This is a genomic window from Terrabacter sp. 2TAF16 (genome assembly GCF_052115065.1).
Lineage (GTDB): Bacteria > Actinomycetota > Actinomycetes > Actinomycetales > Dermatophilaceae > Terrabacter.
Window position 1 is genome coordinate 112,258 of sequence record NZ_JBFRFZ010000010.1, and the last position, 53,902, is coordinate 166,159.

Annotated in this window: 56 protein-coding genes, 1 pseudogene and 1 riboswitch (1 of these 58 cut by a window edge); of the genes and pseudogenes, 27 read left to right on the forward strand and 30 right to left on the reverse strand. The window is 72.7% G+C overall.

What is annotated here, in order from left to right; translation table 11 throughout:
• Window positions 1-875: the 5' portion of an NAD(P)/FAD-dependent oxidoreductase gene (locus AB4Z14_RS16275; protein WP_442276104.1), read on the reverse strand. 508 nt of this gene lie to the left of the window's left edge; 875 of the gene's 1,383 nt are visible here — the first part of the coding sequence; its start codon is at window positions 873-875; the stop codon falls past the left edge of the window.
• Window positions 876-1,028: 153 nt separating this feature from the next.
• On the opposite strand from AB4Z14_RS16275, the gene AB4Z14_RS16280 reads away from it, so the two are divergent.
• On the forward strand, window positions 1,029-2,384 hold the full coding sequence (locus tag AB4Z14_RS16280; RefSeq protein ID WP_442276105.1) for an aspartate aminotransferase family protein: 1,356 nt from the start codon (window positions 1,029-1,031) through the stop codon (window positions 2,382-2,384).
• A gap of 18 nt (window positions 2,385-2,402) precedes the next feature.
• On the opposite strand, the gene AB4Z14_RS16285 is transcribed toward AB4Z14_RS16280, so the two are convergent.
• The gene (locus AB4Z14_RS16285) at window positions 2,403-3,161 is read right to left on the reverse strand and encodes a YqjF family protein (RefSeq protein WP_442276106.1); all 759 of its coding nucleotides are present in this window, start codon (window positions 3,159-3,161) and stop codon (window positions 2,403-2,405) included.
• Between the two features lie 45 nt (window positions 3,162-3,206).
• Window positions 3,207-3,689 (reverse strand): AAA family ATPase, encoded by a 483-nt coding sequence (locus AB4Z14_RS16290; protein ID WP_442276107.1) that lies wholly within the window; start codon window positions 3,687-3,689, stop codon window positions 3,207-3,209.
• A gap of 56 nt (window positions 3,690-3,745) precedes the next feature.
• Here AB4Z14_RS16290 and AB4Z14_RS16295 point away from each other — a divergent pair, with 56 nt between their 5' ends.
• The 6 genes from AB4Z14_RS16295 to AB4Z14_RS16320 all read left to right on the forward strand — a co-directional run bounded on the left by AB4Z14_RS16295 (window position 3,746) and on the right by AB4Z14_RS16320 (window position 9,946).
• Entirely contained in the window at window positions 3,746-4,726 is a 981-nt protein-coding gene (locus AB4Z14_RS16295; RefSeq protein ID WP_442276108.1) for an L-lactate dehydrogenase, read from the forward strand.
• 13 nt (window positions 4,727-4,739) lie between these two features.
• Window positions 4,740-5,792 (forward strand): glycerophosphodiester phosphodiesterase family protein, encoded by a 1,053-nt coding sequence (locus AB4Z14_RS16300; RefSeq protein WP_442276109.1) that lies wholly within the window; start codon window positions 4,740-4,742, stop codon window positions 5,790-5,792.
• Window positions 5,793-5,826: 34 nt separating this feature from the next.
• Window positions 5,827-6,537 carry a TetR/AcrR family transcriptional regulator gene (locus AB4Z14_RS16305; RefSeq protein WP_056772195.1) on the forward strand — a complete coding sequence of 237 codons (711 nt, stop codon included), beginning with the start codon at window positions 5,827-5,829 and terminating at the stop codon, window positions 6,535-6,537.
• 30 nt (window positions 6,538-6,567) lie between these two features.
• Complete coding sequence (locus AB4Z14_RS16310) at window positions 6,568-7,392, forward strand: thioesterase family protein (RefSeq protein ID WP_442276110.1); 825 nt, start codon at window positions 6,568-6,570, stop codon at window positions 7,390-7,392.
• A gap of 184 nt (window positions 7,393-7,576) precedes the next feature.
• Window positions 7,577-8,953, forward strand: a complete 1,377-nt coding sequence (locus AB4Z14_RS16315; protein ID WP_442276111.1) for a L,D-transpeptidase family protein — start codon at window positions 7,577-7,579, stop codon at window positions 8,951-8,953.
• Between the two features lie 69 nt (window positions 8,954-9,022).
• Complete coding sequence (locus tag AB4Z14_RS16320; protein ID WP_442276112.1) at window positions 9,023-9,946, forward strand: helix-turn-helix transcriptional regulator; 924 nt, start codon at window positions 9,023-9,025, stop codon at window positions 9,944-9,946.
• 33 nt (window positions 9,947-9,979) lie between these two features.
• On the opposite strand, the gene AB4Z14_RS16325 is transcribed toward AB4Z14_RS16320, so the two are convergent.
• Both AB4Z14_RS16325 and AB4Z14_RS16330 read right to left on the reverse strand, forming a co-directional pair.
• Window positions 9,980-10,432 carry an OsmC family protein gene (locus tag AB4Z14_RS16325; RefSeq protein WP_442276113.1) on the reverse strand — a complete coding sequence of 151 codons (453 nt, stop codon included), beginning with the start codon at window positions 10,430-10,432 and terminating at the stop codon, window positions 9,980-9,982.
• 49 nt (window positions 10,433-10,481) lie between these two features.
• Window positions 10,482-11,495 carry an LLM class flavin-dependent oxidoreductase gene (locus AB4Z14_RS16330; protein ID WP_442276114.1) on the reverse strand — a complete coding sequence of 338 codons (1,014 nt, stop codon included), beginning with the start codon at window positions 11,493-11,495 and terminating at the stop codon, window positions 10,482-10,484.
• Between the two features lie 176 nt (window positions 11,496-11,671).
• On the opposite strand from AB4Z14_RS16330, the gene AB4Z14_RS16335 reads away from it, so the two are divergent.
• Window positions 11,672-13,186: a hypothetical protein gene (locus AB4Z14_RS16335; protein ID WP_442276115.1), complete on the forward strand. Its 1,515-nt coding sequence runs from the start codon at window positions 11,672-11,674 to the stop codon at window positions 13,184-13,186.
• A 50-nt stretch (window positions 13,187-13,236) separates the two neighbouring features.
• Here the strand turns inward: AB4Z14_RS16335 and AB4Z14_RS16340 are convergent, their stop codons facing one another.
• Window positions 13,237-13,686, reverse strand: coding sequence for a hypothetical protein (locus AB4Z14_RS16340; protein WP_442276116.1), 450 nt, complete (start codon window positions 13,684-13,686; stop codon window positions 13,237-13,239).
• 15 nt (window positions 13,687-13,701) lie between these two features.
• Here AB4Z14_RS16340 and AB4Z14_RS16345 point away from each other — a divergent pair, with 15 nt between their 5' ends.
• Complete coding sequence (locus AB4Z14_RS16345) at window positions 13,702-13,983, forward strand: hypothetical protein (protein ID WP_442276117.1); 282 nt, start codon at window positions 13,702-13,704, stop codon at window positions 13,981-13,983.
• Between the two features lie 10 nt (window positions 13,984-13,993).
• Here the strand turns inward: AB4Z14_RS16345 and AB4Z14_RS16350 are convergent, their stop codons facing one another.
• The 7 genes from AB4Z14_RS16350 to AB4Z14_RS16380 all read right to left on the reverse strand — a co-directional run bounded on the left by AB4Z14_RS16350 (window position 13,994) and on the right by AB4Z14_RS16380 (window position 21,709).
• Window positions 13,994-15,208, reverse strand: coding sequence for a pyridoxal phosphate-dependent aminotransferase (locus AB4Z14_RS16350; RefSeq protein ID WP_442276118.1), 1,215 nt, complete (start codon window positions 15,206-15,208; stop codon window positions 13,994-13,996).
• 186 nt (window positions 15,209-15,394) lie between these two features.
• Window positions 15,395-15,928, reverse strand: a complete 534-nt coding sequence (locus AB4Z14_RS16355) for a hypothetical protein (protein WP_442276119.1) — start codon at window positions 15,926-15,928, stop codon at window positions 15,395-15,397.
• 75 nt (window positions 15,929-16,003) lie between these two features.
• Window positions 16,004-17,560 (reverse strand): polyprenol phosphomannose-dependent alpha 1,6 mannosyltransferase MptB, encoded by a 1,557-nt coding sequence (gene mptB / locus AB4Z14_RS16360; protein ID WP_442276120.1) that lies wholly within the window; start codon window positions 17,558-17,560, stop codon window positions 16,004-16,006.
• Window positions 17,553-18,149 carry a histidine phosphatase family protein gene (locus AB4Z14_RS16365; RefSeq protein ID WP_056822682.1) on the reverse strand — a complete coding sequence of 199 codons (597 nt, stop codon included), beginning with the start codon at window positions 18,147-18,149 and terminating at the stop codon, window positions 17,553-17,555. Before AB4Z14_RS16365 ends, mptB begins: the two co-directional genes overlap by 8 nt.
• A 1-nt stretch (window position 18,150) precedes the next feature.
• Entirely contained in the window at window positions 18,151-18,687 is a 537-nt protein-coding gene (locus tag AB4Z14_RS16370; protein ID WP_442276121.1) for a hypothetical protein, read from the reverse strand.
• A gap of 54 nt (window positions 18,688-18,741) precedes the next feature.
• Complete coding sequence (locus AB4Z14_RS16375; protein ID WP_442276122.1) at window positions 18,742-21,072, reverse strand: ATP-binding cassette domain-containing protein; 2,331 nt, start codon at window positions 21,070-21,072, stop codon at window positions 18,742-18,744.
• 22 nt (window positions 21,073-21,094) lie between these two features.
• Complete coding sequence (locus AB4Z14_RS16380) at window positions 21,095-21,709, reverse strand: ECF transporter S component (RefSeq protein ID WP_056772225.1); 615 nt, start codon at window positions 21,707-21,709, stop codon at window positions 21,095-21,097.
• Window positions 21,710-21,798: 89 nt separating this feature from the next.
• A riboswitch (TPP riboswitch) is annotated at window positions 21,799-21,915 on the reverse strand.
• A gap of 63 nt (window positions 21,916-21,978) precedes the next feature.
• Here AB4Z14_RS16380 and AB4Z14_RS16385 point away from each other — a divergent pair.
• Window positions 21,979-22,446: a DUF4235 domain-containing protein gene (locus AB4Z14_RS16385; RefSeq protein WP_442276123.1), complete on the forward strand. Its 468-nt coding sequence runs from the start codon at window positions 21,979-21,981 to the stop codon at window positions 22,444-22,446.
• 18 nt (window positions 22,447-22,464) lie between these two features.
• Here AB4Z14_RS16385 and AB4Z14_RS16390 read toward each other — a convergent pair whose 3' ends face one another.
• Window positions 22,465-23,142, reverse strand: a complete 678-nt coding sequence (locus AB4Z14_RS16390) for a response regulator transcription factor (protein ID WP_442276124.1) — start codon at window positions 23,140-23,142, stop codon at window positions 22,465-22,467.
• A complete protein-coding gene (locus AB4Z14_RS16395; RefSeq protein WP_442276125.1) occupies window positions 23,139-24,323 on the reverse strand; it encodes a sensor histidine kinase in 1,185 nt (394 codons plus the stop codon). The genes AB4Z14_RS16390 and AB4Z14_RS16395 overlap by 4 nt, the downstream gene beginning before the upstream one ends.
• A 166-nt stretch (window positions 24,324-24,489) precedes the next feature.
• Between AB4Z14_RS16395 and AB4Z14_RS16400 the strand changes: the two genes are divergently transcribed.
• Both AB4Z14_RS16400 and AB4Z14_RS16405 read left to right on the forward strand, forming a co-directional pair.
• Window positions 24,490-25,902 (forward strand): MBL fold metallo-hydrolase RNA specificity domain-containing protein, encoded by a 1,413-nt coding sequence (locus AB4Z14_RS16400; protein WP_442276126.1) that lies wholly within the window; start codon window positions 24,490-24,492, stop codon window positions 25,900-25,902.
• A 90-nt stretch (window positions 25,903-25,992) separates the two neighbouring features.
• The gene (locus AB4Z14_RS16405) at window positions 25,993-26,202 is read left to right on the forward strand and encodes a DUF1918 domain-containing protein (RefSeq protein ID WP_056772237.1); all 210 of its coding nucleotides are present in this window, start codon (window positions 25,993-25,995) and stop codon (window positions 26,200-26,202) included.
• On the opposite strand, the gene hutI is transcribed toward AB4Z14_RS16405, so the two are convergent.
• The 3 genes from hutI to AB4Z14_RS16420 are packed head-to-tail and all read right to left on the reverse strand — an operon-like array spanning window position 26,199 to window position 30,000.
• The gene (gene hutI, locus AB4Z14_RS16410) at window positions 26,199-27,395 is read right to left on the reverse strand and encodes an imidazolonepropionase (protein WP_442276127.1); all 1,197 of its coding nucleotides are present in this window, start codon (window positions 27,393-27,395) and stop codon (window positions 26,199-26,201) included. The genes AB4Z14_RS16405 and hutI overlap by 4 nt on opposite strands.
• Entirely contained in the window at window positions 27,392-28,738 is a 1,347-nt protein-coding gene (locus AB4Z14_RS16415) for a formimidoylglutamate deiminase (RefSeq protein WP_442276128.1), read from the reverse strand. Before AB4Z14_RS16415 ends, hutI begins: the two co-directional genes overlap by 4 nt.
• Complete coding sequence (locus AB4Z14_RS16420; protein ID WP_442276129.1) at window positions 28,735-30,000, reverse strand: allantoate amidohydrolase; 1,266 nt, start codon at window positions 29,998-30,000, stop codon at window positions 28,735-28,737. The genes AB4Z14_RS16415 and AB4Z14_RS16420 overlap by 4 nt, the downstream gene beginning before the upstream one ends.
• Window positions 30,001-30,053: 53 nt before the next feature.
• Between AB4Z14_RS16420 and AB4Z14_RS16425 the strand changes: the two genes are divergently transcribed.
• Both AB4Z14_RS16425 and AB4Z14_RS16430 read left to right on the forward strand, forming a co-directional pair.
• Complete coding sequence (locus AB4Z14_RS16425) at window positions 30,054-30,587, forward strand: aminoacyl-tRNA deacylase (RefSeq protein ID WP_442276130.1); 534 nt, start codon at window positions 30,054-30,056, stop codon at window positions 30,585-30,587.
• A gap of 34 nt (window positions 30,588-30,621) precedes the next feature.
• Window positions 30,622-30,999, forward strand: a complete 378-nt coding sequence (locus AB4Z14_RS16430; RefSeq protein WP_442276131.1) for a DUF3253 domain-containing protein — start codon at window positions 30,622-30,624, stop codon at window positions 30,997-30,999.
• A gap of 37 nt (window positions 31,000-31,036) precedes the next feature.
• Here the strand turns inward: AB4Z14_RS16430 and hutU are convergent, their stop codons facing one another.
• Together hutU and hutH are read right to left on the reverse strand one after the other, a co-directional pair.
• The gene (gene hutU, locus AB4Z14_RS16435) at window positions 31,037-32,692 is read right to left on the reverse strand and encodes a urocanate hydratase (RefSeq protein ID WP_442276132.1); all 1,656 of its coding nucleotides are present in this window, start codon (window positions 32,690-32,692) and stop codon (window positions 31,037-31,039) included.
• Window positions 32,693-32,735: 43 nt separating this feature from the next.
• The gene (gene hutH / locus AB4Z14_RS16440) at window positions 32,736-34,310 is read right to left on the reverse strand and encodes a histidine ammonia-lyase (RefSeq protein WP_442276133.1); all 1,575 of its coding nucleotides are present in this window, start codon (window positions 34,308-34,310) and stop codon (window positions 32,736-32,738) included.
• Window positions 34,311-34,410: 100 nt separating this feature from the next.
• Between hutH and AB4Z14_RS16445 the strand changes: the two genes are divergently transcribed.
• The 5 genes from AB4Z14_RS16445 (at window position 34,411) to AB4Z14_RS16465 (ending at window position 38,427) form a co-directional block, all read left to right on the forward strand.
• Window positions 34,411-35,184, forward strand: a complete 774-nt coding sequence (locus AB4Z14_RS16445) for an IclR family transcriptional regulator (protein ID WP_442276134.1) — start codon at window positions 34,411-34,413, stop codon at window positions 35,182-35,184.
• Between the two features lie 36 nt (window positions 35,185-35,220).
• Complete coding sequence (locus tag AB4Z14_RS16450) at window positions 35,221-35,937, forward strand: Type 1 glutamine amidotransferase-like domain-containing protein (RefSeq protein ID WP_442276135.1); 717 nt, start codon at window positions 35,221-35,223, stop codon at window positions 35,935-35,937.
• Between the two features lie 10 nt (window positions 35,938-35,947).
• Complete coding sequence (locus tag AB4Z14_RS16455; RefSeq protein WP_442276136.1) at window positions 35,948-36,925, forward strand: NAD(P)H-quinone oxidoreductase; 978 nt, start codon at window positions 35,948-35,950, stop codon at window positions 36,923-36,925.
• Window positions 36,926-37,065: 140 nt separating this feature from the next.
• Window positions 37,066-37,677 (forward strand): hypothetical protein, encoded by a 612-nt coding sequence (locus tag AB4Z14_RS16460; RefSeq protein WP_256794970.1) that lies wholly within the window; start codon window positions 37,066-37,068, stop codon window positions 37,675-37,677.
• 99 nt (window positions 37,678-37,776) lie between these two features.
• Window positions 37,777-38,427 (forward strand): proteasome activator, encoded by a 651-nt coding sequence (locus tag AB4Z14_RS16465; protein WP_442276137.1) that lies wholly within the window; start codon window positions 37,777-37,779, stop codon window positions 38,425-38,427.
• A 9-nt stretch (window positions 38,428-38,436) separates the two neighbouring features.
• On the opposite strand, the gene AB4Z14_RS16470 is transcribed toward AB4Z14_RS16465, so the two are convergent.
• On the reverse strand, window positions 38,437-39,120 hold the full coding sequence (locus tag AB4Z14_RS16470) for a histidine phosphatase family protein (RefSeq protein WP_442276138.1): 684 nt from the start codon (window positions 39,118-39,120) through the stop codon (window positions 38,437-38,439).
• Window positions 39,117-39,317 (reverse strand): hypothetical protein, encoded by a 201-nt coding sequence (locus AB4Z14_RS16475; RefSeq protein WP_442276139.1) that lies wholly within the window; start codon window positions 39,315-39,317, stop codon window positions 39,117-39,119. Before AB4Z14_RS16475 ends, AB4Z14_RS16470 begins: the two co-directional genes overlap by 4 nt.
• 103 nt (window positions 39,318-39,420) lie before the next feature.
• Between AB4Z14_RS16475 and AB4Z14_RS16480 the strand changes: the two genes are divergently transcribed.
• A complete protein-coding gene (locus tag AB4Z14_RS16480; RefSeq protein ID WP_442276140.1) occupies window positions 39,421-41,094 on the forward strand; it encodes a metallophosphoesterase family protein in 1,674 nt (557 codons plus the stop codon).
• Here the strand turns inward: AB4Z14_RS16480 and AB4Z14_RS16485 are convergent.
• From AB4Z14_RS16485 to AB4Z14_RS16505, 5 genes are all read right to left on the reverse strand, one after another.
• Window positions 41,084-42,847: an AMP-binding protein gene (locus AB4Z14_RS16485; protein WP_442276141.1), complete on the reverse strand. Its 1,764-nt coding sequence runs from the start codon at window positions 42,845-42,847 to the stop codon at window positions 41,084-41,086. The two genes, AB4Z14_RS16480 and AB4Z14_RS16485, sit on opposite strands and share 11 nt — an antisense overlap.
• A 51-nt stretch (window positions 42,848-42,898) precedes the next feature.
• Complete coding sequence (locus AB4Z14_RS16490) at window positions 42,899-43,588, reverse strand: PH domain-containing protein (RefSeq protein ID WP_442276142.1); 690 nt, start codon at window positions 43,586-43,588, stop codon at window positions 42,899-42,901.
• Between the two features lie 52 nt (window positions 43,589-43,640).
• Window positions 43,641-45,305, reverse strand: a complete 1,665-nt coding sequence (locus AB4Z14_RS16495; RefSeq protein WP_442276143.1) for a SulP family inorganic anion transporter — start codon at window positions 45,303-45,305, stop codon at window positions 43,641-43,643.
• A gap of 79 nt (window positions 45,306-45,384) precedes the next feature.
• Window positions 45,385-45,711, reverse strand: coding sequence for an SHOCT domain-containing protein (locus AB4Z14_RS16500; protein ID WP_442276144.1), 327 nt, complete (start codon window positions 45,709-45,711; stop codon window positions 45,385-45,387).
• Window positions 45,708-46,157: a DUF6325 family protein gene (locus tag AB4Z14_RS16505; protein ID WP_442276145.1), complete on the reverse strand. Its 450-nt coding sequence runs from the start codon at window positions 46,155-46,157 to the stop codon at window positions 45,708-45,710. Before AB4Z14_RS16505 ends, AB4Z14_RS16500 begins: the two co-directional genes overlap by 4 nt.
• Window positions 46,158-46,395: 238 nt before the next feature.
• On the opposite strand from AB4Z14_RS16505, the gene AB4Z14_RS16510 reads away from it, so the two are divergent.
• From AB4Z14_RS16510 to AB4Z14_RS16520, 3 genes are all read left to right on the forward strand, one after another.
• Window positions 46,396-47,412 carry an AI-2E family transporter gene (locus AB4Z14_RS16510; RefSeq protein ID WP_442276146.1) on the forward strand — a complete coding sequence of 339 codons (1,017 nt, stop codon included), beginning with the start codon at window positions 46,396-46,398 and terminating at the stop codon, window positions 47,410-47,412.
• A gap of 165 nt (window positions 47,413-47,577) precedes the next feature.
• Window positions 47,578-48,669, forward strand: coding sequence for an SGNH/GDSL hydrolase family protein (locus AB4Z14_RS16515; RefSeq protein ID WP_442276147.1), 1,092 nt, complete (start codon window positions 47,578-47,580; stop codon window positions 48,667-48,669).
• Window positions 48,670-48,733: 64 nt separating this feature from the next.
• Window positions 48,734-50,290 (forward strand): phytoene desaturase family protein, encoded by a 1,557-nt coding sequence (locus tag AB4Z14_RS16520; RefSeq protein WP_442276148.1) that lies wholly within the window; start codon window positions 48,734-48,736, stop codon window positions 50,288-50,290.
• 3 nt (window positions 50,291-50,293) lie between these two features.
• On the opposite strand, the gene AB4Z14_RS16525 is transcribed toward AB4Z14_RS16520, so the two are convergent.
• Window positions 50,294-50,881 (reverse strand): DNA-3-methyladenine glycosylase I, encoded by a 588-nt coding sequence (locus AB4Z14_RS16525; RefSeq protein ID WP_442276149.1) that lies wholly within the window; start codon window positions 50,879-50,881, stop codon window positions 50,294-50,296.
• Between the two features lie 9 nt (window positions 50,882-50,890).
• Window positions 50,891-51,469, reverse strand: coding sequence for a GNAT family N-acetyltransferase (locus tag AB4Z14_RS16530; RefSeq protein ID WP_442276150.1), 579 nt, complete (start codon window positions 51,467-51,469; stop codon window positions 50,891-50,893).
• 143 nt (window positions 51,470-51,612) lie between these two features.
• Between AB4Z14_RS16530 and AB4Z14_RS16535 the strand changes: the two genes are divergently transcribed.
• The 4 genes from AB4Z14_RS16535 (at window position 51,613) to AB4Z14_RS16550 (ending at window position 53,512) form a co-directional block, all read left to right on the forward strand.
• Window positions 51,613-52,107, forward strand: a complete 495-nt coding sequence (locus AB4Z14_RS16535) for a CAP domain-containing protein (protein ID WP_442276151.1) — start codon at window positions 51,613-51,615, stop codon at window positions 52,105-52,107.
• Between the two features lie 186 nt (window positions 52,108-52,293).
• Window positions 52,294-52,611, forward strand: coding sequence for an ArsR/SmtB family transcription factor (locus AB4Z14_RS16540; RefSeq protein ID WP_442276152.1), 318 nt, complete (start codon window positions 52,294-52,296; stop codon window positions 52,609-52,611).
• On the forward strand, window positions 52,608-53,132 hold the full coding sequence (locus AB4Z14_RS16545; protein ID WP_442276153.1) for an SRPBCC domain-containing protein: 525 nt from the start codon (window positions 52,608-52,610) through the stop codon (window positions 53,130-53,132). Before AB4Z14_RS16540 ends, AB4Z14_RS16545 begins: the two co-directional genes overlap by 4 nt.
• Window positions 53,132-53,512, forward strand: a complete 381-nt coding sequence (locus tag AB4Z14_RS16550; RefSeq protein ID WP_442276154.1) for a VOC family protein — start codon at window positions 53,132-53,134, stop codon at window positions 53,510-53,512. Before AB4Z14_RS16545 ends, AB4Z14_RS16550 begins: the two co-directional genes overlap by 1 nt.
• A gap of 22 nt (window positions 53,513-53,534) precedes the next feature.
• On the opposite strand, the pseudogene AB4Z14_RS16555 reads toward AB4Z14_RS16550, so the two are convergent.
• Window positions 53,535-53,902, reverse strand: a pseudogene (locus tag AB4Z14_RS16555) (hypothetical protein); the annotation flags it as partial.

A 53,902-nucleotide genomic window follows, 5' to 3' on the forward strand; every position in this document is an offset into this window, starting at 1 on the left:
CCGTAGATCGTCAGGTGCCGGTTGTCGGCGAAGGTCGTGCGCTTGTCGAGGCCGATCTGCGCCCAGGTGTCGTCGGGCAGCGGCTCCGTCGCGGTCATGAGCGAGTAGATCGGTGCGATGGCGCGGCGGCGGCCCGCGACGGTCGGCGTGTAGCCCTCGGTCGCGAGCACGACGTGCTCGGCACGCACCGTGCCGTGCGGCGTGACGACCCGTCGGCTGCGCACGTCGACGGCCGTCGTGCGCTCGTGGACGACGACGCCGCGGCGCTCGACGGCGTCGGCGAGCCCGCGGACGAGCAGCGCCGGGTGGATGGCGGCACAGTGTGGGGTGAACGAGCCGCCGAGCGCGTCGCTGACGCCGGCGACCGCGGTGACCTCGTGCGCGTCGAGGAGACGGTGGTCGTCCTCGCCGAAGCCCCACTCGCGATGGTCGGCGACCTCCTCGCGGACCCGTTCGAGCTGGGCCGGGTTGCGCGCGACGGAGAGGTAGCCACCCTGCTCGAAGTGGCAGTCGATGCCCTCCGCGTCGGCGATCCTGCCGACGTCGGCGACCGTGTCGTGGAGCAGGTGCTGCATCCGCACCGCCGCGTCGCGCCCGCGCTCGGCGGCCATCCTCTTGAGCGACGCGGGGAAGAGGGCCGAGCACCAGCCACCGTTGCGGCCCGAGGCGCCGAAGCCGGCCACCTCCTTCTCGATGACGGCGACCCGGATCGTCGGGTCGGCAGCGACGAGGTGGTAGGCCGTCCACAGGCCCGTGTAGCCGGCCCCGACGACGGCGACGTCCACGTCGATGTCGGTGTCGAGCGAGGGGCGCGGCTCGATGTCGTCGATCGTGTCGTGCCAGAGGCTGAGGCCGCGGTAACCGCTCGGGGGCATGGGCGGGATCATGCCACCTCCCGGGCCCTCCGCAAGCCCTTGGGAACCTGTGCCTTTTCGCTTGAATCCCCTTCCAACGCCTACGGAATCCGCGGTCCGGCGAGGTTTGGGCCATCACTTCCGCCGCGTCGCTCGGCGGGGCATGATGCGGGCATGAGCACCGTGGACCGCGCCCGTCTCGCCGAGCTGCACGCCCGAGAGCGGACAGCCTTCTCCGGGGCGCGGCCACGCTCCCGGACCCTGGCCGAGCAGGCGGCCGCGCACATGCCCGGCGGTGTCCCGATGAGCTGGATGGTCAAGTGGCCGGGCGACTTCCCGGTCTTCGTCGAGCACGCCGAGGGGGCGCACTTCACGTGCGTCGACGGCATCGACCACGTCGACCTCTGCCTCGGTGACACGGGGGCGATGATGGGGCACTCCCCCGCGCCGACGGTCGAGGCAGTGACCCGTCAGCTCTCCCGCGGGATCACGACGATGCTGCCCACCGAGGACGCCATCGCGGTCTCGGCCGGTCTCGCCGAGCGATTCGGTCTGCCCTACTGGCAGTTCACCCTCACCGCCACGGACGCCAACCGCCACGCGATCCGCTACGCCCGCCACCTCACCCGTCGCAGCAAGGTCGTCGTCCACAACTGGTGCTACCACGGCTCCGTCGACGAGGCCTTCGCGACGGTGGGCCCGGACGGCTCGACGGTCGACCGGCGCAGCAACATCGGCGCCCCGGTCGACACGTCGGAGACGACGCGGGTCGTCGAGTTCAACGACCTCGAGGCGCTCGAGCGCGCCCTGGCCCACGGCGACGTCGCGGCGATCCTCGTCGAGCCGGCCCTGACCAACATCGGCATCGTGCTGCCCGACCCCGGCTACAACGAGGGCGTGCGCGAGCTCGCCACCCGCTACGGCGCACTGCTCGTCAACGACGAGACGCACACGATCTGCGCGGGCCCCGGCGGCTACACCGGCGCCCACGGTCTCGATCCCGACCTGCTCGTCATCGGCAAGTCCATCGGTGGCGGCATCCCCTGCGGCACCTTCGGTTTCACCCGGGACATCGCCGACCGCATCGCTCGATCCATCGAGCTCGAGGACATCGACGTGGGCGGCATCGGCGGCACGCTCGCCGGCAACGGGTTGTCGATGGCAGCCATGAAGGCCACGCTCGAGCAGGTCATGACCGCCGAGGCGTTCGAGCACATGGTGCCGCTCGCCGACGCATGGGCCGACGGGGTGCAGGCCGGCATCGACGCGGTCGGCGCCGACTGGCACGTCACGCGGCTCGGCGCGCGGGCGGAGTACAACTTCTCAGGCCGACCCTCGCACGACGGCCAGGAGGCGCACGACGCCGACGACTTCGAGCTGCAGCAGTACCTCCACCTCTACGCCCTCAACCGCGGGATCCTCCTGACGCCCTTCCACAACATGGCGCTGATGAGCCCGGCCACGACCACCGCCGACGTCGAGGCGCACACGACGATGTTCGGCGAGTGCCTCCGCGAGCTCTTCGCCTGAGCCGTCACGGCCCGGGCGTCACGCCACCCGGGCCGGGCGACCGAACCGCGTGGCCACTCCGGGTGACCACAACGCGCGCAGCCGCGGCCCGGCCGGGGTGACACCGCTCGCCCCGAGAAGGTCGTCGGCGAGCTCGACGACGTCGGCGGCATACAACGGCCACGGCCCGTGCTCGTTGGGCACCCAGAGCGTGCGCCGGGCGACGCGGGTGTGGGCGCCCCAGCGGGCCGTGAGCCAGGTCTCGAGCGGCGTCGGCTCGACCGGCTCACCGACGCGGACCGTGAGGTGGCTGCGCAGTCCGCGGGCCGGGGCTCGGCGCCGGCTCGTGTAGGTGACGACGTCACCGTCGCGGCGCAGCCGCATCCGGGCCCACGTGTAGGGGATCCCGAGGCCGGCGCGAGCGCCGAGGACGACGAGGGCGCGCTCGGTCTCGAGCGAGCGGAAGAGCACCCCGTGCCGCCCGGCGTCGTCGACGGAGTAGAGCCGGATGTTCGTCTCGAGGAAGCTGCCGAGCCAGGGCAGCCGAGGTGAGGGCGCCCGACCGAGCCGCATGCCGTCCATGACGAAGGGGACGAGCGCGACGTACGTGCGCCCGTCGGCGAAGACGTCCGGGCGCGTGCCCGCAGGAAAGAGGTGGCGCACGGAGCCCGGGTCGACGGGCCAGTGGACGAACGTCAGGTCACGCCAGACCTGGTCGAAGACGACGGGCGGGCGCAGCGGCGGGGGCGCCACGGGATAGCCGTCCAGCGACGGGACGGCATCCACGGGCAGGTCCACGACCCCATCGTCACACGCGTGGCGGCCACCGACCCTCGACACGCGTCAGGAGCCCGGAGGGGCGTCGTAGCGGGACCGCTCCTCCTCGGACGGGGCGTGCCACCACGGCAGGTAGGCGTCGAGCTGCGCGCGCGTGATCGGCACGGAGCCGGGGGACCCGTCGCGGTTGCGACGCTCGATCCGCGCCCAGAGCTCCTCGACGGGCAGGTCGAGCACGTGCAGCTCGACCCCGACGCCGAGGGCCCGGGCCGCGACGCGCTTCTCCTCACGCTCCGCCTCGGCCCAGAGCCCGTACTCGAGCACGACGCTCACGCCGAGGCGCAGGAGCCGTTGGGTGTCGTCCCAGAGCCGGTGCTCGAGCAGGTCTCGGAAGGTGCCGTCGAGCGGGTCGATGCGCAGGTCTCGCAGCCACTCGTCGGGGCTCATCCGCACGGCGGGACGCTCGGTCTCGAGACGCCTCGCCAGCGTCGTCTTGCCCGCGCCGGGCAGCCCGACGACGAGGACGAGCCGCGGTCCCTCACCAGTCATGCCGTCAGGCTGACACACTCGCAGCGACGACGTGCACGAGCGACGGAGGACCGACGATGACCGTGGAGACACCGGCAGGCAGCACCCGCCGCCGCACGACGAAGCTCGGGATCGTCGGGGCCGGCGCCGTCGGCGCCACGCTGGCGTATGCCGCGTTGATGCGTGGTGTCGCCCAGAACGTCGCGCTCTTCGACGTCAACAGCGCCAAGGTGCGCGCCGAGGCGCTCGACCTCAGCCACGGCATCCAGTTCGTCCCGATGGCTCACGTCGACGGCTCCGACGACGTCGAGGTGCTGGCCGACTCCGACGTCATCGTCTTCACGGCGGGGGCCAAGCAGAAGCCCGGGCAGTCCCGGCTCGACCTCGCCGAGTCGACGATCGGCATCATGCGGGCGATCCTGCCGCGGCTCGTCGAGGTCGCTCCCGACGCCGTGCACGTCATGGTGACCAACCCCGTCGACGTCGTGACGTATGCCGCGCTCCAGGTGTCCGGGCTGCCGGCCGAGCGGCTCTTCGGATCGGGCACGGTCCTCGACTCGTCGCGGCTGCGCTTCCTCCTCGCCGGGCACACGGGCGTCGCAGCCCAGAGCGTCCACGCGTACGTCATCGGCGAGCACGGAGACTCCGAGCTGCCGCTGTGGTCGTCCGCGACCATCGGCTCCGTGCCGCTCCTGCAGTGGCGCACGTCGGACGGACGCATCGCGCTCGACGAGGAGGCCCGCGACCGCATCGCGACCGACGTCGTGCAGTCGGCCTACCGCGTCATCGAGGGCAAGGGCGCGACGAACTACGCGATCGGCCTCGCCGCCACGCGCATCATCGAGGCGGTCCTCTACGACGAGCGCCGCATCCTGCCCGTCTCGTCGCTGCTCGACAGCTACTACGGCATCAGCGACGTCTGCCTGTCGGTGCCGGCGATCGTCCACGCCGGCGGCGTCGGCGACCGGGTCGAGGTGCCGATGACCTCCGCCGAGCTGTCGGGCCTGCGGGCGTCCGCGGATGCCGTGCGTGCGACGGCCCGGCGCTTCGGTTTCTGACGACGTGGTGGACGTGCGAGGGGTGCCGCGTCCGGGTGCCGTGACGGCGCTCGGCGGCGGGATCGTCCTTGCCCTCGTTCTCGGCGTGGCCGGCTGCGCGGGCGGCGGAGGGGCTCCCGCGGACGCCCCGACCAGACTGGCCCGCACCTTCGACCTCCAGGCGCACCGCGGCGGCGCGGACCTGACGTCGGAGAACACGCTGGAGGCCTTCTCGCGCGCGCTCGACATCGGCGTCACGACCCTCGAGCTCGACGCGCAGGTCACCCGTGACGGTGCCGTCGTCGTCGCCCACGACAACCGGGTCAACCCCGACACGTGTCGCGACACGTCGCCCGCGGGCCCGTCCGACGACCTCTTTCCCTACTCCGGCAAGCCCTTCCGGCTCCTGACGCTCGCGCAGGTGCGCACGCTCGACTGCGGCTACCAACCGACCCCCGACCACCCGGACCAGCGCGCCGTGTCCGGCGCGACGGTGCCCGAGCTCCGCGAGGTCGTCGACCTGCTGCGCGAGCGCGGTGCCGACGACGTCGGGCTCAACGTCGAGATCAAGGTGCAGGCGGACGACCTCGGGCTCACCGTGCCGCGCGCCGAGTACGCGGCGAAGGTGTGGGCGGTGCTCGACGAGGGCGGCGTCGCGGGCCGGGCGACGATCCAGTCGTTCGACTGGGCGAGCCTGACCGCGGTCCACCGCATCGCGCCCCGCGCCCGGCTCGTCGCCCTCGTCTCCCCCGAGCGGCTCGAGCGGGGCAAGGAGGGCGCGTCCCCGTGGCTGGGCGGCATCGACATCGACGACGTGGGCGGCGACGTCGTGGGCGCCGCCTCCCGCCTCGCCGGTGTCGTCGCCCTGTCGCCGCGGGAGGACCTCCCCGTCGATGCCGCGCTCGTCCGCTCGGCGCACGCCGCGGGGCTCGCCGTGGTGCCGTGGACCGTCGACGACGAGGACGACATGGGTCATCTCGTCGACCTCGGCGTCGACGGTCTCATCACCAACCGCCCCGACCTGCTCCGCACCGTGCTGACCCAGCGCGGCCTCGCGACACCCCCGTCCCATCCCGCAGCCGGGTGAGGCCCGCCGGGACGCCCCGGAGCATGATGGGGCTGTGAGCACGTCCGCCGCCTTCGACGCCGACCCGGCACCCGGCACGGCACCCGACCCGTCGGGCACCCCGCCGGCGCGGGCGACGTACCACCACGGTGACCTGCGCCGGGCCCTGCTCGAGGCGGGCACCGACCTCGCCCGCGAGGGCGGGCCCGACAAGGTCGTCCTGCGCGAGGCGACGCGCCGCGTCGGGGTCTCAGCCAATGCGGCATACCGCCACTTCGCCGACCGTGACGCGCTGCTGGGCGAGGTCGTCTCCCGCGCCCAGGCGCGTGCCGCTGACGTCATCGGCGCCACGATGGACGCCGTGCCCGACGACCTCGAGACGGGCCAGCGGGCGCGTGCCCGCTTCCGGGCCGTCGGCGTCGGCTACCTGCGCTTCGCCATGGACGAGCCGGGCCTGTTCCGCGCGGCCTTCGCCGTGCCGGTCGACCTCAGCCGGGCCGCCTCCCCGGACGCGGCCGGCACGGGCGGGCGCACCCCCTTCCAGCTGCTCGCCGACTCCCTCGACGCCATGGTCGACGCCGGCGTCATGTCCGACGACGAGCGTCCCGGTGCCGAGCTGCTCGCGTGGTCGGCCGTCCACGGCATGGCGATGCTCGCCCTCGAGGGCCCGCTGCGCGACCTGCCGCCCGGCGCCGTCGACGAGCTCGCGCCGCGCCTCGTCCGCATGGTCGACCTCGGGCTCGGCCTCTCCGACGGCGCGGTCTGAGCGGCACGCACCGACACCTAGGGTGGGCGGGTGACCAGCGAGACCCGCGACAGCACCGGCTTCGAGCTCGACCGCGACACCCCGGCCTTCTACCGCCGGCTGGACCATGGCCGCTACGCCCCGACCGTGCACGTGCAGGGCGCCTGGCGCGACGACGAGCAGCACATGGCTCCAGTCAGCGGCATCCTCGCCCACGAGATCGACCTCCACGAGCCACGCGAGGGGATGCAGCTGGCGCGCATCTCCTTCGACATCCTCGGCATGATCCCGGCGCGACCGAGCCGGGTCGAGGTGCGCACGACGCGCCCCGGTCGCACCATCGAGCTCGTCGAGGCGACGATGCTCGTCGACGACCGCCCCGTCGTGCGCGCCCACGCGTGGAGGCTCGCCGCCCACGACTCCGAGCCCGTGGCCGGCGTGGAGCTCGAGCCGATCCCCCGGCCCGACGAGATGCGCCCCTGGGAGGGGGCCGACACCTGGGAGGGCGGCTACATCGAGGGGCTCGAGTTCCGGGTCGACGCCGAGCGTCGCCCGGGCCGGACCCGGGCCTGGATCCGCGCCCTCAACCCCCTCGTCGACGGCGAGACCTGCTCTCCCACAGCCGATCTCGTGCGCCTCGCCGACACCGCCAACGGCATAGCCGTGCGCGTCTCGCCGCGGGAGTGGATGTTCCCCAACGTCGACCTCAGCGTGCACCTGTTCCGCGAGCCGGTCCGCGGGTGGGTCGGTTTCGACACCCGGGTGACGATGGGCCCGACAGGTCTCGGGCTGACCTCGACGACGTTGCACGACGAGCGCGGCCCCGTCGGTCGCGCCGAGCAGATCCTCACGGTCCGCCGCCTCCCGGGAGCCTGACCCCCTCCCCTCCCGACCGGTCGCCGGACCGCGACAACCTTTCGGCGCGCCGACGCGTCTGGGGAGGTGTCGGCACGCCGCGCCAAAGCCCGGTTGGCCTGCCACAATGAAGGGCGCGATCGCGCCGACTCACACCCGCCGTCGCGCGGTCAGGACACCAGGGGACACCATGAGGACCATCCGCATGGACAGGAATCGCACCGTGGGCAGCGTCGCTGCCACGCTCGCGGTCTTCGCACTCGCCGTGACGGCTCCGGCCGCCCGCGCCGACGACCTGACCGGCACGCCGACACCGCCCGGCGCCTCGACGTCCACGGGCTCGACGGGATCGACCGGGGGAAGCACCGTCGCCGACGCCACGACGACCACGACCTCCAGCAGCACGACGACGACCACGACGACGCCGTCCACCACGACGTCGACCACGACGACGTCGAGCCCCACGACGACGACCCCGCCGCCGCCCGCACCGAGCCCCGTCGTCATCGCTGCCGGCAGCTCCGGCTGGAAGGTCAAGGACCTCCAGGTGCGCCTGCGCCTCGTCAAGGCGTCGTACTGGACGTATGCCGTCTCCGGCTACTACGGCTGGACGCTCGGCCAGAAGGTCCTCGCCTTCCAGATCGACCAGTCACTCCCTCGCACCGGCGTCGTCGACCAGCGCACCTGGAGCCGACTCGTCGCCCTCACCGCGACCACGACCCGTCTCAAGGAGGGCTCGTCCGGCTACGCCGTCAAGGACCTCCAGTCGCGCCTGCGTGCCGTCAAGGCGTCCTACTGGTCCTACGCCGTGTCCGGCTACTACGGCTGGACCCTCGGCCAGAGGGTGCTCACCTTCCAGCGCGACCAGAACCTCCCCCAGTCCGGGGTGCTCGACCAGCGCACGTGGAGCCGGCTCGTCTCGATGTCGACGTCCCCGGTCGTGCTCGGCCGCACGACGGCCGCCGCCAACGTCCGCGAGCTCCAGCGACGCCTCGGCGCCAAGGGCCTGTGGCCGTATGCGTTCTCCGGCACCTACGGCTGGACGCTCGGCCAGAAGGTGCTCGCCTTCCAGCGCGCCTACGACGTGCCGCAGTCGGGTGTCGTCGACAGCCGCACGTGGGCGCGCCTGCGGGCCCTGACCTACACGCCCGGCAGCTTCGACCAGCACCGCTACTACGCGGGCCTGCGCCCGCTCGTGCCGACGCTCTCCTCGCTCGACAAGCGCTGCCGCACGGGCCGGGTCATGTGCGTCGACAAGTCGACCCGCACCCTGACGTGGGTCGTGAACGGCAAGCCGCTCACGGCCATGTGGGCGCGCTTCGGTCGTCCCGGCAAGGAGACGCGCGAGGGCACCTTCAGCGTCTCCCGGAAGTACGAGTACGTCATCTCCAACCTCTACTTCACGCCGATGCCCTACTCGATGTTCTTCTCCGGCGGCCAGGCCGTGCACTACTCGTCGAACTTCGCGCGGCTCGGCTACGCCAGCGCGAGCCACGGCTGCGTCAACATCGCCGACCACGCGCAGGTCAAGGCGCTCTTCTTCGCGGTGCGCATCGGTGACAAGGTCGTCGTCTACCCCTGAGCGGGCGGCCTTGCCGACAGAGCAAACCCGATCAAGTACGCGTGGGGCCGGGTCGCGCAGGATCGTGACGTGACCGGCTCCCGTGACACCTTCAGCGCCTGGCTGGACGTGCTCGTCGACACCCTCGACGAGCCCGACCTGACCGGCGAGCAGATCGCGGGCCGGCTGCACCTGTCACGGTTCCACCTCGACCGCATCGTCAGTGCGGGCGCAGGCGAGGCGCCGAGCTCCCTGCGCCGCAGGGTGCTGCTCGAGCGTTCCGCCTACCGCCTCGCGGCGAGCCGCCTCTCCGTCCTCGACGTCGCCGTCGAGGCGGGCTACGGCTCGCACGAGGCGTTCACCCGGGCGTTCCGTCGCGCCTACGGCACGACGCCGAGCGCGTGGCGCGGACGTCCGGGGACGATCCGTCTCGAGGCGGCCAACGACATCCACTTCCACCCGCCCGGCGGCATACGCCTCCCGGCCCAGCGAAAGGTCACTGCCATGGACCTCGTGCAGAGGATGGTCGAGCACCACATCTGGCTGACCGGCCAGCTCATCGAGTGCGCCGGCCAGCTCGCCGACGAACAGCTCGACGAGCCGATCGTCATCAACGTCGACGACGATCCCGACCCGTCGACCCTGCGTCGCATCATCAGCCGGCTCGTCGGCCAGATGGCGATGTGGAACGCGACGATGGCGAGCCGCGACTACGACTTCTCCGTCGAGGAGCACGAGTCGCTGACGTCGGCGCGCCGCCGTCTCGCCGACGCCGCACCCGTCTTCCTCGGCCACGTGCGCGACGCGATCGACGAAGGTCGGCTCGACGACGTCTTCGTCGACGCGTCGTGCGACCCGCCCTACGTCTGCTCCTACGGCGCGATGGTCGCGCACGTCCTGACGTTCGCGGCGCACCGGCGCACCCTCGCGGTGCGCGCGCTCGACAAGCACGGGGTCAGCCGGCTCGGGTGGGGCGACCCCATCGAGTGGCTCGACGCCGCCCACCACGCCTGACGGCATACGCCCCTCGGGGACGGCGGGTCTCGGTCACTCGACGGTGGTCGTGACCTGCTGCCCGAGCTCGACGGTGCGGCTCACGGTGCACCACTCGTCGTGCGAGCGCTTGACGAGCTTGGGCAGCATCTCGCGCGCCGCGTCGCCGCCGTCACCCTCGGGGAAGCGCACCCGGAAGCGCACCTCGATGTCCTGGAGGTGGTTGCCGTGCTCGTCCTTGACCTTGTCGGCCGTCACCTCGATCTCGAACTGCTCGGGCTCGGCGCGTCGCGTCGTCACGGTGTCGACGTCGACCGCGGTGCAGCCGGCGATGCCGGCGAGGAGCAGCTCAACCGGCGAGAGCTCCTCGGTGCCGGAGCTCAACGTGATCGAGCCGCCGCGGTCGTTGCGGGCCGTGTAGTGGCCGACGCTGTCGCGGGTCAGGGTGACGCGGCGCAGGTCCTTCGGGTCTCTCGCGGTCGTGCTCTCGGCCGTGCTCTCGGTCATGGTGCAAGCCTCTCAGACGTCGGGGGTGGCGGCTCGTCGCGTCCGGCGCTCAGAGCCAGGCGTCGGCGAGCAGCTCGTAGGAGCGCAGCCGTGCCTCGTGGTCGTGGGCGCCGCACGTGACGATGACCTCGTCGACGCCCGTGGCCTCGACGAAGCCGGCGAGACCGTCGCGCACCTCGTCGGGCGTGCCGACGAGCGAGACCCGGGTCATCTCGCTCACGGCCTGGCGCTCGGCCGGAGACCACTGCGCCATGAGGCTCGCGATGTCCCCCTCCGGCTCGGGCAGCCCGGCCCGTCGGCCGGTGACGATGCCGTGGAAGCGCTGGAGGACGCTCGTGAAGAGCCGCTCGGCCTCAGCCGTCGTGTCAGCGACCATGACGTTGACGCCGGCCATCGAGCGGGGGGCATCGAGGCCGCCTGGCTCTGTCGACGGCGTGAAGCGGGAGCGGTAGACCTCGAGCGCGCTCATCAGCGCGGCCGGCGCGAAGTGCGAGGCGAAGGAGTAGGGCAGGCCGAGGGCTGCGGCCACCTGGGCGCCGCCGTGGCTCGACCCGAGGATCCAGATCGGCACGCGGGTGCCTTCACCGGGGATGGCGCGGACCTTGGCGTCGGGGTCCGGGTCGCCGAGGTAGCCGATGAGCTCCTCGACCTCGCCGGCGAAGTTCATCGCAGCGGCCTCGTTGCGCCGTAGCGCGCGGGTCGTGAAGGGGTCGGTGCCCGGGGCGCGGCCGAGCCCGAGGTCGATGCGGCCCGGGTGGATCGTGGCGAGCGTGCCGAACTGCTCGGCGACGACGTACGGCGCGTGGTTCGGCAGCATGATGCCGCCGGCGCCGACGCGGATCGTCTCGGTCTGGTCGGCGACGTGGCCGATGAGCACGGCTGTCGAGCTCGACGCGACCCCGCGCATGTTGTGGTGCTCGGCCATCCAGTAGCGCTGGTAGCCCCACTTCTCGGCGTGCCTCGCGATGTCGACCGTCGAGGCGATGGCCTCACCGGCCGTGCCACCGTCGAGGACGGGGACGAGATCGAGGATGTTCAGCTGGGCTCTCGGGGCAGGACTCACGTGGGTGCCAACGGGCCGGCCGGGCCGCCGTATTCCGGGACGCGCGGTCCGGGCCCGCCCCTGCGAGCGTCTGCGAGGCGGGCACCGGATGCGGGGGAGGCACTCTTTGGGTACCTATGGATCACCGACACCGACGGCAGGTCCGTGTCGTCCCGACCCCCGTGAGCGCCACCACCATGTCGACCGAGACCATCGCCCCCGCCTCCGAAGGCCGAGGTGTGCGCCTGCCGGGCGCCACGCCGCGGCTCGGCGTGCGCCTGCGCGTCGTCGCCGTCATCGCCGCCGCGTTCCTCGAAACCGAGGGGGTCGCTCAGGCGGTCACTCCCTTCATCCGCCAGGACGACTGGGCGTTCCTGCTGCCCGAGGGCTCTCCGGGAGCGGTCCCCCCGTCGTACTACAACGTGAGCGAGGGGCGCTGGCTCAACTCCGGCTGGTGGTGGCTCGTCGGGCAGCACGGCACCGTCACGACCGCCGCGCTGACGTATGCCGCCGCCTACGCGCTGCTCGTGGCGGGCATCTGGCGGCTGCTCCACCGGACCGGGGTGCGCCCGCGACCCGCCGGCGACGCTCTCCTCGGCGTGGCGCTCTTCGCCTCGCCGGTCTGGGTCCAGCTGCTCTACTGGCCCGGGGCGTTGACGCCCTCGGCCCTCGTGGCCGCCGGGGCGGTCTGGCTCCTGCCCCGAGCCGCTCGCTCGGGGCGGTGGCTCGCGGCCTGGCTCGTCCTGAGCGGCATCGCCTCCGTGCTCACCTATCCGCCGATCGCCCTCGCGCTGCTCGTCCTCGCCGTCGTGTCGCTACGGGACGCCCCGTGGCGCAAGGTGCTTCTCGTCGTCGCCGGCTGGGCCGCCGGGTTCGCCGCTGGTGTCGCGGTGGCCTACGCGCTCAACTGGGTCGTCAACGGGCACTTCGGCATCGAGGTCGCCGCCTGGCGTCAGGCCAACCCGTTGACCTCGCTCGATGCCCTCGGCGTCAACGCCGGTCGGTGGCTGTCGGCCGCGGGCTCGCTCTGGGCTGCGCACTGGTGGGTCGCACTCGTCGCCGTCGTCGCCGTCGCCCTCGGCTGGGGGGACCCGGTCGTCCGCCCCCGGCTGCAGCGTCTCCTTCTCGCCCTCGCCGTCGCGTGCGGCGTCGACGCCGCGCAGACCCTCGCGAGCGGCCTCGTCACCGAGGCCCGCGGCCAGCTGTGGACGTGGTTCGCAGCGGTGCTGGCCGTCGCGCTGCTCCTCGTCGACCGGAGTGCGCGCCCCGTTGCGCACGTCGGACCAGCGCCCACGACGCAGCCCGGGACACCGCCGACCGCACGCGTCGCGACGGCCCTGCTCGCGGTGCTCGCCGTGTGCGGGGTCCTGGCGTGGCGCGCCGACATCGGCAGGCACCAGGACACGCGCCGGCAGTATGCCGCGATGGCCGAGGCCGCAACGGCGCACCCGACCGGGACCGCCCCGCCGACCGTCGTCGTCTACCAGGACCCCGCGCTCAAGGACACCCGCTCGGGCCGGCTCATGGCGAGCACCCTCTTCATGGCCGTCCGTCTCGAGCAGGACGGCCGCGTGCCACGCTGGTGCATCGGCATCGAGTGCCGGGAGATCGCGGCGCGGTCCACGTCGGGGCCGGTCGTCGACCTGGGTCGGGCCGGGAGCCTGCCCGGCATCGTCGGCATCGTCGTGCCGGCCCCGCCCGGCTGGATCTGACGATCCGGGCCGACCTGAGCCCGACCCGAGGACGGCCTCGCGGCCCGCTCTCAGGGCAGCTTCAGCTCGGAGACCTGGTCGTCGTAGTCGGGGCAGAACGCCTGCACGCCGGCGGCCATCAGCTGCTTCGTGCGCAGCGCGTCCCCGGTGTTGCCGAGCGGCTTGTCGCCGTCGTCGACCGCGATCTGGGCCAGCTCGACGCCGCCGTTCTTCAGGGCCCAGCACGTCGTCGTCCCGGTCTCGATGTCGTCGTCGACGGTGGCGCCCGTCACCGACGCCCCGAGCTTCTGCGCGGCGAGGACGAACTGCGCCTCCTCCGCCGAGATGCTCGGCCGAGCGTCTGCGACCCCCGCCGGCAGGTCGCCGAGCGTCGGGTCCGACCCGCCACAGGCGGCGAGGGACAGGACGACCACGACGCCGGCCCCGGCAGCGAGCGTCCCGCGCAGTGCCGAGCGGACGGCATACGGCCGCGGAGCGTGCGCCGGTGTCTTCGAGTTCATCGTTACCCTGAACGCGTGAGCGAGCCCGATCGTCCCCGCGACGCCGCGTCCGCGCGGCTGGCCGCCGAGGCGCCGATCGCCCGGGGTGCGGTCGTCGCGTCGCTGTCGGCCGTCGTGTTCGGGTTCGTCTTCCTGCCACAGCTGCTCGGCCTGGCGCTCGCCGGGATCAGCCTCGTGCGCCGCGAGCCGGGCGGACGCCGACCCGCGCTGCTGGCCGCCGGCATCAGCCTGCTGCTCACCGTCGTGTGGGGCGTCGTGCTCGCCCTGCTCCTCAAGTGGTGGGCCACCTCCCGCTGACCCGACCCGCCTACTGGGAGTACGTCGAGAGGAACTTCTCGAGGCGTCCGACGGCGTCCTCGAGGTCCTCGACGCGCGGCAGGAAGACGAGCCGGAAGTGGTCGGGCGTCGCCCAGTTGAAGCCGGTGCCGTGCACGATGAGCATCTTCTGGTCGCGCAGCAGGTCGAGGGCGAAGCGCTCGTCGTCGCGGATGTCGTGGACCTTGGGGTCGAGCCGCGGGAAGAGGTAGAGCGCCCCCTCGGGCTTGGTCACCGACACGCCCGGGATCTCGTTGAGCATCTCCCAGGCGACGTTGCGCTGCTCGAGCAGGCGGCCGCCGGGCAGGATCAGCTCGTTGATCGACTGGTAGCCGCCGAGCGCCACCTGGATCGCGTGCTGCGCCGGGACGTTGGCGCACAGGCGCATGTTGGCGAGGATGTCGAGGCCCTCGAGGTAGTTGCGCGCGTGCTCCTTGGGCCCGGTGATGACGAGCCAGCCCGACCGGAATCCGGCGACGCGGTAGGCCTTGGAGAGGCCGTTGAAGGTCAGGCAGAGCAGGTCGGGCGCGAGGGCCGCGATCGAGGTGTGCGTCGCGCCGTCGTAGAGGATCTTGTCGTAGATCTCGTCCGCCATGATGATCAGCTCGTGCTCGCGGGCGAGCTGCGCGATGGCCTCGAGGACCTCGCGCGGGTAGACGGCGCCCGTCGGGTTGTTGGGGTTGATGACGACGATCGCGCGCGTGCGGTCGGTGATCTTGCTGCGGATGTCGTCGAGGTCGGGCGCCCACCCGGCCTGCTCGTCGCAGACGTAGTGGACGGCGTTGCCGCCGGCGAGGCTCGCGGCCGCGGTCCACAGCGGGTAGTCGGGGGCCGGGATCAGCACCTCGTCGCCGTTGTCGAGCAGGCCCTGCATCGCCATGACGATGAGCTCGCTGACCCCGTTGCCGAGGTAGATGTCCTCGACGCCGACCGGCGGGAAGTCGCGGACCTCGTAGTGCTGCTTGACGGCGCGCCGGGCCGAGAGGATGCCCTTGCTGTCGCTGTAGCCCTGCGCCGTCGGCAGCTCCTGGATCACGTCGACGAGGATGTCCTCCGGCGCCTCGAAGCCGAACGGTGCCGGGTTGCCGATGTTGAGCTTGAGGATGCGGTGCCCCTCGTCCTCGAGCCGCTTGGCCTCGGCCAGCACGGGACCACGGATCTCGTAACAGACGTTCTGCAGCTTCTTGCTCTGGGTCACCGCGCGCATGTGGACCAGCGTCCCACCGCCGTATGCCGTCGACCGCGTCATTCCCACCATGTGACCCGTGCGGTGGATCACGCATCGGTCACGGTCCGTCGTGGGGGGCGTGTGACGACGCGGCCACTCGAGTGTGACTGAGCGCTCACTCGAGTGGGGCGGGGCGCTCACTCGAGTGGGGCGGCGGTCTGGCGGTCAGCGCAGGAGGCAGCCGAAGCCACCGGCCGGGCTCGTCGCCGTGAGCGACTCGACGAGCGAGGACTCGGTCGCCGCGACCACGTCGATGGTCAGCGTGTGCCCCGACGCGCTGCGCGTCAGGTGGGCGAACGTCGGCGGGGCGGCCGGCCGGATGGTCCAGCCCGACTGCTCGAGGTAGCCGACGAGCTCGGCGGCCTGCGGCCCGGTCGAGGGCGGGTAGGTGCGGGTGATGCGCCCGTCGACGCCCTCGCGGCACGGCGGCAGCTCGCTGTGCCCGAGCGGAACGATGGAGCGGTCGAGCACGTCGACCTCGCGCGCGAGCGACTCGTAGGCGGTGACGTCGTCGGCGTGGACGCGGCTCGACCAGGCCCAGCCACCGAAGGCGACGAGGCCGACGAGGAGCACGCCGAGGACGATGGCCGCCGGGCCCGGACGCCGTCGCCTCCGTGCGGCCCGCGCCGGGTCAGCGCCGTCAGGGGCGCCGTCAGGGGCGCCGATGGGGGCCTCGTCGACGAAGCCGGAGTCACTCACCGGGACAGTGTCCGGCACCGGGCCCGGTGCCGTCAGGGACCCCGGCAACTGTCGCCGATCCGTGACCCGGCGGCCTCAGCGTCGGACGAGGGGCCGGTCGAGGTCGAGCAGGTGGCGCCAGTCGGTGCGGCGGGCGGTGCGCAGGCCGCGCCGCAGCAGCAGCACGAGGACGACGAGCGCGACCGGGACGCCGACGGCCGTCGTCGTGAGGCCGAGGCTGTAGCCCTCGGGGAGCGTCGCGAAGCAGACGACCGAGGCGACGACGGCGAGGGGCCGTTCGAGCCGCTCCTGCCAGAGGACTCCGAGCGACACCGCGAAGAACGGGAGTGCCCAGAGGTAGTACCAGCCGAGGAAGACCGGGGCGAGCACGACGACGGCGAGCATGGCCCAGGCGATGCCGCGCACCGGTCGCAGGAGCGGCTCGGCCGCTGCATCCTCCGCAGCCAGGCCGCGGGTGTCCGCGGGCTTGAGCGCCGCGAGCCAGACGAGCGCGAGGAGCAGGGCCAGCACGACGAGTCCCACGGCCCGCGCGACCGCGATGCCCGTGTCGCGCCACGCGTCGTGGCCGAGCAGGTGCCCCACGGCACCGACGGCGATACCGATCGAGGTCGGCAGGGAGGTCCACTGCTCGTTCTTGCCCGGGGTCCCCGTCGGGTTGAGCCACGAGAACCCGAGCCCGGTCACGACGCCCCCGAGCGCCAGGGGGACACCCGAGCACAGCACCGTCAGGGCGCCCGCGCGCACGACGTCACCCCAGCGGGCGTATGCCGTGCCGTCCGTCCCCGGGGCACGTGCGGTCGCGACGTGGCGGGCCCAGAGGATGACGACGAACGGCAGCGCGATGACGGCGGTGACCTTGACCATGGCCCCGAGCGCGACGACGACGCAGGCGAGGACGAACCGCCCACGCAGCGCCAGGGCGAGTCCGCCGAGCGCCGCGGCCACCATGAGGGCGTCGTTGTGGGCTCCTCCGACGAAGTGCGCGCCGACGAGCGGCACCGCGACGCCGAGCCAGAGCGCCCGGACCGGTGACCAGCCGATCCGGCGGGCGACGTCGGGCACGGCCCAGGCCATGACGACGACCCCGGCCACGGCGAGCAGGCGGAGCAACAGGAGGGCGACCCACAGCTCACCCGAGACCGACGCGACGGCCCGGGCGAGGAGCAGCCAGACGGGTCCGTAGGGTGTCGGGCTGTCGAGCCAGGTCGGCGCCGTCGAGGCGCGCCACGGCGAGTCGAGCTCACGGACGACGTGGTCGTAGGGGCTGAGGCCCTGGTCCCAGAGCAGACCCTGGGCGGCGTAGGAGTAGAGGTCGCGGCTGTAGAGCGGCATCGCGCCGACGAGCGGCGCGAACCACAGGGCGATCGTCACCCACCACCAGCGCACCGACACGTCGGCGTCACGGAGTCGCCACCAGGCGAGGACGAGCAGGCCCATCGCGAGGACCGCGACGGTGGCGAGCAGGGGTGAGCCACCCTTCGGCGTCCACCAGGCGACGCCCGGCCAGAGCACCCCGGTGTTGAGCCGCGGCAGGGCACCCGAGCCCCACGAGGCGACCGCGAGCACGACGCCGGCGACGGCACCGGCCCAGCGCCACCGGCCGGGGGCGAGGGCAGGCCGCGCCTCAGCCATGCGTGACCGGTTCGTCACCCCACGCGAGCAGGCGCCACCCGGCCTCGGGGTCACCCTCCATCGTCACGACGTGCGCGTTGTCGAGCCTGCGACCGTCGAAGAAGTCGGCCGGCAGGCTGAGCGCGGCCGAGCACCACACGCGCATGGCGGCCCCGTGGCTCACGGCGAGGGCGGACTCGTGGCCGTCGGCGGCGATGCGCGCGATCGCCGCGTCGTAGCGCTCCATGAAGCCGGCACCGCTGTCGCCGCCGGGGATCGTGTGGTCGGGCTCGTCGCGCCAGCGGATGACCGCGTCGATGTAGGGCTGCCACTCGGTCGACATCTCGTAGTCGCCGGCCTGGATCTCGCGCAGCCCGGGCAGCACGACCATCTCGAGACCGAGCATCTCGGCGAGCGGCGCCGCGGTCTGCTGGGTGCGCACGAGGTCCGAGGTGTAGATCGCGCCGAGGTCCTCGCCGCCGAGGCGATCGGCGAGGGCCCGCGCCTGAGCCCGGCCCTCGTCGGTGAGGTCGAGGCCGGGGACGGCCGTGTCGAGCTGACGGGCGACGTTGGCGTGGGTCTGGCCGTGCCGCACGAGGTAGAGCCGCACGTCAGAGGCCCTTCACGGTGACGCCGCTCAGGCACTCGACGCCCTTGCTCGGCCCGGTGTGGAAGTCCTTGATGGAGACCGGCGCGGTCGCCCCGGCGGCGAGCGTGACGTCGACCTCCTTGCTGGCGACGTCGGAGCCGTCGGAGCTCTTGACGATGAAGACCGCCACGGTGAACGTGTGCTCCTGCGTGTCGGAGTTGGTGAGGGTGCCGGTGAAGCTCCACGACTCACCCGAGGGCGCACACGTCGCGCCCGTGAGGCTCGAGGCCGCGTCGAAGAGGCCACCGTCGCCGGGGTCGGTCGTGTCGACCGGGTCGGGCACGTCGTCGCTCGGGGTCTCGGCCGTGATGGTCGGCTGCACGGGGACGCTCACCGTCGGGGCCACGGAGTCGTCCGGCGACGACGGCGCGGGCTGGCCGCACCCCGCGAGCGCGAGCACGAGCGAGGTGGACAGGCCCAGCGCGACGGTCGGGACGGCATGCGCCCGGGGTGTGCGGATGACCCGCGTGGCTGTGCGGGGTCGGCCTGGCATGGGCACGTGCGGCCCCTTCCTGTCGGCAGGTGTGCGCGGCCCATTGTGCCCCGCGAGTCGTCAGGGCAGCGTCAGCCGGGCCGCGACGGCCGCGGCGACCACGACCAGACCGGCGCCGACGGCCAGCGTGTCAGCCGGACGCCACGGCGCTGGACCCGCCCACGTGCGCCGGCGGGCCTCGGCGAAGCCCCGGGCGTCCATCGCGAGCGCGAGCGTCGAGGCCTGCCCGAGCGCGCCGATGAGGAGCCCACCGGTGACGACGACCGCCTCGCGGCCACGGGCCAGGGCCCCGCGGTCGGCCCGGATGCCGCGCACCCGGCGGGTCGTCATGAGCTCGCCCCACAGGGTGTCGAAGGACTGGAGCCGCTGGAGCGCCGCCGTCGCGGCGACGACGGGCCGGGCCGGGAGACGGAGCCGCTGCGCGAGGTGGTCGCCGAGACCCTCCGGGTCGATGAAGCCGACGACGAACGCGGAGGGCACGAGCAGGCAGAGGACGCGCAGGGCAGCCGCCGCGGCGACCTCGAGGTCCCGGCCGCCGAGGAGCCACGCCGACCAGGCGACCCCGACGACGGCGAGCGCGGCAGGGGCGAGGCGCGCGAGGACGCCTCGGAGGCGTCCCTCCGGCGCACGGCCCCGGCCCGGGGCGAGGAGGCCGACGAGGCCGAGGACGACCTCGACGGCGAGGACGGCGAGTCCCTGGCGCCACGTCTCGAGCAGCGCGGGCAGGGGCAGGACGCACAGCGCCGCCCCGAGCAGGGCCAGGGGCCCGACCCGGGAGAGCAGCGGGTGCCGCTCGGGCTCCGGGTCGGGGGGTGGCTGGGTGGGTGCGGCGAGCCGGACGACGCGGTCGGCGTCGTCGATGACGCCGGGGTCGTGGGTCGTGACGACGACGGCGGCGCCCTCGTCGCGGGCCGCGGCGAGCACGCCGGACACGGCGGCCCACGTGAGCCGGTCCTGCCCGACCGTCGGCTCGTCGGCGAGGAGGAGGGCCGGACCGTGCGCGACGGCGGACGCCATGGCCAGGCGACGCTGCTCGCCGCCGGAGAGCTGGCGCGGGTCGGCCTGCGCGAGGTGCGCGAGCCCGAGCGCCGCGAGCAGCGCGTCGGCCCGCCGGCCGGCGGCCTCGGGCTCCTGCCCGAGCGCGAGCGGGGTGGTGAGCACGTCGTCGCGCACCGTGCGGCCGACGATCGAGGTCGCCGCGCGTTGCGGCACCCAGGCGACGACGCGCGCGAGGTCGAGCGAGGACCACTCGTGCGGGGGCGCGAGCCGGTCCCGCGCGGCGGCGCCGTGGCCGGTCTCGGCCGGGGTGAGCGGCAGCGCGAGGTCGACGGAGCCGCGCGACGGCTCGACGAGCCCGCCGAGGGCGGCCATGAGCGAGGACTTGCCGGCGCCGCTCGGGCCGACGAGGGCCAGGGACCGACCGGCCCGAGCCTCGAGGTCGGCGCCGTCGACGGCGAGCGTCGTGCGGGATCGCTCCCCCAGTCGCCGGCTCCGGTGCTCGACCCGGACGTCGGAGGCCGCGGCGACGACGCGACCCTGGGGCACGCGCCCGGCTGCCGGGTGCGGCGCCGGCTCGAGGTCGAGGGGCAGCGGCTCGGGGTCAGGCACCCCGGGGACCCAGATGCCCTGCGCCGCAAGCGATTCACCGTGGGCGGTCAGGACCGCGTGTGGCTTGCCGTCGGCCACGACCGAGCCGGTCGCGTCGAGGACGACGAGCCGGTCGACGAGGTCGAGCCACCCGTCGAGGCGGTGCTCGACGACGACGAAGGTGAGTCCGCGCCGCTCGACGACGTCGACCACGACGGCCCGCACGTCCGCAGCCGTGTCGGCGTCGAGCATGGCCGTCGGCTCGTCGAGCAGGAGCACCGAGGGCTCCATGACGAGGGCCCCGGCGAGCGCGAGCCGCTGGGACTCGCCCCCGCTCAGGGTCGACGGCGCACTCTCGGGCGACATCGTCAGCCCGACTTCGCGCAGTGCCGCCGCGACGCGGGACGGCATCCCGTCCCGCGGCAGCACGACGTTCTCGAGGCCGAAGGCGACGTCACGACCGATGCTCGAGGCGACGGTGCCCGCACCCGGGTCCTGCAGGACGAGGCCCACCGATCCCGGAACCTCCTGTGGCGCATGGCCGCCCACGGTGACCGTGCCCGAGAGCTCGCCGGCGTCCGCGGTGAGCAGCAGCCCGGCGACGCCCCGGAGCAGGGTCGACTTGCCCGACCCGCTCGGCCCGGCGAGCAGCACGCGCTCGCCGGGCTCGAGGGTGAGGTCGAGGCCGTCGAGGACCGGTCGGGAGCGCCCGAAGGGTCTCCACGTCAGGTCCTCCACGCGCACGCCGACGCCCGAGGACACCGACGGCGACCGCGCGTCGAGGTGTTCGGCTTCTCGTGCCACCGGCGCCTCCATCCCCGACGGGTCAGACGGCCCGCTGCTCCCGGACCTCCTGGCCCGGCGGGAACGGGTTGAGCGCACCCGCGGCCGCGAGGAGGCGCGTCAGGCCGACGGCGAGGAGCGAGCCGAGGACGGCGACGGACGCACCGAGCAGGAGCAGGTAGGAGAGCTTGTAGCCCCAGCCCCAGTCGGTCCAGTAGGAGTACCACTCGTAGACGGCCTCGAACGCGCCGCCGAGGAAGCCACCGAGCAGCAGCGGCGCCCAGCTGTAGACGGCATACGCGAAGACGGCGAAGCCGAGCTCGACGCCGAGGCCCTGCACGAGGCCCGACACGAGCGTGGTCAGGCCCCACTGCGTGCCGATGAGCGCCGACACGACGGCCGCGAGGAGCTCGGTGAAGACGGCCGCGCCGGGGCGCCGGATGATGAGCATGCCGACGATGCCGGCGACGAGCCAGGGCCAGTTGAAGAGGGCGCCGAGGGGCGGGAAGGCCGCCGACACGGCGTTCGACGGGACGGCGTAGACGAGCCCCCAGGCCCAGTACGCGACGCCGAAGGCGACGCCGAGGAAGGCGCAGGTGAGCAGGTCGATGGTGCGCCAGCGGGTCAGGGGACCGCTCGCGGTGATGGTCGTGGACATGGTGTGTCTCCCGGGTTCCAGTGGATACGTGTGGATACCTGGGGGAAGCCAGCCGGACGGCACGCGTCGATGACGTGTGCCGTGCGGTGGCCTGAGAAATACCGACTTCCTTCGCCGGTGCTAACCGGAGCAGGTTCGAGGGTCTGCGGCTCGGCCCTTCGGGCTGCCGCACTCTCAGCGCGTGACGCGCTCCCCTGTCGTGATGGGTGGGTGGTGCTCTTCAGTTGTCGGGGTGACTCTACTCCGCAGCACGTGGGTACAGTCACGGCATGGGATCCAAGGACTCGAAGAAGGCCACCAAGGCGCTCGGCAGGGCGAAGGCCAAGGCCGAGGACGCCGCCACACCCCGCACGCCGCTCGGCGGGCCGGTGTGGAAGATCCTCAGCGTCGGCTCGACGATCCTCGCCACGAAGATCGCGACGGACGCGACGCAGAAGGGCTGGAAGCTCGCGACCGGCCGCAACGTGCCCGTCAAGGGTGACTTCGAGCGCGAGCGCACCCGCGACGTCATCCTCTTCACAGCGCTCTCGTCGATGGCCGTGGCCACGGCTCGGGTCGCCGTCGAGCGCGGTGCCGCGAGCTACTACCGCCGCTCGACCGGTCACCTGCCCAAGGCTCTCGAGGACGAGAAGGTGTCGCCCACCGACAAGAAGGCCTCGAAGAAGGTCGCCAAGGGCAAGGCCAAGGCCGAGCGCGCCACGAAGAAGGCCATCGACAAGGCCACCGGCGGCCGCTGACCCCCGAGGCGACGTCCCTCAGGCGTCGCCGACGCGGACGAGCCCCGTCTCGTACGCCAGCACGACCATCTGCACCCGGTCGCGCAGTCCCAGCTTGGCGAGGATGCGCCCGACGTGGGTCTTGACGGTCGCCTCGGCGACGAAGAAGGTCGCGGCGATCTCGGTGTTGTTCAGGCCCTTGCCGACCGCCTCTAGCACCTCGCGCTCTCGCTCGGTCAGCACGTCGAGCCGCTCGAGGCCGGACGGCTGTGCCGGGCTCGCGAGGACCGGCAGGAAGCGGTCGAGCAGCCGCCGGGTCGGGCCCGGGGCGACGACGGCGTCGCCGGTGTGGACGGCCCGGATCGCCGAGAGCAGCTCCGACGGGCCGGCGTCCTTGAGCAGGAAGCCGGCCGCCCCCGCCCGCAGGGCCGCGTAGACGTACTCGTCGAGGTCGAAGGTCGTCAGGACGAGCACCTTGGGGGTGTCGCCGCGCTCGACGACCCGGCGCGTCGCCTCGATGCCGTCGAGCCGCGGCATCCTGATGTCCATGAGCACGACGTCGACGTCGCGGCCGGGCAGCGCGTCGAGGGCGGCCAGCCCGTCGGCGCACTCCGCGACGACGTCGATGTCGGGCTCGGCGTCGAGGACCATGCGGAAGCCCGCCCGCACGAGGGCCTGGTCGTCGACGATCATGACCCGGGTCGGCCGGTCGGTCATCGCTGCCCCTCCGTCGGCATCGTCGCGAGCACCTCGAAGCCGCCTCCTGCACGCGGCCCGGCCGTCAGCGTGCCACCGTGCACGGCGACCCGCTCGCGCATGCCCGGCAACCCGTGGCCGCGCCCGTCGTCGACGCTGCGCGCACCGACCCCGTCGTCGCACACCGAGATCCGCAGCACCTCGTCGGTCTGCTCGATGTCGACGACGGCGCCCGCGGCCGGACCGGCGTGCTTGATGACGTTGGTCAGCGCCTCCTGGACGACGCGGTATGCCGCGAGGTCGAGCCCCACGGGCCGGGCGCGCTCGGTGCCGCGGACCGTCAGCGTCACCGGGACCCCGGCCGCGCGGACTCCTGCGACGAGGTCGTCGAGCTGGGCGACCCCACCCGTCGGTGCGAGCTCGACGCCCGACTCCGGGTCGCGCAGCACGCCCACGAGACGGCGGGTCTCGGTGAGGGCGTCCCGGGCCGTCGACCCGATGGTCTCGAGCGCGCCCACCGACCGGGCGAGCGCGCCCTCGGGACTGCGCTCGGCGGCATACGCGGCGCCGTCGGCCTGCACGACGATGACCGACAGCGCGTGAGCCACGACGTCGTGCATCTCGCGGGCGATGGCCGCGCGCTCCTGCTGGGCGGCCAGCCGGAGGGCCTGCTCGCGCTCGCGCTCGACCCGCTCGGCGCGGTCCTGGAGGTCGGCGAGGCGCTGGAGGCGAGCGCGCTTGAGGTCGCCGAGCGCCCACGCCGCGAGGGAGGCCGCGGCGCACGCGACGAAGGTGAAGATGAACTCGCCGGGACCGGGCACGCGGCCGCTGACGGCGGTGAACCGTGCACCGGCGATGGCCGACCCGAGCGCCGCGACGCCGAGACCGGCGAGGCGCACGGCGCGGCGACGGTCGTAGGCGGCGAGCGAGTAGAGCGCGACGAGGAAGGCGATGTCGCCGGGCAGCAGGCTGCTCGTCGGGACGACCCGGATCGCGAGCGCGATGCTGACGACCGCGAACGCCGTGGCCGGGTGCGAACGCCTCCAGATGAGGGCGAGGTCGGCGAGGCCCACGACCGCCCAGCCGATGCCCTGACCCTCGCCGAGCACGACGAGCCCGAGGAGCGCGAGGAAGACCGCGAGCGGGACGTCGAGGAGCAGCGGCCGGCGCTGCAGCCAGTCGTAGACGCTCCCCTCGCTCACGTCCCGAAGCCTACGAGGACGACGGGGTCGGGTCGTCAGACCGTGGTCGCAGATGCCGGCACCGAAACGCGCGCACGGACGGCTCGGTGTCTCCATCGTCACGCCCCGAACCCGGGTCGTCGGCTCCGGGCCGGGAGGACGATGGAGGTGGACCCGAGGAGGGGCCATGGGCAGTCACGGGAGACCCGAGCGGCACGGACCGGCGCCGGCACTGACGTTCCTCGGCGCGGCCGGGACCGTCACCGGCAGCAAGTTCCTCGTCGAGGGTCAGGGCGCGAGACTCATGGTCGACTGCGGCCTCTACCAGGGCGAGCGGCGCTGGCGGTCGCTCAACTGGGAGCCGCCTCCCGTCGACCCGGCCTCGGTCGACGCCGTGGCCCTGACCCACGCCCACCTCGACCACTGCGGCTACCTGCCGGCGCTCGTCCGGGGCGGCTTCGATGGGCCGGTGCACGCGACGTCCGGGACCGCGGCGCTCGCGGCCGTCATCCTGCGCGACAGCGCGCACCTGCAGGAGGAGGAGGCCGAGGGCGCCCGACGGGGAGGCTGGTCGCGGCACGACCCGCCGCTGCCGCTCTACACCGTCGACGACGCCGACGTGGCCGTCGCGGCACTGCGCCCCGTCGGCGACGACGCAGCAGTACGCGTGGGCGGCTCGAACGGGGCGACCGTGACCTTCGTGCCCGCCGGCCACATCCTCGGCAGCTCGAGCGTGCTCGTCGAGGTCGACGGGGCGAGCGTCCTCTTCTCCGGTGACCTCGGGCGGCCGGACCACCCGGTGCTGCTGCCCCGGGCCCGACCGCCGGCTGCCCGCACCGTCGTCGTCGAGTCGACGTACGGCGACCGCGCACACCCCGAGGTCGACCCCGAGCACCACGTCATGGCCGACGCGATCCGGCGCACGATCAGGAGAGGCGGAAGTGTCGTCGTGCCGGCCTTCGCCGTCGACCGCACCGAGATCGTCCTGCTCGCCATCGCCGACCTCGTCGCGAGTGGTGCGATTCCCGACGTGCCGGTGTGGGTCGACAGCCCGATGGCCCTCGCGGCCCTCGACATCTACCGCGACCCGACCCACGCAGCGGAGGTGCGACCGGGCGCCCTCGACCGGCTGCGCCGCCTGTCCGGTCTGCGGACCGCGCACAGCGCCGAGGAGTCGATCCGGCTCAACACCCCGGGCACCCCCTGCATCATCGTGTCGGCCTCCGGCATGGCGACCGGCGGACGCGTCGTGCACCACCTGCGCCACCTGCTGCCCCAGTCGCGCAACACCGTGCTGCTCACCGGCTACCAGGCCATCGGCACCCGAGGCCGCGACCTGCAAGAGGGGGCGCGCGAGCTGAAGATGGCCGGGCGCTACGTGCCGGTCCGAGCCGAGGTCGTCACCCTCGACGACTTCTCGGTGCACGCGGACGCCGACGAGCTGCTCACCTGGATCGGCGAGATGCCACACCCTCCGGAGAGCGTCCACGTCGTCCACGGGGAGCCCGCGGCCGCGCGGGCGCTGGCTGACGGCATACGCGAGCGGTTCGACTGTGCTGTCTCGGTGCCGCGCCTCGGCGAGCGCGTCCTGCTCGACTGAGGTCTCGTCGGTCACTCGGCCCGCGAAGTCCTTCCCGCCGGGGCGAAGAGGTGGTGTCCTTGGAGGACACCCAGCGCGAGGAGGAGTGCCATGGAGGCACGGGTCGGTGACCGCATCACGATGGCCGCGGAGCACGTCGGTCAGAGCACGCGCGAAGGGACCATCCTGGAGGTGAAGGGTGAGGGCGGCGGCCCGCCCTACGTCGTCGAGTGGTCCGACGGGCACACCGGGATCATCCATCCCGGGCCCGGTTCGGTGCTGCGCTGCGAGCACCCCGCCGACGACGCCGCCGGCTCCTAGAGGTCGAGCGCTCGCACGATCGGCACCCCGGCCCGGTAGGCCAGGTGCAGGTGGCTCGGCGCGTCGATGACGGCCACCTCGGCCGGCTGCCCCGGGGCGATCCGACGGTCGAGGCCGAGCGATCGCGCCGAGACGGCCGTCGCGGCGTACAGCGCCTCGGCGGGCGTCATCCCCATCTCGCGCACCGCGAGGGCGATGGCGAAGGGGATCGACGACGAGTAGCACGTGCCGGGGTTGCAGTCGGAGGCGAGCGCCACGTCCACACCGGCGTCGATGAGGGCCCGCCCGTTTGGGTAGGGCCAGCGCGTCGAGAACTCGACGCCCGGCAGCAGGGTCGCGACGGTCGTGCCCCGGGCGGCGGCCAGCGCCTCGACGTCGGCGTCGTCGAGGAACGTGCAGTGGTCGACGCTGCGCGCGCCGAGCTCGCAGGCCAGGCGGACGCCCGGGCCGGGGCCGAGCTGGTTGCCGTGGACGCGGAGGGCGAGTCCGGCCGCGCGGCCCGCCTCGAGGATCGTGCGCGCCTCGTCGCCGTCGAAGGCGTGGGCCGAGTGCGGCTCGCAGAAGACGTCGATGCTCTCCGCGAGACTCGTCGACCCGTCCGCGGTGACCGCGTCGAGCATCGGGCCCGTGACGAGGTCGACGTAGGCCGCTCGGTCCGACGCGTACTCGGGTGGCACGACGTGCGCGCCGAGGAAGGTCGTGTGCGGGGTGACCTCACGGGCGATGCGGAGGCTGCGCAGCTCGTCGTCGAGGGTCAGGCCGTAGCCGCTCTTGATCTCGACGGTCGTCGTGCCCTGGGCGCGCATCTCGGCGACCCGGGCCGCGACGAGGGCTCGCAGCTCGTCGTCGCTCGCGGCCCGGGTGGCGGCGACCGAGACGGCGATGCCGCCACCGTCGTAGGGCGTGCCGGTCATGCGCGCCGCGAACTCCGCCGAGCGGTCACCGGCGAAGACGAGGTGCGTGTGCGAGTCGACGAAGCCGGGGATGACCGCGCGGCCGCCGAGGTCGCGGCGGGTGTCGGCGTCGGGGGCCTCGTCGGCCGGTCCGACCCACTCGACCAGGCCGTCGGCCGAGACGACGATGGCCGCGTCACGGACGACGCCGAGGAGGGCGTCTCCGCGGTCGGAGTGGCCGTCACCGCGGGCCGGGTCGTTCGTCGTCAGCTCCGCGATGCCCGTGAGGAGCAGGCTCACGCGTGCACCCCTCCGACGACCCCTCCCGCGACGCGGTCGATGGCGCCGACGAGCATCCGGCCGACGTCGCCCATCCGGTGGTGGCCGTCGCTGACGACGACGTCGCCACCGACGACGACGGTCGACACGTCGGACGCGACGCACGCGTAGATGATCTGGTCGTGCGCGGCGCCCGCGGTGTTGACCGTGTCGGTGCGCACCGTGACGAAGTCGGCGAGCGCCCCCTTGCTCAGGTGGCCGCCGTCGGACCAGCCGAGGGAGCGGTAGCCGTTGAAGGAGGCCGCAAGGAGCAGGTCGTTGGCCGAGAACCGGTCACGCTCGTTCGTGACGAGCCGCTCGTGCATCTCGAGACCCCGCAGTTCCTCGAACGGGTCGATGACGACGTGCTGGTCCGAGCCCAGCGAGAGCGGGCTGCCCGCGTCGTGGAGCGCCCGCGCCGGGCCGATGCCGTCGGCGAGGTCGCGCTCGGTCGTCGGGCAGAAGCACGCGCCCGTCCCGGTGCCGCCGAGCAGGTCGATGTCGCGGTCCTCGAGGTGCGTGGCGTGCACGGCCGTCGAGTGGGCTCCGAGGGCACCAGCCTCGTCGAGCAGCTGGGTCGGGCTCGCGCCGTAGAACATCTGGCAGGCGAGGTTCTCGCCGTGCTGCTCCGACAGGTGCACGTGCAGCGGCAGGTCGCCGGCCGCCTCGACGACCCGCGGCAGGTCCTCGCGGCGGACCGCGCGGACCGAGTGGATGGCCGCACCGAGCCGCACGCGGTCGGTCTCGGGGCGGCGCTCGGACATCCGGGAGGCCCACGCCTCGACGGTGCCGTCGCTGAAGCGGCGCTGGCCGGGGTGCAGCTCGACGTGGCCGCCCCCGTTGAGGCCGCCCTCGAGGTAGCAGGTGTCGAGGAGCGTGAGCCGGATGCCGGCCTCGTCGGCAGCCTGACGCACCGCGAGCCCCATGGCGTTCGGGTCGCGGTAGGGGTGCCCGCCGGGACGGTGGTGGACGTAGTGGAACTCCCCCACGACGGTGATCCCGGCCTGCACCATCTCGGCGAAGACGGCCCGCGCGAGCGCGAAGTACGTGTCGGGGTTGAGCTGCTCGGCCGCGGCGTACATCTGCTCGCGCCAGCTCCAGAAGTTGCCGCCGCCGCCGTTGACCCGGCCTCGCAGGGCGCGGTGGAAGGCGTGGCTGTGCGCGTTGGCCATGCCGGGCAGCGTCACGCCGGCGAGGCGGACGTCGTCGGGCTCGGGGTCGGCGTCGACGAGGACCTCCTTGAAGAGGCCGTCGTGGGTCACGAGGCGGACCCGCCGCGCGAAACCTCCTGTGAGCCAGGCACTCTCGCACCAGAATGCAGTCATCGGGCGTCGCTCATCGACTCGTGGTCCTTCCCTGTGCACAGCTCGGTCACGACGGCTGTCAGGGCCGTGACCCCATGGTGACAGTCATCCGTGCTCGCGAGCTCGGCGGGTGAGTGTGAAACTCCTGTGGGGTTGCGGACGAAGAGCATCGCGCTCGGGACGCCGTGCGTCGCGAGGATGCCTGCGTCGTGCCCGGCGCCCGTGCCGAGCAGCGGCGCGTCGGGCAGGATCCCGCGCAGCCTCCCGACGAGATCGGTGTCGAAGGTGGTCGTCGGCGTCCACGACTCCGGCGTCGTCGTCGCGCCGAGGCGGCCGGCCTCCGACGACACGGCGTCGACGGCCGCGTGCACGACGTGCTCGCTGCGCCCGCGGACGTCGAGCCAGGCCGTGACGTGGCTCGGGATCGCGTTGACGCCGCCGGGGATGACGTCGACCTTGCCCACCGTGGCGACGCAGCCCAGCCCCACGGCATACGACCGGGCCGCCTGGATGACCGTGGCGAGCCCGATCATCGCGTCCCGGCGGTCGGCGATGCGCGTCGTGCCGGCGTGGTTGGCCTCACCGGGGATGTCGACGCGCCACCGGCCGTGCGGCCAGATGTCGGTGCCGATCGCGACGGCGCGGCCTGGGTCGCTGAGGTCCTCGCTCCCGTCCGGGGCGAGCGCGAGCGCCTTGCCCTGCTCGACGTGCAGCTCGACGAAGCGGCCGACGCGCCGGACCGCCTCGTCGTCGCGGCCGAGCGTCTCGGGGTCCCGCCCCGCGCTGCGCCAGGCCTCGGCGACCGACACGCCGTCGGCGTCGGTCAGGGAGCGGGCCCGGTCGGCGTCGAGAGCCCCGGTGATGATGCGGGACCCCGCGCAGGCGATGCCGAAGCGGGCTCCCTCCTCGTCGACGAAGTTGACGACACCGAGCGGCACGTCAGGCTCGAAACCGGCGTCCCGCAGCGCATCGACGGTCGCGAGGGCGCTGACGACCCCGAGCGGGCCGTCGAACGCGCCGCCGTCGGGCACGGAGTCGAGGTGTGAGCCGATGACGACGCCGGGCGTCGTGTCGGGGTCGCCCCACCATCCCCACTGGTTGCCGGCCCGGTCCTCGACGAGGTCGAGGCCCCGGGTGGCGCACTCGGCGGCGAACCACTCCCGCAGGTCGTGGTCGGTCCGGGTCCACGCGTAGCGCCGGTAGCCGCCCGAACCGGCGTCGCGACCGACCGGCTCGAGATCAGCCCACATCCGGTCGAAGCTCGTCGTCGTCACCTCGATCACCACTCCTCGCAACGCCGGCGTCTGCCTCCGGCTCTGTAACTAGGCTCTGTCCCATGGATCCTGACCGTGATGACACCGCCGAGCGTAGTGACTCGGGCCTGGAACCGCCGATCCGCACGCCGGCGGTCGACGCGGTCCTCGCGGCGGGCATCGAGCACACGGTGACCCGGCACGGGCGCGTCTCGAGCCTCGAGGAGGCGGCCGCCGCACGGGGCATCGAGCCGCGTGACCTCATCAAGACCCTCGTCGTGCGACGGGCGGAGGACGACCATGTCTTCGTCCTCGTACCCGGTGACCGCACCTTCTCGTGGGCCAAGGTGCGTGCCCTGCTCGGCACGAACCGCATCTCGATGCCCGACGCCGCGGCCGCGAAGGCTGTCACCGGCTACGAGCGCGGCACCATCACGCCCTTCGGCTCGGCCGCGCGCCTGCCGGTCATCGCCGACACGCACCTCGTGGGGCGCCGCATCTCGCTGGGCGGTGGCGGCCACGGGATCGGCCTCACGGTCAACGGCGACGACGTCATCCGCCTCTTCGAGGCGACGGTCGCCGACATCTCCGACGAGGAGGTCCGCAAGGACCGTTGACGCCCCCGCGCCCCGGAGGGCGCAGACTGTGCACATGTCACGCACCCCGCTGCCCACCAAACCGTGCGCTCGATGCGGTCGCACGATCACGTGGCGCAAGGCCTGGGAGCGCGACTGGGCCACGGTGCGCTGGTGCTCCGACAACTGCCGCAAGCACGGCCTGACCCCGGTCGACATCGAGCTCGAGGATGCCCTGACCAAGCTCGTCAGGGCGCACGCCGCCTCGGCCACGGTCGACCCGTCGGAGGCGGCTCGAAAGGTCGGCGGCGCGGACTGGGAGGCGCTCGTCGAGCCCGCCCGGAACGCCGCCCGACGGCTCGTCGGCGCCGGGCGCGCCCAGATCATCCAGGGTGGCCGGGTCATCGACCCGGACCACGCGAAGGGCCCGATCACGGTGCGCCGCCCCCGCTGAGCGGTCCGCACGACCCCACCGGACGGCATACGCCCTCTCAGCCCTCCTGCATCGGGATGCGGACGCCGCGCTCGTGCGCGACGTGGTCGGCGATGTCGTAGCCGGCGTCGACGTGGCGGATGACACCCATGCCGGGGTCGTTCGACAGGACGCGCGCGAGCTTCTGCGCGGCGAGGTCGGTGCCGTCGGCGAGGGAGACCTGACCGGCGTGGAGGCTCCGGCCGATGCCCACGCCGCCGCCGTGGTGGATCGAGACCCAGCTCGCGCCCGAGCTCGTGTTGACGAGCGCGTTGAGCAGCGGCCAGTCGGCGATGGCATCGGAGCCGTCGGCCATCGACTCGGTCTCGCGGTAGGGGCTCGCGACGGAGCCGCTGTCGAGGTGGTCGCGCCCGATGACGATGGGCGCCGAGATCTCGCCCGTGCGCACCATCTCGTTGAACTTCAGGCCGGCCTTGTCGCGCTCTCCGTAGCCGAGCCAGCAGATGCGGGCAGGCAAGCCCTGGAAGGCGATCCGCTCCTGCGCACCCCGGATCCACTTGTGCAGACGGTCGTTGTCGGGGAAGAGCTCGAGCACGGCCTTGTCGGTCGCGGCGATGTCGCGCGGGTCGCCCGAGAGCGCGGCCCAGCGGAACGGGCCCTTGCCCTCGCAGAAGAGCGGGCGGATGTAGGCGGGCACGAAGCCGGGGAACTCGAAGGCGCGGTCGTAACCGCCCTGGCGGGCCTCGTCGCGGATCGAGTTGCCGTAGTCGAAGACCTCGGCGCCGGCGTCCTGGAACTCGACCATCGCCTTCACGTGCTTGGCCATTGAGGCGCGGGCGCGGTCGGTGAAGTCCTCGGGCTTCTTCTCGGCGTACTCGGCCCAGTCGGCGACGTCGACGCCCTCGGGCAGGTAGCTGAGCGGGTCGTGCGCCGACGTCTGGTCGGTGACGATGTCGATCTCGACACCCCGTCGGAGCAGCTCGGGGAAGACCTCGGCCGCGTTGCCGACGACACCGACCGACCAGCCGCGGCGCTCGCGCTTGGCGGCCATCGCCTTCTCGATCGCGTCGTCGAGGTCGGTCGCGACCTCGTCGAGGTAGCGGTGCTCGACGCGCCGGTGCAGGCGGGCCGGGTCGACGTCGACGATGAGGCAGGCGCCGTCGTTCATCGTGACGGCGAGCGGCTGCGCGCCGCCCATGCCGCCGCAGCCGCCGGTCAGGGTCAGCGTTCCGGCGAGGGTCCCGTTGAAGCGCTTCTCGGCGACGGCCGCGAAGGTCTCGTAGGTGCCCTGGACGATTCCCTGGGTGCCGATGTAGATCCACGACCCGGCCGTCATCTGGCCGTACATCGTCAGGCCGAGGTGCTCGAGGCGGCGGAACTCGGGCCACGTGGCCCAGTCGCCGACGAGGTTGGAGTTGGCGATGAGGACGCGCGGCGCCCACTCGTGCGTCTGCATGACGCCGACGGGACGACCGCTCTGGACGAGCATCGTCTCGTCCTGCTTGAGCGTGGTCAGCGTGCGGACCATCGCGTCGAAGGACTTCCAGTCGCGGGCGGCGCGACCGGTGCCGCCGTAGACGACGAGGTCGTCGGGGCGCTCGGCCACCTCGGGGTCGAGGTTGTTCATGAGCATCCGCAGTGGGGCCTCGGTGGCCCACGACTGCGCCGTCAGGGTCGTCCCACGCGCTGCGCGGACGGGTCGTGCACCTTCCATGTCACTCTCCTTCGAGGTGGAAAACGTTGGTGTGCCGGGTCGCTCAGCGGAGCGGGCCGGTGACGGACTCGGCGGCGGCGAGGACGTCGCCGTCGGTCACCGCCCCGTGGGCGCCCTCGATGTCGGGGGCGAGGAAGCGGTCGGGCCCCGGGGCCGCGTTCGTGCGAGCGGACAGCGCGGCGATGACCGCGCCCGTGGCGGGAGACGGCTCGAGCGGGGACCGCAGCTGGATGCCGCGCGCCGCCGTCAGCACCTCGATGGCGAGGACGCGGCCGAGCGCGTCGACGGAACGGCGCAGCTTGCGGGCACCCGACCAGCCCATCGACACGTGGTCCTCCTGCATGGCCGAGCTCGGGATCGAGTCGACCGACGCGGGGACGGCGAGACGCTTCATCTCCGAGACCATGGCGGCCTGGGTGTACTGCGCGATCATGAGGCCCGAGTCGACGCCGGGGTCGTCGGCGAGGAAGGGCGGGAGCCCGTGGTTGCGGGCCTGGTCGAGGAAGCGGTCGGAGCGGCGCTCGGACATCGACGCGACGTCGGCCGCGACGATGGCGAGGAAGTCGAGGACGTAGGCCACCGGGGCGCCGTGGAAGTTGCCGTTGGACTCGACCCGGCCGTCGGTGGTGACGACGGGGTTGTCGACGGCCGAGGCCAGCTCGGCGGCGGCGACGCGGGCGGCGTGCTCGACCGTGTCGCGGGCGCCACCGTGCACCTGCGGCGCGCAGCGGAGGGAGTACGCGTCCTGCACGCGGGTGCACTCCTCGGTGCGGTGCGACTCGCGGATCGGCGAGTCCGCCATGACGGCAAGGATGTTCGCGGCCGAGTCCCCCTGACCCACCTGGGGGCGCAGCGCGTGCAGGTCGGGCGCGAAGACGCTGTCGGAGCCGAGCAGGCCCTCGACGCTCATCGCGGCCGACACGTCGGCGACCTTGAGCAGGTGACGCAGGTCGTGGATGGCCAGCACGAGCATGCCGAGCATGCCGTCGGTGCCGTTGATGAGGGCGAGGCCCTCCTTCTCGGCGAGGACGACGGGCTCGATCCCGTGGTCCGCCAGGGCGGTTGCCGCGTCGGTGAGCGTGCCGTCGGCGAGGCGCACCGGCCCCTCGCCCATCGCGGCGAGCGCGCAGTGCGACAGCGGCGCGAGGTCGCCGGAGCAGCCGAGCGAGCCGTACTCGTGCACGACGGGGGTGATGCCGGCACTCAGCAAGGCGGCATACGTCCGCGCGGTCTCGAGGCGGACGCCGGTGCGGCCCGTCGCGAGGGTCGACAGACGGAGCAGCATGAGGGCGCGCACGACCTCGCGCTCGACCTCGGGACCGGCGCCGGCGGCGTGCGAGCGCACGAGCGAGCGCTGCAGCTGGGCGCGCAGCGCCGTCGGGATGTGGCGGGTCGCGAGCGCGCCGAAGCCGGTCGAGACGCCGTAGTGGGCGACGGTGTCGTTCGCGAGGTCCTCGATGACGGTGCGGCTGCGGGCGATCTCCGCCTCGGCATCGGAGGAGAGCTCGACCCGGGCGTCGTGGCGGGCGACGGCGACGACGTCCTCGAGGGAGAGCGGACCGGTGCCGACCGTGACGGTGCCGGTCACCGAGTGGGCGGTGGCGGGTGCTGCGTTCATGGACCCATCGAACCGCCGAACGGCTGGCGCGTCGGCCCGCGAGGGAGGACAATTGTCTCGGATGCGAGACTTCCTCGATCGCGGACCGGAGGTGGCCCACATGTCCAACGCCCCCGCCGCCGCCAACGCGCTCGACGTCCTCGAGCACCTCTCCCGCCACGCCGAGCCGGTGCCCGCTGCGTCGATCGCCCGCGACCTCGGCCTGCCCCGCAGCTCGGTCTACCACCTGCTCAAGGTGCTGCACAGCCGCGGCTACGTCACCCACTACGTCGAGGAGCGACGCTTCGGGCTCGGCCAGGCGGCGTACGAGCTCGGGTCGGCCTACCAGCGGCAGGCCCCCCTGGCCCGTGTCGCGCGGGCAGCCATGCGCCGACTCGTCGACCAGTGCGGCCGCAACGCCCACTTCGCCACCCTCGACGGACGCGACGTCATCTACCTCCTCGAGGAACGCGCCCCCGGGCAGCCGATGCTCGTCACCGACGTCGGTGTGCGCCTGCCCGCCCACCTGACGGCCAGCGGGCTCGCCATGCTGTCCGCCCTCCCCGCGACGCAGGTGCGGGCGCTCTACCCCGACCGGGCCTCGTTCGTGCAGCGCAGCGGTGGGGGGCCGCGGTCGCTCGGCGAGCTGCGGAGCGTGCTGACCCGCACGCGCACCGACGGCTACGCCCGCGAGGAGGGCACCGTGACGGCCGACCTGTCGTCGGTCGCCGTGCCCGTGCTCGACCGCGCCGGCCGGCCGCTCGCGGCGATCGCCCTGACGCTGCGGACACCCGATGCGAGCACGGAGCACGTCGCCGAGCTCGTGGCCCGGGCCCGTCTCGCCGCCGAGGACATCGCCCGCCGTCTCAGCCCCAGCCCGACCGGTCGCCGCTGAGCCCCACCCGGCACCGGGGTCTCCTAGGGTGCCGACATGGATGTCCACCTCATCGGCGGCGGCTGGGACGACGACCTCGCCCGCACGCTCTACGGACCCTTCGTCGAGGCCGCCGCGCGTCGCGCCGGCGGCACCCCGCGCATCGTGCTCGTCGTCATGGGCACTGACCCCGAGTCGCTCGAGTACCACGAGAAGTACGTCCACACGCTCGGCCTCGTGGGTGGCCACGACCTCGTCGTGGAGCGGGTGGCCGAGGGCACGCCGCTGGAGCCTGCCGTCCTCGACGGGATCGACGGCCTCTTCGTCGGCGGCGGCCCCACGCCGGAGTACCACGCGTCCCTCGAGGGCAGCTACCACCGGATCCGCGCGCTCGTGTCCACAGGTATGCCGTATGCCGGGTTCTCCGCGGGGGCTGCGATCGCGGGCTCCCACGCGGTCATCGGCGGCTGGCTCCTCGACGGGCGGCCCGTCTGCCCCGAGGACAGCAACGAGGACCTCGACGACGTGGCCGTGGTCAGCGGCATCGGCCTCGTGCCGGGAGCCGTCGACGTGCACGCCGCCCAGTGGGGCAACGTCTCACGCCTCGTCGCCGTGGTGGCCACGGGGCTGGCCCCGAGCGGTGTCGCGATCGACGAGGGGACGCTCCTGCGGTCGGACGGTGCGATGGCCGGCGCCGGGCGCGTGTGGCACGTCACGCCGGACACGGCGACGCCCGGCGGGGCGCTCGTGCGGGCTCGGGCCGGAGGTCAATAGGCTCGACCCCATGCGCGCCATCACGATCCCCGAGCCCGGAGACGCCGACAGCCTCGTCCTCGACGAGGTGCCCGACCCCGAGGTGACGGCCGGCCACGTGCTCATCGACGTCGCCGCCGCGGGTGTCAACCGCGCCGACGTCATGCAGCGCCTCGGTCACTACCCGCCGCCTGCCGGCGCGTCGGAGTACCCCGGCCTCGAGGTGAGCGGCACCATCGCGGCGCTCGGCGAAGGTGTCGAGGACTGGCAGGTCGGCGACGAGGTGTGCGCCCTCATCGACGGAGGCGGCTACGCCGAGCGTGTCGTGGCGCCGGCCGAGCAGCTCCTGCCGGTGCCGCGCGGCGTCTCGCTCGTCGACGCGGCCGGCCTGCCCGAGGTGACGTGCACCGTCTGGTCCAACGTCTTCCTCGTCGCCAACATCCAGCCGGGCCAGGTGCTCCTCGTCCACGGCGGCAGCTCGGGCATCGGCACCATGGCCATCCAGCTCGCCAAGGCGGTCGGCGCGCACGTCGCCGTCACGGCGGGCAGCCAGGCCAAGCTCGACGTGTGCCGCGACCTGGGTGCCGAGTTCCTCGTCAACTACCGCGAGGAGGACTTCGTCGAGCGCGTCCGCGAGCTGACGAAGGGTCACGGCGCCGACGTCATCCTCGACAACATGGGCGCGAAGTACCTCTCCCGCAACGTCGAGGTCCTCGCCATCAGCGGACGCCTCGTCACGATCGGCCTCATGGGCGGCCGAACGGGCGAGCTCGACATGGGCATGCTGCTGGCCAAGCGCGCCGCCGTCATCGCCACCTCGCTGCGGGCCCGCCCCGCGACGGAGAAGGCCGCCATCGTCGCCGCCGTCCGTGAGCACGTCTGGCCCCTCATCGAGGCCGGCGCGGTGCGTCCGGTCGTCCACTCGCGCCACCCCCTCGAGCACGCCGCCGAGGCGCACCGCGAGATGGAGGCGTCGGGCCACATCGGCAAGATCCTCCTCACCACCTGAGCTGCCCTGTGTCGCGGGACGCTCCGGCCGTGTCCGACTCGTCCCCTGACGCGCTGCCCACCGCCGGCGTACCGTTGACCGGTGGACCCCTTCGCCACGAAGCGGCCCTCCCACCACACGAGTACCGGGAGGCACCTGCAGTGTTCATCCAAGTGATTCAGGGCAAGACCCACGACGCGGACATGCTCCACCGCCGCATGGACGCCTGGCGCGAAGAGCTCGAGCCAGGCGCGGCCGGCTGGCTCGGCGGCACGTACGGCATCGACGACGACAACGAGTTCATCGGCGTCGTCCGCTTCGACTCTCGCGAGTCGGCGATGCGCAACAGCGAACGCCCCGAGCAGGGCGCCTGGTGGGCCGACACCGAGAAGTGCTTCGACGGCGGCGTCACCTTCCACGACTGTGACGACGTGACGATGATGCTCGACGGCGGGTCGGACGACGCGCAGTTCGTCCAGGTCATCCAGGGGCGCATCAGCGACCAGGAGAAGTTCCGGATGATGCGCGACATGCCGATGGACACCCTCCACACGGAGCGGCCCGACATCCTCGGCGGCACCATCGCGGTCGACGCCGATGGCTGGTTCACGCAGACGATGGCGTTCCGCACCGAGGCAGATGCCCGTGAGGGCGAGAAGAAGGACATGCCGCCCGAGATGAAGGAGCAGATGGCCGACATGGACCAGGCCATGAGCGACGTCCGCTACCACGACCTGCACCATCCGTGGTTCGCCACGGCCGGCTCGCACTGACCCGCGTCGGCCGCGAGGACGAGGAGGGGCCCGTGCGACCTGACGGGGGACGCACGGGCCCCGACCGCTCGACCTGCGCGGTGAGGCAGGATGGAGCGCATGAGCGACGACGCGAGCCGACAGGGCCAGGGCACCGACACCGACTCCGACTCCGACTCCGACTCCCAGCGTGACGAGCCGCGCATCGTCGTCGTCACGCCCGACGGCATGGGCGTCGCGGACGCCCATGGCGAGGATCGCCCCGACGGCGCCGGTCCCCACCCGGAGGGCCGCGAGGAGCGACGCGAGCGCGAGCGCACCAACCCGGCCGACCTCGTCGAGGAGCCGGCCAAGGTCATGCGCATCGGGTCGATGATCAAGCAGCTGCTCGAGGAGGTGCGCAACGCGCCGCTCGACGAGGCCGGGCGCCGTCGCCTCGCCGACGTCCACCACCGCTCCATCGAGGAGCTCAAGGACGGCCTCGCGCCCGAGCTCGTCGCCGAGCTCGACCGGATCGCCCTGCCCTTCCGCGACGACTCCCCGACCGACGCCGAGCTGCGGATCGCCCAGGCCCAGCTCGTCGGCTGGCTCGAGGGACTCTTCCACGGCATCCAGACGGCGCTGGTGGCGCAGCAGATGGCGGCGCAGCAGCAGCTCCAGCAGATGCGCGCCCTGCCGCCCGGCCCGGGCGCCTCCTACGGCACGCCCCCCGGCATGCAGCCCGGCGAGCACCACCCCGGGGAGTCCGGACCCACCGGGCAGTACCTCTGACCCCGGCGGTCAGAGCCAGCTCGAGCGCTCGCGCTCGGTCGGCACGACGTCGGGGTTCCACTGCGTGAACGGCGCCTCGAGCTTGTAGTGGAGGTCCTTCTGGCGCAGCAGCACCACGGGCTGGGCGTTCTCGGGGTTGTCGAGCGACTCGAAGTAGTCGACGCTCCAGTGGAACCACCGCATGCAGAAGAGCCGCATCGTCAGGCCGTGCGTCACGATGACGACGTTGCGCGGCGCGGTCGGCGTCTCGAAGTTGCGGTGCATCGATTCGAGGAACGTCGACACGCGGTCGTAGACGTCCGACCCGGACTCGCCGTGGCTGAACCGGTAGTAGAAGTGGCCGTAGCGGTCCCGCTCGGCCTTCTGCTGGGCGATGTCGACGGGGTCCTGGAAGTTGGCCCAGTCCTGCTCGCGCAGGCGCGGCTCGACCCGCACGTCCCGCTCCACCACCGGCAGGGCGAGCGCCTCGAGGGTCTGCCGGGTGCGCACGTACGGCGAGACGTAGGCCTCGACCGACTCCCCGTCGAGCACGTCCCGGATCGCGGCACCCGTGTCGCGGGCCTGCTGAAAACCTTTGGGCGTCAGGCTGATCCGGTGGTCGGGTACGCGCTCATAGACGGTGTCGTCGAGGTTGCCCTCGGACTCGCCGTGCCGCACGAGGATGATCCGGTTCGGTCGGTGCTCGAGGTTCACCGCCTCAGACTACGGTCGCGACCCCGTGCCGCCCACGGGGCGACGAGGAGCACGAGCCAGGCGAAACCGACGACGAAGCTCGCGACGAGGATGACGACCCCGGCCGACCCGCCGAGGACACGCGGGCCGACAGCGAGCAGGACGGCATACGCCATGAGCGCCGTGACGACGACGGCCCTGCGACGAGTCGACCCCATGACTCCCCCTCGCTGCGATGCGCTGACCACCCCATCGCACCACCCGCACGTGAACGGGCGGTGCCGTCCGGGTGACACGTCCCGGTCCGGTTAGGGTGAGGCGATGCGACAGGTGGGCGACCTGCTGACCGGTGACAGCCCCTGGCTGCGCCGGGCCTCGCACGTGCTCAAGTGGCTCGCGGTCCTCGTGGCCTGCTACCTCGGTGGCGTGGCCGCGACCAACCTCGCGCCGACCGTCGCCGAGACCTCCCAGTACCGCGCGGTCCTGCGCCTCGACCCGGTGCCACGTCACTCCCCCGTGCTCCACGCGCCGACGATCGTCGGTGACGTCGACGTCCAGTTCGCCTCTCCCATCGTCGCGCCCGGCCTCGACGTGCAGGTCGCGGTGCGCGAGGAGATCACCAACCTCTTCACCCGTCCCAACGTCGACATCAAGGCGCTGCAGCCCTCGCCCGACGAGATCTCGTCGGCGATCGCGCAGGCCGCCGTCGGCGTCGGCATCCGCTTCGTCCTCGGCGCGACGGCGATCGCGGTGCTCCTCGCCCTGGCCTCGCACTACATCAGGCAGCGCACCACCCGTCGCCACCACGTGCTCTTCGTCGCGTCCGCGATGGTCGTGGCGACCACCGTGACCTTCGGCGGGATCGCCCTGACCTACCAGCCGGGCCGCTTCGCGGAGTACCGCACGAGCGGCGTCCTCGGCGTCGTGCAGCGCAACGCCGGCCTGCTCGCCGACGTCGAGGCGCGCGCCACCCAGGTGACGCCCTACTTCCGCAACCTCCTCGCGGTGACGCAGGCGCTCCAGCAGAAGTACGTCGCCGGCAACGTCAACGAGCCCGTCTCGGCGCGCCTCCTGCTCGTCTCCGACATCCACGGCGCGAACCAGTACGCCCTGATGCGCACGATCATCGAGGAGGAGGACGTCGACGCCGTCATCGACAGCGGCGACCTCGTCAACTTCGGGCGCGTCCAGGAGGGCGACGCCGCCGACCTCTACCGGTCCATCCAGTCGCTCGGCGTGCCCTACGTCTTCACGAGCGGCAACCACGACCAGTCGTCGGCGAGCGACCGGGCCGTCGTCGCCCGTCTCGCGAGCATCCCGAACGTCGTGCTCCTCGAGGACGCCGCCGGGTCACTGCGCGAGCTGACCTTCCACGGGCTGCGCATCACCGGCTTCAACGACCCGCGCTACTTCGGCGACGACAACGCCGACCCGACGGCCAAGGCCAAGCCCGCGGCCGACCGCTACAACGCGGCCGTCGCCGGCCAGCCCGAGCCCGACATCGTCGTGACGCACGAGCCGTATGCCGCCGAGCAGGTCGAGCGGGGACGCCTGCTCATCAACGGGCACATGCACACCCCCGCGATCGAGGGCAACCGGATCCAGGTCGGCACCTTCACCGGTGGCGGGGTCGTCTCGCACTACTCCGAAGGTCCGGGGCAGGAGCTCGACGGCCAGCCGTACTCCTTCGACATCGCCCAGTTCGGCACGTCGTGCGAGCTGACCTCGCTGACCCGCTACTCCTTCCGCAACCTGCTCGAGGGCCGCCCGGCCTACGACAGCGTGCAGGTCATCAGCGGAGCCCGCATCGACCCCTACCGGCCCGCCGCACCGACCGTCCAGCAGCCGGGTCAGGACCAGCCGGACCCGGCCAAGCGCATCTGCAGCCGCATCGACGAGACGTCGGTGCGATCGCTGCCGATCGCCCCGGACGACCCGACATCGTCAGGCACCACGACCCCTGCCGTGCCGTCCGGGCTGTCGGTCACCCCTTGAGGTCGGGGAACTGGTCGTCGCGCCACTCGTTCGCGGGCTGGTCGGCGCCGGTCGCCTCGAGGTCGGTCTCGCGGCCCCGCAGCTCGACCCGGCGGATCTTGCCCGAGATCGTCTTGGGCAGCTCGTAGAACTCGATCCGCCGGACCCGCTGCCACGGCGCGAGCTTCGCGCGGGCGTGGGCGAGGATCGAGCGCGCCACGTCCTCACCGGGCTCGTGGCCCGGGGCGAGGGCGATGTAGGCCTTGGGCACGGCCAGGCGCACGGGGTCGGGCGCGGGCACGACGGCGGCCTCGGCGACGGCCGGGTGCTCGATGAGCACCGACTCGACCTCGAACGGGCTGATCTTGTAGTCGCTCGCCTTGAAGACGTCGTCGGTGCGTCCGACGAAGGAGATGTAGCCGTCGACGTCGACCGACGCGACGTCGCCCGTGTGGTAGAAACCGCCGGCCATGGCGTCGGCGTTGCGCTGCTCGTCGCCCTGGTAGCCGGTCATGAGCGGGACGGGGTGCTGCGACAGGTCGAGGCAGATCTCGCCCTCGCGGTTGCCGTCCGAGTCGGCCTCCGTGACAAGGACATTCGTGATCGGGTCGACGACGACGACCGGACAGCCAGGAAGCGGCCGGCCCATCGAGCCCGGCTTGACGGTGGAGCCGGGGGTGTTGCCCACCGCTGCCGTCATCTCGGTCTGTCCGTAGCCGTCGCGGATCGTCAGGCCCCACGCCTTCTCGACCTGCGCGATGACCTCGGGGTTGAGCGGCTCGCCGGCACCGATGACCTCGCGCAGCGACCCCGGTCCGCCGGACAGGTCGCTCTTGATGAGCATCCGCCACACCGTCGGCGGCGCGCAGATCGAGGTGACCTCGTGCGTGCGCAGGACCCGCAGCAGGGCGACGGGGTCGAACCGGCTGTAGTTGTAGACGAATGCCGTCGCCTCGGCCGCCCACGGCGCGAAGAACGACGACCATGCGTGCTTGGCCCAGCCGGGGCTGCTGATGTTGAGGTGCACGTCGCCGGGCTGCAGCCCGATCCAGTACATCGTCGACAGGTGCCCGACGGGGTAGGAGCGCTGGGTGTGCTCGACGAGCTTGGGCCGGCTCGTCGTGCCGGACGTGAAGTAGAGGAGCATCCGGTCGTCGGGCGCCGTGCCCGGGTGCTCGGTGGGCGGGACGTCGAGGTCGTATGCCGCCTCGTGGCGTTGCCAGCCAGCGGTGGCGGTCCCGGCCGGGTCGGCCCCACCGACGGCGACGCGCAGGTAGTCGCCCGGCACGTCGTCGAGCTTGTGCACCTCGGACACGTTGGTGATGACGGCGCGGGCCGCGCCGCGCTCCATCCGGTCGACGAGGTCGCCGGGGCCGACGGCGGTCGTGGTCGGCATGACGACGGCGCCGAGCTTGATGACGGCGAGCATCGACTCCCAGAGCTCGACCTGGTTGCCGAGCATGAGGATCACCGAGTCACCGCGGCGCACACCGAGGGTGGCGAGGTGCGCGGCCACCTGGTCGGAGCGGCGGGCCATCTCGTCCCAGGAGTACGACGCCGACGACTCGTCCTGCTCGACGATCGTCAGGCAGGCGCCGCCGTTGCCCCGGGCGACGGCGTCGAACCAGTCGACGCCCCAGTTCCAGCGGTCTCCCACGTCGGGGAAGGTGAACTCGCGGACGGCTCTGGCGTGGTCGCCGCGCAGGGCGAGGAGCTCGTCACGGGCCGCCCGGTAGGTCGCGGTCACACCGGCTTCGTCGACAGTGGAGGTCATGACCCGACGATGCCACACGCGCCTGCCGTGCGGCAGGGGACGGCGACGGGCTCAGAGCGGCTGGTCGCTGCCGTCACCGAGGTCGCGCGGGCGGCGGCGCTCCTCCGCGAGCTCGGGACGGTCGGCTCGCTCGGACCGCTGGCGCGGGATCGCCGTCGTGTCCTCGCTGTAGCCGTCGTCGCCGGCCGCGAAGGCCGGATCCGAGCCGGGGCCGTCGGCCAGGCCGCGGCCGTGCGCGCGCCGGCGCAGGTCGTCCTCGTCGATGAGGCGGTTGATGAGCTGCTGGACCTCGTTGCTGCGCGGGATGTTCGTGAGGTTCTCGTCGGGGCTGTCGCCGGCCGACTCGATGTGCAGCGAGCCCGCGCCGATGATCCGGTCGACCACGGTCTGCTGGAAGCTCACGTCGGTGATCTTCGAGAGCGTGATGTCCTTGCCGTTCTTCGTCAGGATGCCTCGGCGCACCATGACCCGGTGCGAGGTGATGACGTAGTGGGTGGTGCGCCAGCGCAGGTAGGGCACGAAGACCGCCGGGACGGCGACGAGGACGAAGACCGCCACGGCGATCCACTGGATCCGGTTCCCGGTGTCGTCGTCGGGGGTGGCGCGGGCGACGGTGATGCAGGCCGCGGCCAGCAGCAGGCCGAAGATCGTGGGCACGACGACGGTGAGCCAGTGCGGGTGCAGGTCGCGCTCGACCTTCTCTCCCTTGGCGAGCACGTTCTCCGGGAACCCCACGGTCATCCTCCTGTCGTCAGGTCCGCTCGGACCACGCGTTGCCACTCAGCCTAGGCGGTCACGCCTCCCCGTCGGTCGGGTCGGACTCCGCGAGCAGCCGCAGGCCGTCGGCCCGGGCCCGGCGCGTGGTCTCGCCGAGGAACTCGGTGCCGAGGTAGACGTGGTCGGGTCCGACGAGGCCGACGAGCCCCTCGGCCTCAATCTGGTGCAGCACCTGCCGGTTGTCGACGACGAGCTTGAGGACGCCACCGTGGGCCTGGAGCTCCCTCGCGTAGCCGCGGAGCACGTCGATGAGGGTCAGGCCGATCTGGTCGACGCCGCGGAGACGGAGCACGACGACGGCGTGCTGCGACCCCTCGTCGACGCGTGGTAGCAACGCGCGGAACGTCGGGGCGCTGGCGAAGAAGAGGGAGCCGTACGGCTGGAGCACGAGCACCTCGCCGCCCGGCACGGTGACCGGTGGCTCGCACTGACGCACCCTCCCGTCTCCGTCGAGGTCGAGGCGGGTGACCCGCACCCGGTTGGACTGCTCGACGACGTGGAGCACGATCGCGAGGGCGACCCCGACGAGCACGGCGTACTGCACCGGGATGAGGAGAGTCAGCACGAAGGTGAGCGCGAGGACGACGGTCTGGACGGTCCCCGTGCGCATCACCGACTGCACCCTCGCCGGCTTCACCGCGCCGGCGCCGACGACCATGAGCAGCGCCGCGATGGACGGCAGGGCGACGAGGGCCACGACGTCGGCGAGGACGAGCACGACGAGCGCCATGACGCCGCCGGCGAAGCCGAGCGAGAGGCGCGTCCGGGCGCCCGCGGTCGCGACGAGCGAGGACGCCGACATCGAGCCGCCGACCGGCATACCCCTGAAGAGGCCGGAGACGATGTTGCCGACCCCCTGCCCGATGAAGTCGCGCGAGGCGACGGACGGGCGCCCGTCGGGATTGGGCACCGCAGCCGACACCGCGGCGCCCTGGACGAGTCCGATGAAGGCCAGAGAGACCGCGGGAAGCGCGAGGTAGGGCACGTCGCCGAGCGACGGCAGCGCCGGCAGCGGCAGGGAGTGCGGGACCGCGGCGATGTCGCCCACGACCGCGACGTGCGCGTCGAAGAGCGACCCCAGCACGCCCGCGAGGAGCGAGCCGACGGCCATCGCGACCACGAGGCCGAGCGCGCCCAGGCGGGTGCGCTGGAGCCCGACGATGAGGACGAGGGTCACCACCCCGACGAGGAGGGTCATGAGGTCGATCCGCCACGGATGGAGAACCAGGTCGAGGGTGCGCATGACCCGGTTGGCGCCGGACGTCTCGGCTCCCGTGAAGTCGCCGAGCTGGCCCAGCACGATGTTGACGCCGACGGCCGTGACGAAGCCGGTCATGACCGAGCTCGGCACGAACCGCAGCAGCGCCCCTCCCCGCAGCAAGCCGGCCGCGATCATGACGACGCCGGACAGCGCGGCCAAGGTCCAGAGCGCCCGCTCCGGGTCGGGTCGAGACCCCAGGTCGGCGTCGGCGACGACGAGTGACATGGCGCCGGTCGCCTGGACGGCCATGAGCGTGCTGCTCGTGAAGAGCGCCGCGCCGACCATGCCGTAGAGGTAGCCGTAGAGACCGGCGAGCGGGTTGACGCCCGCGAGGACGCCGCTCGCCAGACCGTCGGGGACGCTCTCGATGCCGAGCACGACGCCCGCCTTGAGATCGGCGCGGACCGACGGGCTCCTCACCCGCGCCCAGGCAGCTCGTCCTGCGCCGCCCGTCACCGTGCCGCCGTCGACGTCACCGTTGGCGGCCCCCACATCCGGATCAGCCGCCCAGGATGCGGGCCTTCTGCTGCGCCAGCTCCTCGTCGGTGAGGATGCCCTGCGCGTGCAGTGCCGCCAGGCGTTCGAGGGAGTCCAGCACGTCGTCGGCCGCGGGCGCAGCAGGAGGCGGGGGCGGGGGCGGCGGCGCCTGGGCAGCCATGGCCTGGGCCTCCTGCTGCTGCCGGTAGGCGTCGGCATCCGCGGCCTGCTGCGCCTTGGCCTGCTGGCCCTGGTGCACCTTGCCGCTCACGGCGGTGGCGGTGCCGGCGACGACGGCCGTACGGGCGGCCACCCCCAGCAGACCGGGCCGGCCCCTGCGTCCTCTCATGACCCCTCCTCGTTCGATGCGATCGCGCTGAGCGCCACCTCGATGTCCTCACGCGGCAGGCGTTCCATGACGAGCAGCTGCCCGTCCAGCTCGCGCACCTCGGCAGCGATCTCGGACGCCCACACGTTCTCCCAGGCGATGACGAGCACCGTCGTGCCAGGGTCCATCTCGGCGGCGATGGCGAGGGCGTCCTCCTCGCCGACGAGGTCGGGCATGACGGTCGGGAAGCCGAGCAGCTCCTCGGCACCCTCGGGTGACTCGGCGTCGTACATCAGCACGCTGCCGTCGTCGTCCTTGCGGACGAGCAGCACGTCGAGCACGCGGACCGCGCCCTGGTCGACCGCTCGCGCCACCGCATCGCGTATGCCGCCCTGCCGCAGCTCTCCGCGGAAGCCGATGACCGCCAGGTCCACCGGCCCGATCGGCCCTGTCGTCGCAGTCGACATGGGACTCCTCCCGGTTCGTGGCGGAGTCGTGACCGGCACCGCTCGCCTTCATGCTCCGGTGCGCCCGCGCCGTGGGCATCACCCCGACGGGGTGACGCCCGCCGTCCGCGCCGGTGGTGACATGACAGGCATGAGCGGAACGGACGTGCCGAGGGCCGGAGACCCTGGGGACCCGGTCCCCGGGGCGCCGTCCGGGCTCGTTCCGGCGAGGCGAGCACGCCCCGCGTTCCCGCGGGGCGTGCTCATCCTCGTGGCGCTGGCGGCCGGCTTCGTCGTCGCCTTCGGCATCCACCTCGTGTCGGGCATCGTCGGGCCGCTCTTCCTCGCCCTCGTCCTGACCGTCGCGGCCTTCCCGGTGCGCAACGCCATGGTCCGGCGCGGGCTGCCCCACTGGTTGGGCACGCTCGCGGTCGTCTTCGTGATCTACCTCGGCATCGTGGGGCTCGCCCTGCTCGTCGTCGTGTCCGGCGCCGAGCTCGCAGGCCTCCTCCCCCAGTACGCCGACGACCTCGCGGCCCTCGTCGCCGACGTGACCGACTGGCTCGCCGCCCGTGGGGTCAAGCCCGAGCAGACGCAGGCGATCGCCTCGTCCTTCGACCTCGGGCGTGTCAGCGCGCTCATCACGTCGCTCCTCTCGGACATCCTGTCGCTCGTGACGAACCTCGTCTTCGTCCTCGCGCTCGTGCTCTTCTCCGCGATGGACGCCCGGGGCTTCTCCGAGACCCTCACGACCCTCCGCACCGAGCGCCCTGCGTTCGTGTCGGCGATGATGTCCTTCACGCACGGCACGCGCCGATACCTCGTGGTGGCAACGGTGTTCGGTGCCATCGTCGCCGTCTTCGACACCATGTTCCTGTGGCTCGTCGGGGTGCCGGGCGCGCTCCTCTGGGGCCTGCTCGCCTTCATCACGAACTACATCCCCAACATCGGCTTCGTCATCGGCCTCGTGCCACCGGCGATCCTCGCGCTGCTCGAGGGCGGGTGGAGCCTCTTCGCCCTCGTCGTCGTGGTCTACAGCGTCATCAACCTCATCATCCAGTCGGTCATCCAGCCGAAGATCGTCGGCGACGAGGTGGGCCTCTCAGCGGTCGTGACCGTCCTGTCCCTCGTCGTCTGGTCCGTGCTGCTCGGCGGCATCGGCGCCGTGCTCGCGATCCCGCTGACGCTGCTCGTCAAGGCCCTGCTCGTCGACGCCGACCCTCACGCGCAATGGCTCGGCAGCCTCCTCGGGGACCGTCGCGAGGCGCCGTCCTGACGAGCCGGACCGTCTGGCTGCAGTTCGGCTCGCGGGTCGGGCACGGTGCCCCTACTGTCCGGTAGTGGGACGTGTGACGCAGGGCACAGCGTGGCCGGCGGGCGGCGCCCCGGCAGGTTGCAGTGCTCGGCGTCAGCAAGCCTTCCACCCACAAAGGAGTGTGTCGTGAAGAGCAGCAGGTCCGTCATGTCATCCACCCGCCGGCGTGCCCTCGAGGCCGGTCTCTGCGCCCTCATCGGAGCCGGAGCCGCCCTCGCCCTCGGCGCCCCGGCCGTCGCCGCAGGCACGGGCTACGTCGCCCTCGGCGACTCCTACTCCTCGGGCACGGGGACCCGGACGTACATCAGCGACGGCACGTCGTGCCAGCGCTCCGTCTACGCCTACCCGTCGCTCGACGCCTCTGCCCTCGGGCTGGCACTGAGCTTCCGCGCGTGCTCCGGCGCGACGGTCGCCGACGTCACGAACACCCAGCTGTCCGCGCTGTCGAGCACGACGGCATACGTCACGATCTCGGTGGGCGGCAACGACGCCGGCTTCGCGAGCGTCCTGACGTCGTGCGCGCAGCCGAGCTGGCTCAGCAACTGCAACGGCGCCATCGACACGGCCCAGGGCACCATCACCAACACGATCCCGGGCCGGCTCGCGACGCTCTACTCCTCGATCCGCGCCAAGGCCCCGAACGCCCGCGTCATCGTCGTCGGATACCCGCGCATCTTCAACGGCGAGGACTGCAACGCGTTCACGTGGTTCTCCCCCACCGAGGAGTCGCGCCTCAACGCGACCGCCGACCTGCTCAACGCGAAGACGGCCACGGCCGCCTCGAACGCCGGCTTCACCTTCGTCAACCCCACCTCGAAGTTCGTCGGCCACGCCGTGTGCGACAACGTCGAGTGGCTCAACGGCCTGTCCAACCCGGTCGGCGAGAGCTACCACCCCAACATCGCCGGGCACCGTGACGGCTACGCGGTCGTCACCAAGCCCGCCTTCGGGCTCGCTCTCACGCTCTCGGCGTCGCAGGCCGAGACCAAGGCCGTCGCGTCCGCCGACGCGCTGGCCCGGGACGCGAGGAGGTATGCCGCCGTCGACCGCACGATCACACCGGAGCGTTTCGTCGCTCCCGACCTCACGACCCCCGCGGCCCGCGCCGCCGCCGCCCGCGCCGGGGTCGACCTGAGCAGCCGCGCCAGCATCGACACCGCCGACCGGCTCTACTCGGCCCGTCAGGACGCCGCGAGGAGGTCCGTGGCTCCGCGGTGAGCCCGCGGTGAAGAAGTGGTGAGGTCGTCGGGCGTCGCCCGGGCACGGCACCTAGTCTGACCGGGTGCGCTACGACGACATCATCATCGGGGCCGGTCACAACGGCCTCACGGCCGCCGCCTACCTGGCCCGCGCGGGAAGGACTGTCCTCCTCCTCGAGCGATCGGACCGGGTGGGCGGCGCTGCCGTGTCCGCCCGCGCCTTCGAGGGGGTCGACGCACGACTGTCGCGCTACTCCTACCTCGTCTCGCTGCTGCCGCGTCAGGTGCTCACCGACCTCGACCTCGACCTGCGGCTCATCCGGAGGCGGTTCTCGTCGTACACGCCGGTCCCGTCGGACCCCGCCCGCGGCCTCCTCGTCGACCACGGTGACGTCGCGGCGACCCGAGCGGCCTTCCGCGCCCTGACCGGTGGCGACGACGCGTACGCCGGGTGGAGTGACTTCTACGCCCGGATGGCCGACGTCGCCGCGCGGGTCTTCCCGACGGTCCTCGAGCCGCTGCGCTCCCAGGACGACGTGCGCACGCTCTCCGGGGACGGCGACCTCTTCGACGCACTGACGACGCGGCCCATCGGCGAGCTCATCGAGTCGGTCACCGACGACGACACGCTCCGCGGCATCATCGCCACCGACGCCCTCATCGGCACGTTCGCCTCGCTCGGCGGAGGCGACCTGCGCCAGAACGTCTGCTTCCTCTACCACCTCATCGGCGGCGGCACCGGAGACTGGGACGTCCCCGTCGGGGGCATGGGCGCGCTCACGGACTCGCTTGCGGCAGCGGCGGTCTCGGCCGGCGTGACGATCGTCACGGGCGCCGAGGTCACGTCGGTCGACCCCTCGACCGGCGAGGTCGCCTGGTCCGGGGGGAGCGCCGGCACCGGCAGCGCCGTCGGAGGCACCCTCGTGGCGGGTTGCGCACCCACCGTCCTCAACCGCCTCCTCGCCGCTGCGGGTGCGGCACCGGTCGCCACCGAGCCCGACGTCGAGGGCGCCCAGCTCAAGGTCAACATGCTGCTGACGCGCCTGCCGCGCCTGCGCGACGCCGCCGTCGATCCCGCCGCCGCGTTCGCCGGCACCTTCCACATCAACGAGGGCTACGGCCAGCTCGAGCAGACGTATGCCGTCGCGCGCGACGGGAGCATCCCCGACCTTCCCCCGTGCGAGATCTACTGCCACACCCTCTCGGACCGCTCGATCCTCGGAGCGGACCTCGCCGCCACGGACGCACAGACGCTGACCCTCTTCGGCCTGCACCTGCCGGCCCGGCTCTTCCGCGCCGACAACGAGACCGCGACGAAGGAGGCCCTGGCCGCCACCCTCCGCTCGCTCGACTCGGTGCTCGGCGAGCCGATCGAGTCGGTCCTCGCCCGCGACGCCGACGGCAACCCCTGCATCGAGGTCAAGAGTCCCGTCGACCTCGAGCAGTCGGTCGGCTTGCCCGGCGGCAACATCTTCCATCGCTCGCTGCAGTGGCCCTGGGCCGAGCGGGACGTCGAGGTGGGCACGTGGGGCGTCGAGACGGCATACGCCAACGTGTTGCTCGGCGGTGCGGGGGCCCGGCGGGGCGGCGGGGTCAGCGCGATCCCCGGCCACAACGCGGCGCGGGCGATCCTCGGCTGAGGGCTAGGCGGGCCAGACGCCCGAGCTGCCGCGCCGGTGGCTGCCCATGAGGTGGGTGTCGACGATGCCGACGGCCTCCATCAAGGCATACATGGTCGTGGGTCCGACGAACGCGAAACCCTTCTTGCGCAAGGCTTTTGAGAGCGCCTTGCTCTCGTCGGACACGGTCGGCACGTCAGAGTGGTCCTCTGGGCGCGGGGTGTCGGGCGGCTGGAAACCCCAGACGAAGTCGACGAGACCGCCCTCGTCGCGCAGCGCGATGGTGGCCCGGGCGTTGGTGATCGTCGCCTGGATCTTGCCGCGGTGGCGGATGATGCCGGCGTCACCGAGCAGCCGCTCGACGTCGGCGTCGGTGTACGTCGCCACGAGGTCGGGGTCGAAGTCGGAGAAGGCCGCCCGGAAGTTCGGGCGCTTGCGCAGGATCGTCGCCCACGACAGGCCGGCCTGGAAGCCCTCGAGGCAGATCCGCTCGTAGAGGCCTCGCTCGTCACGGATCGGCACCCCCCACTCGGTGTCGTAGTAGTCCATGAGGAGCGGGTCGACCGACGCCCACGTGGGGCGGGCGAGCCCGTCAGCGCCAACGACCGTCATGCCGCGACCCTAGGACAGCGCCCGGCGCATGACGACGCGGGGGAAGCCCCCGGACACGGAGTCGGTGTCGGCCGCCTTGGCGAAGCCGGCTCGCTCGAAGAGCACGCGCGTGCCGACGTAGGCCATCGTGAGGTCGACCTTCTCGCCGCGGTTGTCGACGGGGTAGCCCTCGACGGCGGGCGCGCCCTGGTCGCGGGCGTAGCCGACGGCGCCCTCGAGGAGCGGTTGGGCGATGCCCTGGCCGCGGTGACCGGGGCGGACCCGGATGCACCAGATCGACCACACGGCGACGTCGTCGACGTGCGGGATCTTCGCCGACCGCGCGAAGGGCAGCTCGGACCGGGGCGCCACGGCGGCCCAGCCGACGACCTCGGCGCCGTCGTAGGCCAGCACTCCCGGCGCGACGGCGCGGCGCGTCAGGTCGCGGACGAACTCGCCGCGCTCAGGACCGACGAGCGCCCTGTTGGTCCTCGAATCGAGCCGGTGGCTCAGGCACCAGCACACGGTCGAGGCCGGGTTCTTCGGGCCGAGCATCGTCGCGACGTCGTCGAACCGCGCGAGCGTCGCGGGGCGCACCTCGAAGGTCATGGCGCCAACGCTAGCCACCGGTGGTGACGGCATGCCGTCGACGGCGCGAGCCGGCCGGTAGACATGTCCGTTTTGTCGACAGGCGCTCGCGACCTCCGTACCGTGGCTGGACGGCATACGCCCGCAGTCATCTCGGAGGACCCATGCAGCTCAACAGCTCTTCCAGCCGCACCCGCCTCGGGCTCGTCATCGCCGCGTCGGCCGCGCTTGCCGCCACCCCGGCGATCGGCTCGTCGCAGCCGGCCGAGGGGGCGACGGTGAGCGTCCAGAACCAGGTCATCCAGCTCGTCAACGCGCAGCGCGCCAGGGTCGGCTGCCGGCCCCTCGTGCTCGACGCGCGGCTCGCGCGGGCCGCCCAGGCGCACTCGATCGACATGGCGAAGCGCCGCTACTTCTCGCACACGAGCCTCGACGGCCGCACTTTCGCGCAGCGCATCCGGGCGCAGGGCTACACCGGCTCGCTCATCGGCGAGAACATCGCGGCCGGCTACCCCACACCCAAGGCCGTCATGGACGCGTGGATGAAGAGCCCGGGACACAAGGCCAACATCCTCAACTGCCGCTACAGGGCCATCGGCGTCGGCTCGGCGGTCGGCGGGCCCTACCGCTACTACTGGACGCAGGACCTCGGCGGCTGAGGCCCAAGCACCTCAGTCGTCGAAGACGTGCCAGCAGATGGCACTGCGGGAACGTGGGCCAGCGCGACCGCCTGCCCCACCGGGCAGGCTCGGTCGGCGGGCTCCACCCGCTTCGCTCCACCATGCAGAGGGGCTTGGTCGTTTATTACCCTTGCGGGTACATAACTGATTGGGTACATTCACTCCATGGACGCGGTACTGCAGGCCTTGAGCGACCCGAGCCGACGCACGGTGCTCGAGATCCTGCGCGACCACCCGGCCACCGCAGGCGAGCTCGCCGACGCCCTGCCGATCGCCCGACCGGGCGTGTCCCGTCACCTGCGGGTGCTCCGCGAGGCCGGGCTCGTCGACGTGCGCCATGAGGCGCAGCGCAGGATCTACACCCTGCGCCCCGAGGCCCTCGTCGAGGTCGACGAGTGGCTGGACGGCTACCGCGCCCTGTGGCAGAACCGGCTCGATGCCCTGCACACGGAGATCGCACGAGGAAAGAAGGCACGGAAGTGAAGATCACCGGCACGATGCGCGCCCTCGACGACACCCGCGGAGCAGTCCGCGTGGAGGACGTCTACGACACGGACATCCACGACCTCTGGGACGCATGCACGAAACCCGAGCGGCTGGCCCGATGGATCGCCGAGGTGTCCGGGGACCTCCGCGTGGGTGGGACGGTGCACGCCGTCTTCACGAGCACGTGGACCGGACCGGCGACGGTCGAGGTCTGCGACGCACCGCACCACCTGTTGCTGACGACCGAGCCCGGCACCGACGACGAGAGCCAGATCGAGGCCTGGCTCACCACCGAGGGGACGCAGACCCGCCTCGTCGTCGAGGAGCGCGGCCTGCCGGTCGGGCAGCTCCACTTCTACGGAGCCGGCTGGCAGGTGCACCTCGAGGACCTCGGGCGTTCACTGGTCAGCGGCGGCTCGGTCCACGCCGGTGGCTGGTCTCAGGAGGCACCCGCACCGGCCTGGAAGGAGCGCTGGATGGAGCTGACCCCCGCGTACGAGAACCTGTCGGACCGCTGATGTCCGGCACGATCAGGTTCGACGGAACCACGGTCAACGCTCCCGACGCGCTGGCGCTCGCGCAGTTCTACGCCGAGATCACCGAGGGAGTCGCGAAGGGCTCGGCGCACTGGGCTGCGGTCAGCACCGGTGGTGCGCTCATCGCCTTCCAGCAGGTCGAGGACTTCGCACCCCCGACCTGGCCGGGCGGGCCCGCGCCGATGCAGATGCACCTCGACTTCTTCGTCGACGACCTCGAGGCGAGCGGAGCGCGCGCGACCGCGGCCGGGGCCCGACTCCTCGAGGTCCAGCCCAACGACCACTGCCGGGTCTATGCCGACCCGGCCGGCCACCCGTTCTGCCTGTCGACGTGGGAGGGGCAGCAGCTCTTCGACAGCTGAGTGGCGTCAGGCGACGACGCCCTCAGGTCGGTGTGAAGTCGACGAGGTGCAGGTGCAGGGTGCCACCGGAGGGTGCGGGGTAGCGGCGACCGAGTCGGGCTGGTGGTCTGCGACGGTCCGGCGCGTGTGCCCCGTCTGCCCCGTCTGACTCGTCTGACCGGTCTGACCCGTCTGACCGGTCCGGTTGGTTGGGGTCGGGGGCCGGGGTGAGCCGCGGCTGCGGGGGCGGTGTGGGTGGTGGGGGTGGTGGGGGTGGTTTCTGGGGTGGGCCGATGAGCAGGCCGGTGTCGGTGTGGAAGGTGAGTCCGTCGGGGTGGGTGGGGTCGCCGGTGAGGGTGAACTCGCCGCGGTGGTGTCCGTCGTGGTGGAAGGTGCACAGGGCCAGGAGGT

Bases quoted from the DNA above. Each gene is read 5' to 3' on its own strand.
- AB4Z14_RS16455 (WP_442276136.1), top strand. From the start codon at position 35,948: ATGCGCGCCATCACGATCCCCGAGCCCGGAGACGCCGACAGCCTCGTC.
- AB4Z14_RS16530 (WP_442276150.1), bottom strand. From the start codon at position 51,469: ATGACCTTCGAGGTGCGCCCCGCGACGCTCGCGCGGTTCGACGACGTC.
- AB4Z14_RS16475 (WP_442276139.1), bottom strand. From the start codon at position 39,317: ATGGGGTCGACTCGTCGCAGGGCCGTCGTCGTCACGGCGCTCATGGCG.
- AB4Z14_RS16525 (WP_442276149.1), bottom strand. From the start codon at position 50,881: ATGACGGTCGTTGGCGCTGACGGGCTCGCCCGCCCCACGTGGGCGTCG.
- AB4Z14_RS16480 (WP_442276140.1), top strand. From the start codon at position 39,421: ATGCGACAGGTGGGCGACCTGCTGACCGGTGACAGCCCCTGGCTGCGC.
- AB4Z14_RS16450 (WP_442276135.1), top strand. From the start codon at position 35,221: ATGGATGTCCACCTCATCGGCGGCGGCTGGGACGACGACCTCGCCCGC.
- AB4Z14_RS16400 (WP_442276126.1), top strand. From the start codon at position 24,490: ATGGGCAGTCACGGGAGACCCGAGCGGCACGGACCGGCGCCGGCACTG.
- AB4Z14_RS16505 (WP_442276145.1), bottom strand. From the start codon at position 46,157: ATGTCGACTGCGACGACAGGGCCGATCGGGCCGGTGGACCTGGCGGTC.
- AB4Z14_RS16390 (WP_442276124.1), bottom strand. From the start codon at position 23,142: ATGACCGACCGGCCGACCCGGGTCATGATCGTCGACGACCAGGCCCTC.
- AB4Z14_RS16490 (WP_442276142.1), bottom strand. From the start codon at position 43,588: ATGACCGTGGGGTTCCCGGAGAACGTGCTCGCCAAGGGAGAGAAGGTC.
- AB4Z14_RS16415 (WP_442276128.1), bottom strand. From the start codon at position 28,738: ATGACTGCATTCTGGTGCGAGAGTGCCTGGCTCACAGGAGGTTTCGCG.
- AB4Z14_RS16280 (WP_442276105.1), top strand. From the start codon at position 1,029: ATGAGCACCGTGGACCGCGCCCGTCTCGCCGAGCTGCACGCCCGAGAG.
- AB4Z14_RS16430 (WP_442276131.1), top strand. From the start codon at position 30,622: ATGTCACGCACCCCGCTGCCCACCAAACCGTGCGCTCGATGCGGTCGC.
- AB4Z14_RS16340 (WP_442276116.1), bottom strand. From the start codon at position 13,686: ATGAACTCGAAGACACCGGCGCACGCTCCGCGGCCGTATGCCGTCCGC.
- AB4Z14_RS16550 (WP_442276154.1), top strand. From the start codon at position 53,132: ATGTCCGGCACGATCAGGTTCGACGGAACCACGGTCAACGCTCCCGAC.
- AB4Z14_RS16535 (WP_442276151.1), top strand. From the start codon at position 51,613: ATGCAGCTCAACAGCTCTTCCAGCCGCACCCGCCTCGGGCTCGTCATC.
- AB4Z14_RS16500 (WP_442276144.1), bottom strand. From the start codon at position 45,711: ATGAGAGGACGCAGGGGCCGGCCCGGTCTGCTGGGGGTGGCCGCCCGT.
- AB4Z14_RS16290 (WP_442276107.1), bottom strand. From the start codon at position 3,689: ATGACTGGTGAGGGACCGCGGCTCGTCCTCGTCGTCGGGCTGCCCGGC.
- AB4Z14_RS16485 (WP_442276141.1), bottom strand. From the start codon at position 42,847: ATGACCTCCACTGTCGACGAAGCCGGTGTGACCGCGACCTACCGGGCG.
- AB4Z14_RS16325 (WP_442276113.1), bottom strand. From the start codon at position 10,432: ATGACCGAGAGCACGGCCGAGAGCACGACCGCGAGAGACCCGAAGGAC.
- AB4Z14_RS16465 (WP_442276137.1), top strand. From the start codon at position 37,777: ATGAGCGACGACGCGAGCCGACAGGGCCAGGGCACCGACACCGACTCC.
- AB4Z14_RS16445 (WP_442276134.1), top strand. From the start codon at position 34,411: ATGTCCAACGCCCCCGCCGCCGCCAACGCGCTCGACGTCCTCGAGCAC.
- AB4Z14_RS16385 (WP_442276123.1), top strand. From the start codon at position 21,979: ATGGGATCCAAGGACTCGAAGAAGGCCACCAAGGCGCTCGGCAGGGCG.
- AB4Z14_RS16380 (WP_056772225.1), bottom strand. From the start codon at position 21,709: ATGTCCACGACCATCACCGCGAGCGGTCCCCTGACCCGCTGGCGCACC.
- AB4Z14_RS16350 (WP_442276118.1), bottom strand. From the start codon at position 15,208: ATGCGCGCGGTGACCCAGAGCAAGAAGCTGCAGAACGTCTGTTACGAG.
- AB4Z14_RS16315 (WP_442276111.1), top strand. From the start codon at position 7,577: ATGGACAGGAATCGCACCGTGGGCAGCGTCGCTGCCACGCTCGCGGTC.
- mptB (WP_442276120.1), bottom strand. From the start codon at position 17,560: ATGGCTGAGGCGCGGCCTGCCCTCGCCCCCGGCCGGTGGCGCTGGGCC.
- AB4Z14_RS16405 (WP_056772237.1), top strand. From the start codon at position 25,993: ATGGAGGCACGGGTCGGTGACCGCATCACGATGGCCGCGGAGCACGTC.
- hutU (WP_442276132.1), bottom strand. From the start codon at position 32,692: ATGGAAGGTGCACGACCCGTCCGCGCAGCGCGTGGGACGACCCTGACG.
- AB4Z14_RS16540 (WP_442276152.1), top strand. From the start codon at position 52,294: ATGGACGCGGTACTGCAGGCCTTGAGCGACCCGAGCCGACGCACGGTG.
- AB4Z14_RS16295 (WP_442276108.1), top strand. From the start codon at position 3,746: ATGACCGTGGAGACACCGGCAGGCAGCACCCGCCGCCGCACGACGAAG.
- hutH (WP_442276133.1), bottom strand. From the start codon at position 34,310: ATGAACGCAGCACCCGCCACCGCCCACTCGGTGACCGGCACCGTCACG.
- AB4Z14_RS16425 (WP_442276130.1), top strand. From the start codon at position 30,054: ATGGATCCTGACCGTGATGACACCGCCGAGCGTAGTGACTCGGGCCTG.
- AB4Z14_RS16335 (WP_442276115.1), top strand. From the start codon at position 11,672: ATGTCGACCGAGACCATCGCCCCCGCCTCCGAAGGCCGAGGTGTGCGC.